This window comes from Curtobacterium sp. USHLN213, assembly GCF_037144815.1.
GTDB lineage: Bacteria > Actinomycetota > Actinomycetes > Actinomycetales > Microbacteriaceae > Curtobacterium.
In genome coordinates, this window is the sequence record NZ_JBBCYQ010000004.1 from 56,175 (window position 1) to 112,268 (window position 56,094).

55 protein-coding genes and 2 tRNA genes (2 of these 57 running past the window's edge) are annotated in these 56,094 nt (G+C 70.9%); 17 read left to right on the top strand and 40 right to left on the bottom strand.

All coding sequences use genetic code 11. The features are described 5' to 3' along the window. Window positions 1-173: the 3' portion of a GlsB/YeaQ/YmgE family stress response membrane protein gene (locus WFH25_RS06715; protein ID WP_071295836.1), read on the top strand. Its footprint begins 106 nt before the window's first position; only the last 173 of its 279 coding nucleotides appear in the window; its start codon lies off the left edge, out of view; its stop codon occupies window positions 171-173. A 137-nt stretch (window positions 174-310) separates the two neighbouring features. Here WFH25_RS06715 and WFH25_RS06720 read toward each other — a convergent pair whose 3' ends face one another. The 10 genes from WFH25_RS06720 to WFH25_RS06765 form a co-directional block, all read right to left on the bottom strand. Then, complete coding sequence (locus WFH25_RS06720) at window positions 311-1,267, bottom strand: aldo/keto reductase (RefSeq protein WP_336697203.1); 957 nt, start codon at window positions 1,265-1,267, stop codon at window positions 311-313. Beyond that, on the bottom strand, window positions 1,264-1,590 hold the full coding sequence (locus WFH25_RS06725) for an L-rhamnose mutarotase (protein WP_336697204.1): 327 nt from the start codon (window positions 1,588-1,590) through the stop codon (window positions 1,264-1,266). Before WFH25_RS06725 ends, WFH25_RS06720 begins: the two co-directional genes overlap by 4 nt. Next, window positions 1,590-2,915 (bottom strand): alpha-L-fucosidase, encoded by a 1,326-nt coding sequence (locus WFH25_RS06730; RefSeq protein WP_336697205.1) that lies wholly within the window; start codon window positions 2,913-2,915, stop codon window positions 1,590-1,592. The genes WFH25_RS06725 and WFH25_RS06730 overlap by 1 nt, the downstream gene beginning before the upstream one ends. A 32-nt stretch (window positions 2,916-2,947) precedes the next feature. Beyond that, complete coding sequence (locus WFH25_RS06735; RefSeq protein WP_070417845.1) at window positions 2,948-3,868, bottom strand: carbohydrate ABC transporter permease; 921 nt, start codon at window positions 3,866-3,868, stop codon at window positions 2,948-2,950. Beyond that, on the bottom strand, window positions 3,861-4,829 hold the full coding sequence (locus tag WFH25_RS06740; RefSeq protein WP_070417844.1) for a carbohydrate ABC transporter permease: 969 nt from the start codon (window positions 4,827-4,829) through the stop codon (window positions 3,861-3,863). Before WFH25_RS06740 ends, WFH25_RS06735 begins: the two co-directional genes overlap by 8 nt. Window positions 4,830-4,934: 105 nt before the next feature. Beyond that, window positions 4,935-6,173, bottom strand: a complete 1,239-nt coding sequence (locus WFH25_RS06745; protein WP_336697206.1) for an ABC transporter substrate-binding protein — start codon at window positions 6,171-6,173, stop codon at window positions 4,935-4,937. Between the two features lie 182 nt (window positions 6,174-6,355). Further along, window positions 6,356-7,690 (bottom strand): enolase C-terminal domain-like protein, encoded by a 1,335-nt coding sequence (locus WFH25_RS06750; protein WP_336697207.1) that lies wholly within the window; start codon window positions 7,688-7,690, stop codon window positions 6,356-6,358. A 181-nt stretch (window positions 7,691-7,871) separates the two neighbouring features. Continuing rightward, window positions 7,872-8,300, bottom strand: a complete 429-nt coding sequence (locus WFH25_RS06755) for a hypothetical protein (RefSeq protein ID WP_336697208.1) — start codon at window positions 8,298-8,300, stop codon at window positions 7,872-7,874. A gap of 206 nt (window positions 8,301-8,506) precedes the next feature. Further along, on the bottom strand, window positions 8,507-9,091 hold the full coding sequence (locus WFH25_RS06760; RefSeq protein WP_336697209.1) for a TetR/AcrR family transcriptional regulator: 585 nt from the start codon (window positions 9,089-9,091) through the stop codon (window positions 8,507-8,509). A 59-nt stretch (window positions 9,092-9,150) separates the two neighbouring features. Beyond that, window positions 9,151-11,211, bottom strand: a complete 2,061-nt coding sequence (locus tag WFH25_RS06765) for an MDR family MFS transporter (RefSeq protein ID WP_336697210.1) — start codon at window positions 11,209-11,211, stop codon at window positions 9,151-9,153. A gap of 184 nt (window positions 11,212-11,395) precedes the next feature. On the opposite strand from WFH25_RS06765, the gene WFH25_RS06770 reads away from it, so the two are divergent. Both WFH25_RS06770 and WFH25_RS06775 read left to right on the top strand, forming a co-directional pair. Next, entirely contained in the window at window positions 11,396-12,376 is a 981-nt protein-coding gene (locus WFH25_RS06770) for a hypothetical protein (RefSeq protein ID WP_336697212.1), read from the top strand. 25 nt (window positions 12,377-12,401) lie between these two features. Further along, complete coding sequence (locus tag WFH25_RS06775; protein ID WP_092385095.1) at window positions 12,402-12,821, top strand: hypothetical protein; 420 nt, start codon at window positions 12,402-12,404, stop codon at window positions 12,819-12,821. Window positions 12,822-12,854: 33 nt separating this feature from the next. Here WFH25_RS06775 and WFH25_RS06780 read toward each other — a convergent pair whose 3' ends face one another. Beyond that, window positions 12,855-14,303, bottom strand: a complete 1,449-nt coding sequence (locus WFH25_RS06780) for an SPFH domain-containing protein (protein WP_336697213.1) — start codon at window positions 14,301-14,303, stop codon at window positions 12,855-12,857. A 166-nt stretch (window positions 14,304-14,469) separates the two neighbouring features. On the opposite strand from WFH25_RS06780, the gene WFH25_RS06785 reads away from it, so the two are divergent. Beyond that, on the top strand, window positions 14,470-14,766 hold the full coding sequence (locus WFH25_RS06785) for a helix-turn-helix domain-containing protein (RefSeq protein WP_229085735.1): 297 nt from the start codon (window positions 14,470-14,472) through the stop codon (window positions 14,764-14,766). Then, entirely contained in the window at window positions 14,763-16,022 is a 1,260-nt protein-coding gene (locus tag WFH25_RS06790) for a type II toxin-antitoxin system HipA family toxin (protein WP_336697215.1), read from the top strand. Before WFH25_RS06785 ends, WFH25_RS06790 begins: the two co-directional genes overlap by 4 nt. 79 nt (window positions 16,023-16,101) lie before the next feature. Here WFH25_RS06790 and nadE read toward each other — a convergent pair whose 3' ends face one another. The 3 genes from nadE to WFH25_RS06805 form a co-directional block, all read right to left on the bottom strand. Further along, entirely contained in the window at window positions 16,102-16,929 is an 828-nt protein-coding gene (gene nadE / locus WFH25_RS06795; RefSeq protein ID WP_139199207.1) for an ammonia-dependent NAD(+) synthetase, read from the bottom strand. Window positions 16,930-16,968: 39 nt separating this feature from the next. After that, complete coding sequence (locus tag WFH25_RS06800; protein WP_070417835.1) at window positions 16,969-17,148, bottom strand: hypothetical protein; 180 nt, start codon at window positions 17,146-17,148, stop codon at window positions 16,969-16,971. Window positions 17,149-17,340: 192 nt separating this feature from the next. Next, entirely contained in the window at window positions 17,341-19,419 is a 2,079-nt protein-coding gene (locus WFH25_RS06805; protein ID WP_336697216.1) for a choice-of-anchor G family protein, read from the bottom strand. 417 nt (window positions 19,420-19,836) lie between these two features. Between WFH25_RS06805 and WFH25_RS06810 the strand changes: the two genes are divergently transcribed. Beyond that, window positions 19,837-20,280, top strand: coding sequence for a MarR family winged helix-turn-helix transcriptional regulator (locus WFH25_RS06810; protein ID WP_070417833.1), 444 nt, complete (start codon window positions 19,837-19,839; stop codon window positions 20,278-20,280). A gap of 140 nt (window positions 20,281-20,420) precedes the next feature. Continuing rightward, window positions 20,421-21,854, top strand: coding sequence for an MATE family efflux transporter (locus tag WFH25_RS06815; RefSeq protein WP_336697217.1), 1,434 nt, complete (start codon window positions 20,421-20,423; stop codon window positions 21,852-21,854). Window positions 21,855-21,963: 109 nt separating this feature from the next. Here the strand turns inward: WFH25_RS06815 and WFH25_RS06820 are convergent, their stop codons facing one another. Beyond that, the gene (locus WFH25_RS06820) at window positions 21,964-22,131 is read right to left on the bottom strand and encodes a hypothetical protein (RefSeq protein WP_156794831.1); all 168 of its coding nucleotides are present in this window, start codon (window positions 22,129-22,131) and stop codon (window positions 21,964-21,966) included. 406 nt (window positions 22,132-22,537) lie between these two features. Here WFH25_RS06820 and WFH25_RS06825 point away from each other — a divergent pair, with 406 nt between their 5' ends. Continuing rightward, window positions 22,538-23,677 (top strand): AI-2E family transporter, encoded by a 1,140-nt coding sequence (locus WFH25_RS06825; protein ID WP_336697218.1) that lies wholly within the window; start codon window positions 22,538-22,540, stop codon window positions 23,675-23,677. Between the two features lie 294 nt (window positions 23,678-23,971). Here WFH25_RS06825 and argG read toward each other — a convergent pair whose 3' ends face one another. From argG to WFH25_RS06875, 10 genes are all read right to left on the bottom strand, one after another. Beyond that, window positions 23,972-25,414 (bottom strand): argininosuccinate synthase, encoded by a 1,443-nt coding sequence (argG, locus tag WFH25_RS06830; protein ID WP_070417830.1) that lies wholly within the window; start codon window positions 25,412-25,414, stop codon window positions 23,972-23,974. 38 nt (window positions 25,415-25,452) lie between these two features. Further along, a tRNA-Arg gene (locus WFH25_RS06835) sits at window positions 25,453-25,527 on the bottom strand. A gap of 13 nt (window positions 25,528-25,540) precedes the next feature. Next, a complete protein-coding gene (locus WFH25_RS06840; protein WP_336697219.1) occupies window positions 25,541-26,644 on the bottom strand; it encodes an epoxide hydrolase family protein in 1,104 nt (367 codons plus the stop codon). A gap of 146 nt (window positions 26,645-26,790) precedes the next feature. Next, window positions 26,791-28,281, bottom strand: a complete 1,491-nt coding sequence (locus WFH25_RS06845; RefSeq protein WP_336697220.1) for an alkaline phosphatase family protein — start codon at window positions 28,279-28,281, stop codon at window positions 26,791-26,793. After that, window positions 28,281-29,003 (bottom strand): phosphonatase-like hydrolase, encoded by a 723-nt coding sequence (locus WFH25_RS06850; protein WP_336697221.1) that lies wholly within the window; start codon window positions 29,001-29,003, stop codon window positions 28,281-28,283. The genes WFH25_RS06845 and WFH25_RS06850 overlap by 1 nt, the downstream gene beginning before the upstream one ends. Then, entirely contained in the window at window positions 29,003-30,082 is a 1,080-nt protein-coding gene (locus WFH25_RS06855; RefSeq protein WP_229085691.1) for a 2-aminoethylphosphonate ABC transporter substrate-binding protein, read from the bottom strand. The genes WFH25_RS06850 and WFH25_RS06855 overlap by 1 nt, the downstream gene beginning before the upstream one ends. Before the next feature lie 32 nt (window positions 30,083-30,114). After that, window positions 30,115-30,915 (bottom strand): ABC transporter permease, encoded by an 801-nt coding sequence (locus tag WFH25_RS06860; RefSeq protein ID WP_336697222.1) that lies wholly within the window; start codon window positions 30,913-30,915, stop codon window positions 30,115-30,117. Further along, window positions 30,905-31,810, bottom strand: coding sequence for a 2-aminoethylphosphonate ABC transporter permease subunit (locus tag WFH25_RS06865; RefSeq protein ID WP_336697223.1), 906 nt, complete (start codon window positions 31,808-31,810; stop codon window positions 30,905-30,907). The genes WFH25_RS06860 and WFH25_RS06865 overlap by 11 nt, the downstream gene beginning before the upstream one ends. After that, complete coding sequence (locus WFH25_RS06870; protein WP_336697224.1) at window positions 31,807-32,973, bottom strand: ABC transporter ATP-binding protein; 1,167 nt, start codon at window positions 32,971-32,973, stop codon at window positions 31,807-31,809. Before WFH25_RS06870 ends, WFH25_RS06865 begins: the two co-directional genes overlap by 4 nt. A 26-nt stretch (window positions 32,974-32,999) precedes the next feature. Beyond that, window positions 33,000-34,172 (bottom strand): TIGR03364 family FAD-dependent oxidoreductase, encoded by a 1,173-nt coding sequence (locus WFH25_RS06875; RefSeq protein WP_071294901.1) that lies wholly within the window; start codon window positions 34,170-34,172, stop codon window positions 33,000-33,002. A gap of 155 nt (window positions 34,173-34,327) precedes the next feature. Between WFH25_RS06875 and WFH25_RS06880 the strand changes: the two genes are divergently transcribed. After that, window positions 34,328-35,095, top strand: coding sequence for a GntR family transcriptional regulator (locus tag WFH25_RS06880; protein ID WP_336697225.1), 768 nt, complete (start codon window positions 34,328-34,330; stop codon window positions 35,093-35,095). Between the two features lie 52 nt (window positions 35,096-35,147). Here WFH25_RS06880 and WFH25_RS06885 read toward each other — a convergent pair whose 3' ends face one another. The 4 genes from WFH25_RS06885 to WFH25_RS06900 form a co-directional block, all read right to left on the bottom strand. Next, on the bottom strand, window positions 35,148-35,933 hold the full coding sequence (locus WFH25_RS06885; protein ID WP_336697226.1) for a CPBP family intramembrane glutamic endopeptidase: 786 nt from the start codon (window positions 35,931-35,933) through the stop codon (window positions 35,148-35,150). Between the two features lie 96 nt (window positions 35,934-36,029). Beyond that, window positions 36,030-36,524: an HNH endonuclease gene (locus WFH25_RS06890; RefSeq protein ID WP_070417828.1), complete on the bottom strand. Its 495-nt coding sequence runs from the start codon at window positions 36,522-36,524 to the stop codon at window positions 36,030-36,032. A 355-nt stretch (window positions 36,525-36,879) separates the two neighbouring features. Further along, the gene (locus tag WFH25_RS06895; RefSeq protein WP_336697227.1) at window positions 36,880-37,815 is read right to left on the bottom strand and encodes a C40 family peptidase; all 936 of its coding nucleotides are present in this window, start codon (window positions 37,813-37,815) and stop codon (window positions 36,880-36,882) included. Between the two features lie 272 nt (window positions 37,816-38,087). Then, a complete protein-coding gene (locus WFH25_RS06900) occupies window positions 38,088-38,783 on the bottom strand; it encodes a metal-dependent transcriptional regulator (protein ID WP_022906596.1) in 696 nt (231 codons plus the stop codon). 186 nt (window positions 38,784-38,969) lie between these two features. Here WFH25_RS06900 and serC point away from each other — a divergent pair, with 186 nt between their 5' ends. Next, complete coding sequence (serC, locus tag WFH25_RS06905; RefSeq protein ID WP_336697228.1) at window positions 38,970-40,085, top strand: phosphoserine transaminase; 1,116 nt, start codon at window positions 38,970-38,972, stop codon at window positions 40,083-40,085. An 81-nt stretch (window positions 40,086-40,166) separates the two neighbouring features. Here the strand turns inward: serC and WFH25_RS06910 are convergent, their stop codons facing one another. Beyond that, window positions 40,167-40,919 carry a DUF3027 domain-containing protein gene (locus WFH25_RS06910; protein ID WP_336697229.1) on the bottom strand — a complete coding sequence of 251 codons (753 nt, stop codon included), beginning with the start codon at window positions 40,917-40,919 and terminating at the stop codon, window positions 40,167-40,169. Continuing rightward, complete coding sequence (locus WFH25_RS06915) at window positions 40,919-41,296, bottom strand: cold-shock protein (protein ID WP_022906598.1); 378 nt, start codon at window positions 41,294-41,296, stop codon at window positions 40,919-40,921. Before WFH25_RS06915 ends, WFH25_RS06910 begins: the two co-directional genes overlap by 1 nt. 56 nt (window positions 41,297-41,352) lie before the next feature. On the opposite strand from WFH25_RS06915, the gene WFH25_RS06920 reads away from it, so the two are divergent. The 5 genes from WFH25_RS06920 to WFH25_RS06940 all read left to right on the top strand — a co-directional run bounded on the left by WFH25_RS06920 (window position 41,353) and on the right by WFH25_RS06940 (window position 47,733). Continuing rightward, window positions 41,353-41,652, top strand: coding sequence for a hypothetical protein (locus tag WFH25_RS06920; RefSeq protein ID WP_070417823.1), 300 nt, complete (start codon window positions 41,353-41,355; stop codon window positions 41,650-41,652). A gap of 28 nt (window positions 41,653-41,680) precedes the next feature. Continuing rightward, a complete protein-coding gene (locus tag WFH25_RS06925) occupies window positions 41,681-43,441 on the top strand; it encodes a helicase-associated domain-containing protein (protein ID WP_336697230.1) in 1,761 nt (586 codons plus the stop codon). A gap of 57 nt (window positions 43,442-43,498) precedes the next feature. After that, window positions 43,499-45,196 carry a DNA repair helicase XPB gene (locus WFH25_RS06930; RefSeq protein WP_071302086.1) on the top strand — a complete coding sequence of 566 codons (1,698 nt, stop codon included), beginning with the start codon at window positions 43,499-43,501 and terminating at the stop codon, window positions 45,194-45,196. Between the two features lie 51 nt (window positions 45,197-45,247). Next, a complete protein-coding gene (locus WFH25_RS06935; RefSeq protein ID WP_017888045.1) occupies window positions 45,248-45,943 on the top strand; it encodes a response regulator transcription factor in 696 nt (231 codons plus the stop codon). A gap of 80 nt (window positions 45,944-46,023) precedes the next feature. Continuing rightward, window positions 46,024-47,733 (top strand): sensor histidine kinase, encoded by a 1,710-nt coding sequence (locus WFH25_RS06940; protein WP_070417820.1) that lies wholly within the window; start codon window positions 46,024-46,026, stop codon window positions 47,731-47,733. Between the two features lie 104 nt (window positions 47,734-47,837). On the opposite strand, the gene WFH25_RS06945 is transcribed toward WFH25_RS06940, so the two are convergent. From WFH25_RS06945 to WFH25_RS06975, 7 genes are all read right to left on the bottom strand, one after another. Continuing rightward, a complete protein-coding gene (locus WFH25_RS06945) occupies window positions 47,838-48,770 on the bottom strand; it encodes an endonuclease domain-containing protein (RefSeq protein ID WP_336697231.1) in 933 nt (310 codons plus the stop codon). A gap of 292 nt (window positions 48,771-49,062) precedes the next feature. Next, entirely contained in the window at window positions 49,063-50,682 is a 1,620-nt protein-coding gene (gene groL / locus WFH25_RS06950; protein WP_070417818.1) for a chaperonin GroEL, read from the bottom strand. Window positions 50,683-50,941: 259 nt separating this feature from the next. Beyond that, complete coding sequence (locus tag WFH25_RS06955) at window positions 50,942-51,145, bottom strand: cold-shock protein (RefSeq protein ID WP_022903461.1); 204 nt, start codon at window positions 51,143-51,145, stop codon at window positions 50,942-50,944. A gap of 203 nt (window positions 51,146-51,348) precedes the next feature. Further along, window positions 51,349-51,930: a LytR C-terminal domain-containing protein gene (locus tag WFH25_RS06960; protein ID WP_336697232.1), complete on the bottom strand. Its 582-nt coding sequence runs from the start codon at window positions 51,928-51,930 to the stop codon at window positions 51,349-51,351. Next, window positions 51,927-52,223 carry a DUF3263 domain-containing protein gene (locus WFH25_RS06965; protein WP_229085283.1) on the bottom strand — a complete coding sequence of 99 codons (297 nt, stop codon included), beginning with the start codon at window positions 52,221-52,223 and terminating at the stop codon, window positions 51,927-51,929. The genes WFH25_RS06960 and WFH25_RS06965 overlap by 4 nt, the downstream gene beginning before the upstream one ends. Before the next feature lie 96 nt (window positions 52,224-52,319). Next, entirely contained in the window at window positions 52,320-53,321 is a 1,002-nt protein-coding gene (locus WFH25_RS06970) for a DUF2332 family protein (RefSeq protein WP_336697233.1), read from the bottom strand. Next, the gene (locus WFH25_RS06975) at window positions 53,321-53,794 is read right to left on the bottom strand and encodes a GNAT family N-acetyltransferase (protein WP_336697234.1); all 474 of its coding nucleotides are present in this window, start codon (window positions 53,792-53,794) and stop codon (window positions 53,321-53,323) included. Before WFH25_RS06975 ends, WFH25_RS06970 begins: the two co-directional genes overlap by 1 nt. A 57-nt stretch (window positions 53,795-53,851) precedes the next feature. Here WFH25_RS06975 and msrB point away from each other — a divergent pair, with 57 nt between their 5' ends. Next, the gene (gene msrB / locus WFH25_RS06980; protein WP_070417813.1) at window positions 53,852-54,256 is read left to right on the top strand and encodes a peptide-methionine (R)-S-oxide reductase MsrB; all 405 of its coding nucleotides are present in this window, start codon (window positions 53,852-53,854) and stop codon (window positions 54,254-54,256) included. A gap of 36 nt (window positions 54,257-54,292) precedes the next feature. Continuing rightward, window positions 54,293-54,368, top strand: a tRNA-Thr gene (locus WFH25_RS06985). A 183-nt stretch (window positions 54,369-54,551) separates the two neighbouring features. On the opposite strand, the gene WFH25_RS06990 is transcribed toward WFH25_RS06985, so the two are convergent. Beyond that, the gene (locus WFH25_RS06990; RefSeq protein ID WP_070417812.1) at window positions 54,552-55,583 is read right to left on the bottom strand and encodes an aldo/keto reductase; all 1,032 of its coding nucleotides are present in this window, start codon (window positions 55,581-55,583) and stop codon (window positions 54,552-54,554) included. Window positions 55,584-55,636: 53 nt separating this feature from the next. Next, window positions 55,637-56,094, bottom strand: partial view of an alpha/beta fold hydrolase gene (locus tag WFH25_RS06995; RefSeq protein WP_336697235.1) — the 3' portion only. Its footprint extends 343 nt past the window's final position; only the last 458 of its 801 coding nucleotides appear in the window; its start codon lies off the right edge, out of view — the gene reads right to left on this strand; its stop codon occupies window positions 55,637-55,639.

Below are 56,094 nucleotides of genomic sequence, written 5' to 3' on the forward strand. Positions count from 1 at the left end.
TGCTCGGCATCATCGGGTCGTTCGTGGGCGGGTTCCTCGGGTTCCTGATCTTCCAGCACGACCCGATGGACGGCTTCTTCCAGCCCGCCGGCATCATCGGCTCGATCATCGGCGCCGTCATCGTGCTGTTCATCTACACGCGCTTCGCCGGCCGGAGCGCCCGCACCCGCTAGTCGGACGTGGCCGGGCACGACCCGGCGCACAACCGAAGTCACCCCGAACCGCGCATCCGCGTGGTTCGGGGTGACTTTCGTTGTGCGCCGGCGATCGGCGCCGTGGCGCCCGGCCGCCGCGCGGATCGGCCCCCGCGTCAGGCGGCGAGCAGGCCCGCCGTGCGCAGGTCGTCCCAGAGCGCCTCGGGCACCGTCGCGGCCGCCCGAACGACGTTCGAGCACACCTGCTCCGCCGACTGCGCACCGAGGGCGATCGCCCGGACGGCAGCCGCCCGGCGCGGGAACGCGAGCGCGGCCTCCGGCAGCGTGACGCCGTGCCGTTCGCACACGTCGGCGATCGCGTTCGCCCGTTCGACGAGCGACGCCGGCGCCGCCGCGTAGTCGTACGTCGCCGAGGCGTCCGGCCGGTCCCGTCCGAGCAGCCCCGAGTTGTAGACGCCGACCGCAACCACGGCGACCCCGAGGTCCGCGCACCGTGTGACCAGGGCCGCCGCGGGCTGCTCGAGCAGCGTGTACCGCCCGGCGAGCATGACCACGTCGCACATGCCGGTGGAGACCGCTGCCTCGAGGGCCTCGACGGAGTTCGACCCGACGCCCACCGCACGCACCACTCCCTCGTCCCGGAGCTCGACGAGCGTCGGCAGCGCCTGGGTCAACCCGTCCCGCAGCGAGTACACGTCCGGGTCGTGCAGGTAGGCGATGTCCACGTGGTCGAGCCCGAGGCGCCCGAGGGACTCGTCGAGGGACCGCCGCACGCCCGACGGCGAGGGATCCCACTGCCGGACCAGGTCGTCCGGCACCGCGAACCCGCCCGAGTCCAGGTCGTCCCCGTCGCCCCGCCCGGGCACGAGCAGGCGTCCCACCTTCGTCGACACGAGGTAGTCGGACCGCGGCCGTTCGGCGAGTGCCGCTCCGAGCCGCCGCTCGGACAGCCCGAGTCCGTAGTGCGGCGCGGTGTCGAACCCGCGGACCCCGACCTCCCACGCGGCGTCGACCGTGGCCCGCGCCTCGTCGTCGGACACCTCGCGCAGCAGGTTGCCGATCCCCGCACCACCGAACCAGAACGGTCCGCGGTCGAGGTCCGGGGCCGTCACGCGTCCACCTGGTCCGCGAGCGACCACACCCGGGGGATGCCGTCGTCGCCGCCGGAGTAGTCGTCGGCCGCCTCGAGCAACGGGTTCACGACCGCCTGCCACTCGGCGTTCACGGGGTCGTCGGCGAGCGCCTTCCGCATCGCCCGGTAGTCCTCGACCTCGACGAGGTGCACGAGGTCCTGCCCGTCCCGCCAGATCGTCCAGTCCTGCACCCCGGCCGCGCGGAGCCGTGCCGCCAGCGCGGGCGGGACCGAGGTGTGCACGCGTTCGTACGCCGCCTCGCTCCCCGCCCGCAGCCGGGTCCTCGTCAGGATGCGCTGCATCAGTCGCGCAGGAAGAGCTCGACCACGGGCACCGCCACGTCCGGCCGGACGATCGGCAGGGTGAGCGTCAGCGTCCCCGCGGGCTGTCCACCGAGGCCGGTGTTCTGCGCCCGGGTGCCGGGCGCGATCTCGCGGTAGTGGATCTCCGACGCGTCGTTCAGGAGCTGGGCGTACTCGACCCGGCCGGCGAGGTCGGCGAGGTGCACGTGCTCGAACGGCCACGTGAAGAGGTGCAGGTACAGCCGGTTCCTGTTCTGCGTGTAGACGGTGCCCGCCGGCGCTCGGAACGACGACGGTCCGGCGCCGTACACCGACCGCGCGTGCTGGTGCATCCACGTGCCGATCCCGGCGAGCGCCGTCCGGGCGACCCCGTCGAACTCCCCACGACCGGTCGGGCCGACATTGAGGAGCATGTTCCCGTTGTTCGAGACCCCGTCGACGAGCATGCGTACGAGCAGGTCGGTGCTCTTGACGTTCAGGTTGTCGCGGTCGTACCCCCACGAGCCGTTGAGGGTCTGGCAGGCCTCCCACGGCACCTGGACGCCGTCGACCTCCATCGGCTTGTCCGGCTGGTACTGCTCCGGCGTGACGATGTCCCCGGGCAGGTCGAGCCGGTCGTTGACGATGATGCCGGGCTGGAGCCGCTTGGTCAGCGCCAACAGCTCCTCGGACCCCCAGTCGTCGCGGCCCTTGCCGCCCCAGATGTCCTCGTGGTCGTTGTCGCGGTACGAGAAGTCGTAGAACAAGTAGTCGATCCGCCCGTAGTCGGACAACAGCTCCGTCACCTGCCCGTGCAGGTAGTCGCGGTAGCGCGCCATGTCCCGGCCCTCGTTCAGCGCGGCGATCGCCTCGTCGCCGTCGTCCCGCCTCGGGTGCACGCCGTCGATCGTGAAGTCCGGGTGGTGCCAGTCGATGAGCGAGTGGTAGAACCCGACCCGCAGTCCCTCGGCGCGGACGGCGTCGACGAACTCGCGCACGATGTCGCGGCCGAACGGGGTGTTCGTGGACTTGTAGTCGGTCAGTGCGCTGTCCCAGAGCGCGAAGCCCTCGTGGTGCTTCGTGGTGAGGACGACGTACTTCATGCCCGCCTCGCGTGCTCGCCGCGCCCAGTCGGCGGCGTCGAACAGGTCCGGGTCGAAGTGGTCGAAGTACTTCTGGTAGTCGGCGTCGGTGATCCGCTCGCGGTTCTTCACCCACTCGTGCCGTGCCGGCAGGGCGTAGAGCCCCCAGTGGATGAACATGCCGAACCGGTCGTGGGTGAACCACGCGGGCAGCCCGGAGGGATCGGTCGCGGTCTGCGGCTCTGCAGGTGCGGTGATGGTCATGTGGCCAGTGTTCCTTTCACGAGTACAGCACGTCACCGGCCGCCGAGGCCGCTGGTGACGATGCCCTTGACGAGGTGCTTCTGCAGCAGGACGAGGAGGATCACGGTGGGGAGCATCGAGATCACCGAGGCCGCCATCACGAGGTTCCACTCGGACCCCTGCTGCCCGAAGAACTGCTGCAGGCCGAGCGGGATCGTGCCGTGGGCCTCGACGTCGTTGACCACGACGAGCGGCCAGAGGAACGAGTTCCAGTAGGAGATGAACGAGAACACCGCGAGCACGGCCATCGTCGGCCGGGCGAGCGGCAGCATCACCGAGACGAAGGTCCGGATGGCGCCGGCGCCGTCGACGCGTGCTGCGTCGTCGAGCTCCTGCGGCACGGTGAGGAAGAACTGCCGGATCAGGAACGCGCCGAGCGCCGTGAACGCCCACGGGACGATGAGCGCCTGGAAGGTGTCCACCCACCCGAAGCCCTGCATCATCACGTACATCGGGATGACGAGGACGTCCTGCGGGATCATCAGCGTCACGAGGAAGAGCAGGAACACGGTGTTCCGTCCCCGCCAGCGCAGCCGCGAGAACGCGTACCCGGAGAGCACGGCCACGACGACGTTGATCACGGTGCCGGCAGCCGCCACGAAGATCCCGTTCAGGATGAAGCGGGCGAACGGCAGGTAGGTGAACGCCTGGACGTAGTTGTCCCACTCGAGCGAGCGTCCCCACAGCGTCGGCGGCGTGGTGAACACCTGGTCCGCCGGCTTGAGGCTCGTCGCCACCATGTAGATGAGCGGCGAGACGAAGAGCAGCGCGACGAGGCAGAGGAGCGCGTAGCCGATCGCGTGCCGGAGCCGTCCGGGCCGGGGTGCCGAGGCGGTCCGGGGCACGGACCGCGGGTTGACCGTGCGGTTCGACGTCGTGAACCCGCTCGTGCGGGGCTTGGTCAGCTCACTCATAGTGCACCCACCGCTTCTGCCCGAGGAACTGGACGGCCGTGATCCCGAGGATGATGACGAACAGCACCCAGGCACCGGCGGAGGCCAGCCCGAGCTGCTGGTTCTGGAAGCCCGTGTTGTAGATGTACTGCACGAGGGTCTCCGTCGCCGTGCCCGGTCCGCCCTTGGTGAGGACGAACGGCTGCACGAACACCTGGAACGAGGTGATCAGCGTCATCATCGTGGCGAAGAACACCGACGGCGAGATGAGCGGGAACTTGATCGCCCAGAACGTCTGCCACGCGTTCGCGCCGTCGAGCTGCGACGCCTCGATCTGGTTCTCGGGCACGGCGTCGAGGGCCGCCGAGAAGATGAGCATGTTGTACCCGAAGCCCTGCCAGACGCTCATGGCGACGATGGCGAGCATCGCCCAGTGCTCGTCGGCGAGGAAGTTCGGCGCGTGCACGCCGACCGTCGACTGCAGGGAGGCGTCGATCGCGCCACCCGGCTGGTAGAGCATCCGCCACACCACGACGTTCGCGACGATCGGCGTGATGGTCGGGATGAAGAACAGCACGCGGAAGACGTGTCGACCGGCGATCCGCGGCGTGAGCCAAGCGGCGAGCCCGAGCGACACGACGAGGTTGAGCGGCACGTACAGCACCACGAACAGGGCCGTGTTGAGCGTCACCGTCCGGAACACCGGGTCGGCGAAGAGCCTGGCGTAGTTCTCGATGCCGGCGAAGCTGCGCTCGCCGAGCATCGGCCAGTTCATGAAGCTGACGACGAGGGAGGCGATGATCGGGAACGCCGTGAAGACGACCAGCCCGATCGAGTGCGGCGCGGCGAAGGCGGCGCCCCACCACGAGCGCCGACCGACGACGCCGTCGGCGTCACCGCCCTTGGGGCGAGGCGTGGCCGTGCCCGTCGCGACCGCGGTCGCGACGGCGGGGACCGCCGGTGGATCCTGGATGGTGGTCATGCGACGACCTCCTCGTCGTTCGCGGGTGCTTGCTGTCGGGGTGGCAGACTGGAGGCGCGGGGCGGGGTCGACCCGCGCCTCCCGTCCGTCAGTCGGTCGCGTCGGTCACTGCGTGCCGAGCTGGCCGGCGATCGAGGACATCGTGTCCTTGCCGGACGTCTGTCCGTTGACCGCCTGGAGCGCGTACTGCGTGAAGAGCTGGCCCAGCTGGTCGCTCTGCTTGTTGCCCGGCAGCGGCGAGGACTTGGCGAGGGCCGCCTTGAGCGCGGTCTCGGCCCCGTCGATGCCGGCGCTGGAGTACCACGCGTCCTGCGCCGCGGTGCGGGCCGGGAAGGCACGCCCCTGCTCGGCGAGGGACGTCAGGACCTTCTCGCTCGTCATCGTCTGGACGGCCTTGAACGCCTGCTCCGGATACTTGCACTGCTTCGAGACACCGAAGCCGGAACCGGCGGCGAAGGTCGACGGGCCCGAGGTCCCGGCCGGCAGCGTCGTGACGCCGAGGTCGAACTTCACCTTGGCCTTCTGGCTGATCAGCGACCACGGACCGTCCGTGTACATCGCGACCTTGCCGGCGGCGAAGTCGTTGCCGGGCGTCGAGGTGTCCGACGACGCCTGGGTCGCGTAGCCCTTCTTCACCAGGCTCGCGAGCCAGTCCAGGCCGTCCGCGAACTTCGTGTCGGTGGCGTCGATCTTGCCGGCCTTCGTGATCACCCGGCCGCCGTTGTAGCCGTAGATCATCGACTCGAGGTTGAGGTCGCCCACGGTCGAGCCGAACTCGGTGATGCCCTTCGCCTTGAGCGCCTCGCCGGCCTGCTCGAAGTCGTCGGTGGTCCACCCGGGCTCGGGGTCGGCCACGCCGGCCTGCTTGAAGAGGTCCTTGTTGTAGAACATCAGGATGGGCCCGGTGTCGTACGGCAGACCGTAGAGCTTGCCGTCGACCTTCATGCCGTCGAGCGCCGTGCTGTCGTACGCCGACAGGTCGAGGCCGCCCTTCTTCGCGAGGTCGTCGAGCGACAGGAGCGACGAGGTGTAGTTCGCCGCGCGGAGGGACTGCATGCTCACGATGCACTGGGCGCTGCCGGCGCTGAGCTGCGTGCTGAGCTTCGTGAAGTAGTTCTCGAACGGGGCGCCCTGGATCGTCAGGGTGATGCCGTCCTCGCTCTTCACGGTGTCGGCGACCTTCTGCCAGGCGGCCTTGTCCTCCTTCCCGGCGATCCACATGGACCAGGTCATGGCGTCCTTGGACTGGCTGCCGCCGGCACTGCTGCCGGAGGAACAACCAGCGAGGACGAGCGCGGTGGCGGCGGCTGCCGCCAGCCCCGCGACGATTCGGCGTCGGTGCATCGGAGTCTCCACTTCGTCGTGGTGATCAGGGTGGGGGTCGGTTCGGGAGGAACGTGGTGCGGGTCAGGGGCGTCGGGCGTCGCGGTCGGGGTGCGTCAGGCGACGCGGACGAGGTCGGGGTGCGTCAGGCGACGCGGACGAGGTCGGGGTGCGTCAGGCGACGCGGACGAGGTCGGGGTGCGTCAGGCGACGCGGACGGCGTCCGGGACGCTCGCGTCGACGGCGGCCCAGACCGGGCCGTCGGGGAACGCGTGGTCCTCGAGCGTGGCGGCGTGCATCTCGGTGCCCGCGCCGGGAGCGGTGGGCGGCCAGTAGCGGCCGTCGTGCACGTCGACCGGTGTCACGAAGTGCTCGTGCAGGTGATCGACGAACTCGATGCAGCGGGTGTCGAGGTCTCCGGTGAGCGCGACGGCGTCGAACATCGAGAGGTGCTGCACCGCCTCGCACAGACCGACCCCGCCGGCGTGCGGGCAGACGCGGACGCCGTCCTTGGCGGCGAGGAGCAGGATCGCGAGGTTCTCGTTCACCCCGGCCACGCGTGTGGCGTCGATCTGGAGCACCGACATCGCGTCCGCCTGGATGAGCTGCTTCGCGATCACCCGGTTCGCCATGTGCTCCCCTGTCGCCACCGGGATCGGTGCGATGCGGCGGGCGATCTCGGCGTGTCCGAGGACGTCGTCGGGGCTCGTGGGCTCCTCGACCCACGCGATGTCGAACGGGCGGAGCCGCTCGATCCACGTGACCGCCTCGTCGACGTCCCAGCGCTGGTTGGCGTCGATCGCGATCCGGATGCCCGGACCGACCGTGGCGCGGGCGATCCCGAGACGTCGGACGTCCTCGTCGATGTCCCCGCCGACCTTGAGCTTGATCTGGGTGAAGCCCTCGTCGACGGCCTCGCGGCAGAGGCGGGCGAGCTTCTCGTCGTCGTAGCCGAGCCAGCCCGGGGTGGTGGTGTACGCCGGGTAGCCCTCGCGCTCGAGGCGGCGTCGGCGCTCGGCACGGAGCGGCACGGCGGCCTCGAACAGTTCCCGTGCGTCGGCCGGGGTGATGGCGTCGGAGAGGTACCGGAAGTCCACCAGGTCGACGAGTTCGTCCGGGCTGAGGTCGGCGAGCAGCGCCCAGAGCGGCTGCCCGGCACGCTTCGCCCGGAGGTCCCAGAGGGCGTTCACCACGGCGCCGATCGCCATGTGCATCACGCCCTTCTCGGGCCCGAGCCACCGGAGCTGCGAGTCGTGGACGAGCGTGCGCCACGTCCCGCCCATGTCCGAGAGGACCGATTCGGCGTCCGCGCCGACGACGTGCTCGCGGAGGGCGGCGATCGCCGCTTCCTGCACCTCGTTGCCGCGGCCGATCGTGAAGACGAAGGCGGTGCCGACGAGCCCGTCCAGGGCGTCGGTCGCGATCTCGACGTAGGCGGCGGAGTAGTCGGGCGCCGGGTTCATGGCGTCGGATCCGTCGTGGTCCCGGGAGGTCGGGAACCGGACGTCGCGGACGCGCAGACCGGTGATGCGGCTCATCGTGTCTCCTACCCGTTCGGTCTCCGTCGACCGAACGGACTCATCGAAACATCCGATGTCTCTGCTGTCAAGAGGATATTTTCGTTCAAGCGAAGACCGGATTCGCGCCAACCATCCGATGCTTACGGTGAGGCCCGCCCCCGCTTTCCTCAGGGGCAGCGGACGGGCCGGGCTCACTCCGTCACGTCGTCGGCTTCTGGATGGTGATGGTCCGCTGGACCTGACGACCCTCCTGCCCGATCTCGCCAGCGCCCTGCGTGACACGCACCGTCGTCGACGACCCCTGCGCCACGTACTGCCGCGTCAACGAGAACCGCCCCGCCGAGTCCGCAGTCGTCTGGTACACCCGAGCCGGCTCCAACGACGTCACCATGATCACCCGCACGTTCGGGGTCGCACGCCCCGACACCGTGAACGGCGCACCCTCAACCAACGAATCCCCGCCGTCCAACACCAACGGCACGAACTGCTGCCGCTGGTCGTTCGCGGACGACACCGGATCGGCAGACCGTGGCGACGCGGATGCCGGGAGACCACCACCGACGAGGCTCACGGCGACGCCGCACCCGACGATCGTCGCGAGACCCTTGCGGGCGAGGTTCTTCTGCATGGTTCTTCCTCCTGGAAATCGGACCACTGGATGAACCAATGTGCGGTACTCGACGCGTTGATCTACCGAGTGAGAGCGATACCCGACACAGACAGGAGGCGCGGTGCGGGTCTGACCCGCACCGTCCCTCCGGGCACGGCCGCCACGCCGCTGGCGCGTCGCGCCGGAACCGGCCGGTGGGGCCCACCTCCTGGACGTGGTCGCGCTCAGACGGCGGCGAGCCGCCCCATCTCCGCGACCACGCCGCGGAGCCGGTCCGCCAGCTCGTCGCGGGACGCGACCGAGAACCGGTGCGCGACCTCGATGACGGCGGCCATGACGAGCGTGACGGCGGTCCGCGCCGCCTCGGCGTCGGTGCGGTCGGCGGCGACCTCGACGATCGCCGACCGGGCCTCGGCCATCCACTGCAGCATGGTCGGGACCATCTCGGGCCGCGCCTGCACGAGCGACTTCATCCGGCGGCGATCCTCGGGCAGTGTCACGGTCTGCGCGACGAGGTCGCAGAGGTCGGACACGAGCGTGCCCGCACCGGCGAGGAAGGTCGCGCGGGCAGGGCCCGGGACGGTGGTCGCGGGGAGGCCGAGGGCGGCGTTGCCCTTGGACGGGAAGTAGTTGAAGAACGTGCGGGGCGAGACGCCGGCGGCGGCGCAGATCTCCTCGACCGTGACGCCGGCGAGCCCGCGATCGGTGACGAGCTCGAGCGCGGACCGGTGGATGGCGGCCCGGGTCTGCTGCTTCTTGCGCTCCCGCAGGCCGCTGTCGCCGGGGGCGGGGGCTTCGGTGGTGGTCACGTGGTGGCTCCTCGGACGGACGACGGGGCCTCCCGCGGTGGCGGGAGGCCCCGTGCGGCCTAGCGGTCCGACGCGCCCCGCTGGACGGGGATCGAACCGGTGACGGGAGCGGTCGGCGAGCCCATGGTGTCGGCGGCCTTGACCGCCTGGACCTCGAGGTCGTCAGCCGTGCCCTCGTTGTCCGCCTGCTCCTGCAGGGCCGAGCTCTTGCGGAGCGGCGGCGCCTTGAAGAACCAGCTCAGGACGAAGGCGAGCAGGATGACCGCGAAGCCGACCCAGTAGACCGTGACGGCCGACGAGTTGAACCCGGTCATGAAGGGCCTGGTGAGCGCGGCGTCCGCACCGTTCAGGTAGGAGGTGTCGCTCGTCTCGCTGCTCGACGCGCCCTTGTCGCTCGTGCCCTCGTCGATCTGCTTCGACAGCGCCGGGGCGAGGTCGTCCACCCAGTACGTGCGCTGGGCCGAGTCGGACCAGTCGACGACGAGCTTGCCGTCCTGCACGGACGCGTGGGCCTTGTCGGCAGCGGCGGTGAGCGCCTGCTGCTGCACGGCCTCGGGAGCGCCGGTCGTGGCCTGGGTCACCTGCGCGGTGGCCTGGTCGAGCCCGGACTGGACCTGCTGCTTGATCGGGGTGACGATCGGGTTCCAGATCTGGTCCATGACGCCCTGGTTCGCCTTGGCGCTGGCGACCGTCGGGTTGAGCGCGGCGTCGAGTGCGCCGGTCAGGTTCTTCTGGTCGGCCGTGGCGTGCAGGATGTTCGCCGGCATGATCGAGAACAGGACGCTCAGGAGCACCGCGGTGCCGAGCGTTCCACCGATCTGGCGGAAGAACGTCGCCGAGCTGGTCGCCACACCCATGTCACGCGGCTGCACGGAGTTCTGTGAGGCGAGGGTGATGCTCTGCATGAGCTGGCCGAGGCCGAGCCCGATGAGGAACATGCCGATCATCAGGAACCAGAGCGGCTTGTCGATGTTCATGAACGTCAGGACGACGTAGCCGAGCGAGACGAGCGCGGTGCCGATCACCGGGAAGATCCGGTACTTGCCGGTGCGGGCGACGATCTGGCCGGAGGCGATCGAGGCGATCATGAGCCCACCGATCATCGGCAGGGTCGCGAAGCCGGACTCGGTCGGGGTGAGACCCGTGACGATCTGCAGGTACAGCGGGATGGTCAGCATGGCGCCGAACATCGCGAAGCCCACGAGGAAGCCGAGGATCGTGGCCATCGAGAAGACGCCCGAGCGGAAGAGCTTCAGCGGGATGATCGCGTCGTCCTTCATGAGCGTCTCGATGACGAGGAAGGCGACCAGGCCGAGGGCACCGATCACGTAGCAGGCGATCGCGGCGGCCGAGCCCCAGCCCCAGGTGCGGCCCTGTTCGGCCACGAGCAGGAGCGGGACGAGGGTCACGATGACCGAGGTCGCACCCCACCAGTCGATCCGCGGCTTCGCCTTGGCGTCGCCGAACTTCGGCAGGTGCAGGAAGGCGATGACCATGAGGAGCGCCGCGATGCCGATCGGGACGTTGATCAGGAAGACCCAGCGCCAGCCGGTGACGCCGAGGATGGTCGACGCGCCGGAGAAGAGCCCGCCGATGAGCGGACCGATGACCGAGGAGATGCCGAAGACGGCCAGGAAGTACCCCTGGTACTTCGCGCGCTCGCGGGGAGCGAGGATGTCGCCCATGATCGCGAGCGGCAGGGACATCAGCGCACCGGCACCGATGCCCTGGAAGGCACGGAACGCGGCGAGCATGATCATCGACGTCGACATGGTCGAGAGCAGCGAGCCGATGATGAAGACCGCGATGCCGAAGATGTAGAGGGGACGACGGCCGAAGACGTCGGAGAGCTTGCCGTAGATCGGCGTGGTGATCGTCGACGCGATCAGGTACGCCGTGGTGACCCAGGCCTGCTGGTCGAGACCGTGCAGGTCGTCGCCGATGGTGCGGATGGCCGTGCCGACGATCGTCTGGTCGAGCGACGAGAGGAACATGCCGGCCATGAGGCCGTAGATGACGAGGAGGATCTGGCGGTGCGACATGATCGGCTTCCCCGGCTGGCCGGCCGGGGAGCTCTGTCGTCCGCGCGACACCTCGACGGGTGCGGTGGCAGTAGACATGGGGGTCCTTCAGGGGTGCGTGTGGTGGTCGTGGTCGCGAGGGACGCCGGGGCGTCGTGGCGGGCCGATGACGGCGGGTCAACCTTGCAGACTCTGCAACTTTACACCATGAGCACCTTTGCCGCATACGCAATCTTTCCCATTGTGCATGTTTGTGAACGCCTCCTCAGGTACCGTGGGCCGGATGGGGCGGACGACGTGGACCGATGTGCCGGCAGTCCTGCGGGAGCGCATCGAGACGGTGCTCGGGGGCGCGGTGGCACAGGCCGAGTCACAGGCGGGCGGGTACTCCCCCGGTGGCGCCGACCGGGTGGTCACCGCGGACGGTCGACGAGCGTTCGTGAAGACGCTCTCGCGGTCGCGGAACCCGGACGGCTTCGGGATGCACGAGCGTGAGGCCGAGGTCATGGGCCACCTGCCCGGTGCCGTGCAGGCGCCTCGGCTGATAGACACCGTGCGCGAGACCGTCGACGGGGACGACTGGATCGCCCTCGTCATCGAGGACGTGGACGGACACCACCCCGGAACGGCGGGCGACGGGTCCGACGTCACCGCCGTGCTCGACGCACTCGACACGCTGCCGACCGCCACCGGGACGCTCGCACAGCTCCCGCGCGTCGCGGACGACCTCGTCGAGGACTTCGGCGCCTGGGACCGGATGGCCGCCGCAGGCTTCCCCGACGTCGTCCCGGCGCACGTGGTCGCCGCTGCCCCCGCGATGGCGCGGGCGGCACGCGACGCCGCGGCGGCCGTCGACGGAGGATCCCTGGCGCACGTCGACTGCCGCGCCGACAACCTGCTCGTCGACGCGGACGGTGTCGTCTGGGTCATCGACTGGCCCTGGGCCGCCGTCGGCGCGCACTGGCTCGACCCGCTCACCTACCTGCTCGACGTGCTGGTGCGTGGCGAGGACGCCGACGTCGAGCACCACCTCGCCACCCACCGGGTGTTCGCGGGGGTGCCGGCGTCGAGCGTGGACGCGGTCCTCGCCGGGCTCGCCGGGACGTTCTTCGAGAAGGCGTCCCGCCCGGCGATCCCGCACATGCCGACGCTCCGGGACTTCCAGCGACGCGAGGGGCTGGCGGCCGCCGAGTGGCTGCTGCGACGGTGGGGAGGACTGCCGCCGGGGGGAGCGCCCACGTACCCCGCTGTCCAGGAAGCGTGATCCGGTCGAGCGTACCGTCCCGCCCATGACTGACGAGCACGAAGGCCAGCGTCCGGAAGACGATGCCGCGCGGCTCGGACTCGTCGTCGTCGGCGAGGCAGCAGCACTGCACTCGGGCGACGAGGCGGCCCTGGACGCGAGCGAGCAGAACATCCGCGACACCATCGACGAGATGATCGACGAACCGTTGACCGAACGGCAGGAGCAGGTGGTCGAACGACTGGCGTCGGCCGGGGGCACGCTCACCGCGGGTCTCAGCGGTGCCCTCGCCGCGCAGACCGGCCGGAGCGTCGACGACATCCTCGAGGGAGCCGCCCGCAGCGTCGTCTGGCAGCAGCGCCTGGCGGACCAGCGCCGGGACGGACACGACGGCTCCGGTGAGCGCGAGGACGCCGGCGGGCAGCAGCGCGACCGCCGCGACGACGACGGGCGCGACGAGGACTGACCCCCGCCGCGCCCGCACCGGACGACGGATCGGCTACTCGGCCGCCGCGGACTCCTGCTCACGCACGACGGCGCGGGCTGCGGCCTGCCCCGCCGTGGTGCTCTTGACGATGTCGCTCAGCGTGAAGCCGGCCGTCGTCCCGAGCAGGGCGTCGACCTCGCTGAACTGACTGACCACGCTCTTCGAGAGCGCTCCGGCGCCGTCGGAGGACACGACGGTCAGCTTGTCGATGTTGCCCATCGGGGCCGCGAGCTCGCGGGCGATGCTCGGCAGCGTCTCGATCGCCTTCACCCGGAGGACGGCCTCGGAGTGCTGGGCGAGCGCGTCCGCCTGTGCCTTCGTGGCGTCGGCCTCGGCCTGGCCCTTGGCGCGGATCGCGTCGGCGGCGGCTTCACCCTCGGCGCGGGAGGCGTCGGCCGCGAGCTTGCGGGCCTCGGACTCGGCCTGGGCCTCGGCGGCGATCGCCTCGGCCGAGATGCGTCGGGCCTCGGCCTGGGCACGGGCGGTCTCGACCTGGGCAGCGGCGGCCGCCTCGGCCTCGACGCGGGTCTTGCGCGCCTGCGCCTCGGCCACCGCGGAGACCTCGGACTCGAGCTCGGCACGGCGGAGTTCGGCACGCTTCTGCGCGGTCAGCTGCTCCTGCTCGACGACGCCCTGCGCCGCGCGGGCCTGGGCGAGCGGGCCGGCGGCAGCGGCTTCGGCGGAGGCACGGTCGGCGTCGAGCTGCAGGGCGGCCCGACGGATCGCGAGGGTGTTCTCCGCCTCGGCGATGGCCTGGTCGGCCGTGGCACGGGCCTCACGCGCTTCGCGGTCGGCCTGGGCCTCGGCGTTCTCGGCCTCGAGCCGGACCCGCGCGCGCTCGGCACGTCCGAGGTCGCTGATGTAGTCGTTGCGGTCCGAGATGCCCTTGATCTCGAACGAGTCGACGTCGAGTCCCTGGCTGTGCAGGGCGTCCTTCGCGACGTCGAGCACGGCGACGGTGAGCTGGTCGCGGTTGCGGATGATGGTCGACACGTCGGTCGCACCGATCGAGGCACGGAGGGAACCGGACAGGACCTCGCGCGCGAAGTCGTCGATCTTCTTCTCCTGGCCGAGGAACCGCTGCGCGGCGGCCCGGATCGACGCGTCCGCCTCGCCCACCTTGACGAGCGCCACGGCCTCGACGTCGATGGTCACGCCGCGGGAGTCCTGCGCGTTCACGTTGATGTCGATCGCGCGCGAGCTCAGCGAGATCTTGGCGACGCGCTCGAAGAACGGCCGGACCAGGACACCGGCGCCGAGAACGACCTTGATCCCGGACTCGACCGTCTCGGTGCCGTCGGGGTTCTTCACCTTGCGGGAGCGCTTGCCGGTGATGATGAGCGCTTCGTCGGCGCCGGCGTTGCGGTAGACGAGCTTCGCGTAGATCAGCACGATGACCGCCAGGACGACGACCCCCACGACGATCAGCGGGACGGCTCCGAGCGCGAACAGGACTTCCATGACTCCCCCTCGTGGAACAGGCCGCAGCCTGGATTCCGCATCTGTTGTTCCGTTGGTCCCATCCTAGGAGTCCTGCCGCCCGGCGGGGAGCGGGTGGGCGTACAATTGGCATGATTCCCTGCCAGAAACGACGGTTGTGCAAGCTTTTCCTACCAGGAGGTCTGCGATGGTCCAACGGACGTCGCCCCGGCGGCGCCAGCAGCTCGCGGCCTTCGGTGAGAACATCCGACGCTGGCGTTCGGTGAACGGGATGTCCGCCGCCGAACTGGCCGACCGTGCCGCGGTGACGCGGGAGACCCTGCGCGCGATCGAGAACGGCACGGGCGGCCGTGTCGACTCATTGTTCGCGGTGCTCGGAGCACTCGGGATCGCCGACACCGCGGTCGAGGCGATCGACCCCTTCCGGAGCGACACCGCGCGCGCTCGGATCGACGACATCCTGCGGCGCGGAGGGACCCTGTGACACAGGACGTGGTCGAGGTCTGGTCCGGCGAAGCGGCAGAACCCCGACGCGTGGGGACCTTGCGTCCGTCGTTCCAGGGACTCCGGACCCTGGCCTCGTCGTCCTTCGAGTACGACCCGGCGTTCCTCCGGGACGGCTGGCAGGTCTCCCCGGACCTCCCCCTCCGGCCGGGTCGGACCTACACGGCCGAGAGCCAGACCCTCCCGGGGGCGTTCAGCGATGCGGCCCCGGACGACTGGGGCCAGAAGCTGATCCGCGCCGACCACGCACTCCGTCGACAGCAGGACACGACGCTGCCCGGTCGGCTCGGCGAGTTCGACTACCTGCTCGGCGTCTCCGACCACACCCGGACCGGCTCGCTGCGGTTCCGCTCCGGTGGTGCCTGGCTGTCATCGGAGACCGGGGTCGCGAACGTGCACGACCTCGACCGGATCCTCGCCGCGGCCGCCCGGTACGAGGACGACGAGGCGACCGACGAGGACATCGCCTACCTCGGCGACGTCGCGACGTCTCCCGGGGGCGCGCGCCCGAAGGCCAACATCACCACCGACCGCGGCACGCTGGCCATCGCGAAGCTCCCGCATTCGAAGGACGGCCGGTTCGACGTCGAGCGATGGGAGGCCGTCGCGCTCACACTGGCCGCCGACGCCGGGCTCCGTGTCCCGCGGTGGTCCCTCGTCCCGCCTGGTGCGGGGCGAGCGGTGCTGGTCTCCGAGCGCTTCGACCGCGACGCGACCGGGAGCCGCCTCGGCTACATGTCGGCACGGACCGCCCTCGAGCTCGGCGCGCACGACGACGGGTCCCGCCTGACCTACGAAGACCTCTCGGACGCGATCGACCACTGGAGCGCGGCGCCGGCCGCAGACCTGCGGGAGATGTTCGGCCGGATCGCGCTCTCCGTGCTCGTGAACAACGTCGACGACCACTGGCGGAACCACGCGTTCCTGCACACGGTGGACGGGTGGCGACTGTCCCCGGTGTTCGACGTCAACCCCAGCCGCCAGCGCGGCGTGATCGACTCCCGTGCGATCTCCTCGTCGGACGACCCGCGGGCACGCGACCTCCGGAACCTGCTCACGATCGCCGGGGCGTTCCGACTCCGGAACCCCGACGCAGAACGTGTGCTCCAGCGCGTGGCAGGGGCGGTCGCCGGCTGGGACCGCGTCGCAGCCGCGCTCGGCATCCCGCCGGACGAACGCGACGCGATGCGCGTCGCCTTCGACTCCCCGCAACTCGACTGGGCGCTCGGCCTGTAGCCGTGGGGACAGACAGGAGGCGGGGGGGGGGGGGGGGCCCCCCCCCCCCCCCGCCTCCTGGACGGGGTCGCGTCAGCGCCTACGCGCCCGCACGCCACCAGTCGTCGAAGGGCGTCGCCGGGACCTGGCGCTTGTGCTCCGTCGCCCGGTAGCGCGACTCGATCGCCTCGGCGACCTCGATCGGGACGTCGTGGCCCTGCAGGTACGCGTCGATCTCGGCGTACGACAGCCCGAGGTTCGCCTCGTCCGTCTGGCCGGGCGTCTCGTCGAGCAGGTCGGCGGTGGGGGCCTTCTCGTACAGGCGGGCCGGGGCGCCGAGGTGCTCGAGCAGCTGCCGGCCCTGGCTCTTCGACAGCCCGGTGAGCGGGGTGAGGTCGACACCGCCGTCGCCGTACTTCGTGAAGAAGCCGGTCACGGCCTCGGCGGCGTGGTCGGTCCCGACGACGAGGAGCCCCCGCTGCCCGGCGACGGCGTACTGCGCGACCATCCGCATCCGGGCCTTGACGTTGCCCTTCACGAAGTCGCTCAGCTCGACGCCCGAGGCCGCGGTGTCCTGCACGACCCCGTCGACACCGTGCTCGATGTTGACGGTGATGCCCGGGTCGGCCGCGATGAACTGCAGCGCGAGCTGGGCGTCGTCCTCGTCGGCCTGCACGCGGTACGGCATGCGGACGGTGGTGAACTCGGCGGGGTGCCCCTCGGCGCGGAGCGACTCGACGGCGAGCTGGGTCAGGCGCCCGGCGAGCGTCGAGTCCTGGCCGCCGCTGATCGCGAGCAGGTAGCCCTTGGCACCGGTGGTGAGCAGGTAGTCCCGGAGGAACCCGACGCGACGGGCGATCTCCTGCTCCGGGTCGATGGTCGGCTGGACGTTGAGGTCCGCTGCGATGGCGGCTTGGAGTTCACGCACCACCCCAGTATCCCGCTGCATCCGCCGCGTGCACAGGGTTCAGTGGACGCGATCCGCGCCGACCGGACGGATGGTGTTGTCGTGGTCGGCCCCGATCGCGCAGGTGCAGACGACGCCGATGGTCTCCTGCGCCCGGGTGAGCACGAAGCGTTCGACGTGCGGGGGCCCGACGTGGCGGTCGAGCGGGTGGGTGTCGTGGTCGTGCACGGTGGTCCTCACGTCGCGGTCGGAAGCGGTCGGAAGCGGTCGGAAGCGGTGGATCGAGTCGGCCGGCGGGAGGGGCCGGCCGGCGGACGAGGGGTGCCGGTGCGGTGGTGGCCCGAACCAACACCGCACCGGCGGGACCGCGGCGACCCGAACGCGCCGCGGTCCCGGAAGACGGGCGCCGGTACCCGCCGGCGCCCGTCCGGGTCAGGCTCGACGCATGCGCCGCGCGACGAGCGTGCCGCCGCCGGCCGCGAGGAGCAGCCCGGCGAGGAGCAGCAGCGGCACCAGCTCGGCACCGGTGTAGGCGAGGCTCCCGGTCCCCGCGCCGTTGCCGGCCGCACCGGCACCGGCACCGCCCGCGCCGCCCGCACCGCCTGCGCCGCCGGGGGTCCCCGGCGTACCCGGCGTGCCCGGCGTGCCCGGGTCGGTCGGGTCGACCGGTGCTGCTGCGACCGCGAAGGTCACCGCGGCAGGGTCGCTCACGAGGGTGCCGATCGTCTCGACCGCCTCGGCCTCGTGGTCACCGACGGCGACCCCGGGGAACGTGACCGTCCACGTGCCGTCCTCGCCCGCGACGGTCGACTGCGTGCCCTCGTCGTCACCGTCGAGCGTGACGTCGACGTCGGCGCCCGGCTCCGCGGTGCCGGTGACCGGCACCGAGGTGGTGTCGTCGTCCGCCGGGACCGTGTAGTCCGTCCCGTCCTCGGGCGAGGTGATGGCGATGCCCGCGAACGGGTCCGCCTGCACGGTCGCCGTCGCGAGGTCGACGGTCGCCAGGTCCGCCGCCGGCAGGAGCTGCACGCGGACGGCCCGGACCGTGGTGGCCCCGGTGTCGTCGGCGGTCGGCTCGGTGAACGCCGGAGCGGTCTGCGAGTTGATCGTGACGGAGACGAGCTGGTTCACGACGTCGAGCAGCGGGTCGAGCGCCGTGACGGTCGACGTGATGGTGGTGAGCAGGGTCTGCACGGTGTCCGCCACGAAGTTCCCGCCGAGCACGTCACCGAGGATGCCGGTCAGCGCCGGGACGATGGTCGAGCCGAGCAGCGGCTGCAGCAGCGGGTCGAGCGTGCCGAGCACCGGGCCGAGGATCCCGTCGCCGGCGACCGTGAGCGTGGCGCCGTCACCGGTGCCGAGCAGGTCCCCGACGGTGGTGTCGACCGTGAGGGTCAGCCCCGCCACGTCGGCTCCGAGCAGGTCGACGCCGGTGTCCACGACGAGCTGCACGTCGGCGACGTCCAGGGCGTTCGTGAGCGTCGTGGTGAGGAGTGCCGGCAGCTGCTCGGTCAGGATGTCCGAGATCGCGCCGGTGATCTGCGCGTTGATCGTCGCGTCGTCGAGCAGCGTGGTGTTCGCCGGCAGGTCGTTCAGCGTGTAGAGCTGCGCGAGGTCGATCGTGACCACACCCGTGGACAGGTCGATCGTGACCGGGCCGTCGGTGAGCGGCTGCTGCGTCACGGTGGCGAGCGCACCCTGCAGGTCCACGTCGGCGGTGAGCTGGGCGGTGGTGTCGTCGAGCGTCAGGACCCCGAGCCCGAGGGTGTTCACGGCGTCGGTCACCGGGTCGAGCAGCGCCGCGGTGAGGTCGGTGGTGAGACCGTCCTCGCCGATCGCCGCGTTCACGGTGTCGTCGGTGGTGCCGAGCGTCGTGTCCAGCGACGTCACGAGCTGCTGGACGGCGGGGCTGACGAGCCGGACCTGTGCGCCCGCGACCTGGTAGTCGGTGGTGACGTCCGGAGCGCCGAACGTGCGCGTCGCCTCGGCCCGGGCAGACAGGGCGCCGAGCCCGACCGAGAGCTCGCTCACGACGCCGTCGACGTCGAGGTCGCCGAGCAGCGGGGTGAGGTTCACGGTGGCGCCGGCGCCGGGGGTGCCCGGACCGACCTGGATCGCGCCGTCCGCGCCGACGGCTCCGGCGGCCGCGACCGCCGAGGTGGTGTCCGTGCTCGCGACCTGGCCGGCGACGCCGACGTTCACGAGACCGTTCTGGCCGAGCAGCTGGATGCCCCCGGGGACGTTGATCCCGATGCTGTTCAGCACCGAGAGGTCGAGCGGGTCGGACTGCCCGGCGGTCGCCCCGCCGGGAGCGGTCGCACCGAAGGACCCGGCGAGCGCCGCGACGCTGTCGAGGTCGACGGAGCCGCTGCCGGAGAGCAGACGGCCCTCGGCCTGGGTCGCGTCGGTCGCAGCGGCGTGTGCGGGGAGGGCTGCTCCCCCGATGATCACGGCCGCGACGGTGGCCGTGGCGCCCGCGCGGAGCGCGAAGCGTGTTGCAGTGCGTGGCATGGTGCCTCTTCCTCCAGGCGGAGGTCGTCCGCCTGCTGATCCATCCCCCGCTGGTGGGGCGGGAGATCCGACGGGCGCGCTGGTGGGGCGGCCCGGAGTCACGTGTGCGCGTCGTGCTGCGCGCGGGCGCGGCTATCCGGGGTGATCACCCCCGGCGAGGCGGGGAGCGGTGCAGGCAGCGTCGACGGACGGGCGCATCGATCGTGCGCGCATCGTTCGTCCTCGTGCCATGTCCTGATCCCCCCGGGTGGGCTCGGCGGCGTCGTCGAGCTGAGGATGAGCGGTTGGTGAGACCGCGTTTCCTGAGCAATCTACAAGGGGGGTCCCCCGTCGTGGCGATACCCCCGTTCGGGGCACGCCGTGAACGGATCAGTTCGAGTGTTGACAGTTAGAGGTCGAACGATTAGCGTTCTGAACATGACGCAGCAGGCACCCCGGTTCGACACGCCCCTCCAGCAGATGCGCTGGATCGGGTGGGCGCAGCGCAAGGCGGCCGAGGAATGGGTCCGCGAACGCGACCTCACCCAGGAGCAGAGCTTCGTGCTCGGGTACCTGCAGCACACGCCCGGCGCGATCCAGCGCGACATCGCCGACATCACCCGGACGAGTGCGGCCAGCGTCTCGAGTCTCCTGCAGGGACTCGAGCGCCGCGGGCTCGTCGAACGCCGGGCGGACGCCGAGAACGCCCGGACGAAACGGGTCTTCGCCACCGACGAGGGAATCGCCCTCATCGCCGGCTTCGAGGACGCCATGATCGCCCTCGACGACGTCCTGCTCGCGCCGCTCGACGCCCACGAGCGCGCCACCCTGCAGGAGCTCCTGCACAAGGTGACCGCGGAACTGCCGGAACCCACCCGGTGACCTGACCCGCGCCTCCAGGCCCGTCCAGGAGGCGCGACCCACCCCCACGCGTCGGCACCCGCCGATCGCGTCATCAGTCATGCCCTGCGGCGCCGACCGACGGTCGGCGCGCGCTCCGCCCTGCCCAGAAGGAGGCAGCCATGAGCACCACAGCACCCGACACCGCCGCGGCGAAGAACCGCTGGTACCTGTCCGCCGCACCGATCGGCCGCGCGCTCGTCCACCTGTGCGTCCCGATGGCCGCCGCGATGGTCGTCAGCGCCGTCTACAACGTCATCAACGCCGGCTTCATCGGCTCGCAGCACGACACCTCGCTGCTCGCCGCGATCACGTTCGGCACCCCGCTCCTCGGCATCATCATGGCCGTCGGCGGCGTGTTCGGCGTCGGTGGCAGTGCCCTCATGTCGCGCATGCTCGGGGCCTCGGAGCACGATCCCGCCAAGGCCGAGGACATCAAGCGCGTCGCCTCCTTCGCCCTCTGGGGAGCCGTCGTCACCGGTGTGGTCCTCGCCGTGCTCGGCCTGGTGTTCCTGCACCCGCTCGTCGCCGTGCTCGGTGCCGACGCCGCCGCGGTGCCCGCCACGAGCGCGTACGTCTCGGTCATGCTCGCGTTCGTGCCGGTGCTCGCCGCGTCGTTCGCCCTGGAGCAGATCGTCCGGTCCGAGGGGGCGGCACGGCAGGCCATGGTCGGGCTCGTCCTGTCGACCGTCGGGAACCTCGTGTTCGACGTGCTCTTCATCCTCGTCCTGCACTGGGGCGTCGCCGGTGCCGCACTCGCCGTCGGCCTCGGCAACGTCGTGGCGATCGGCTACTGGATCGTCTGGCTCCAGCGGAACAGCGCGAACGTGAGCTTCGCACCGAAGTGGTTCACGCTGCGGGCGGACATCCTCGGGCCGGTGTTCGGTATCGGCTCGAGCGAACTGCTGCAGTCCGGGTTCCTCATCGTGACGACCCTCGTGCTGAACAACCTCGCGGCCGCCTACGGGGACGACCCGCTCGCGGCGATGGGCGTCGCCGTCCGCATCGCCCAGGTCCCGGAGTTCCTCGTGATGGGCGTGACCATCGGCGTGCTGCCGCTGCTCGCCTACGCCTTCGGCAAGGGCGACGCCGTTCGGCTCCGAGCCGCACTCCGCGGTGCCGCGTTCACCGTCGGGACGATCGTCCTGCTGTTCTCCGGCACGGTGTTCGTCTTCCGGCAGCAGGTCTTCACGGTCTTCTCCGGCGACCACTCGGTGCTCGCGATCGGCCTGACCATCCTCACGGCGCAGCTCGTCGCCACGATCGTGAACGGGTTCACCGGGCTGCTGACCTCGCTGTTCCAGGCCACCGGGATGGCGCTGCCGGCCATGGTGCTGTCGATGGCGCAGGGCGTGCTGTTCATCCCGATCGTGATCGTCGGGAACCTGTGGTTCGGGCTCGCCGGGATCATCTGGGCACTGACCGTGACCGAGGTGCTCGTGTTCGTCGCGGCGCTGGTGCTCTGGCTCGCGTCGCGCGGGCGGATCGCCCGCGGCCTCGCCGAGGGCTCGCCGGAGCGGGCGGACGCCACGCTCGAGGAGGCGGCGGCGGTCTGACGGGACGCCACGACGGACGGGAGGCGCGGTGCCGGCTGGCACCGCGCCTCCCGTCCGTCAGGTGGCCGCGACAGCTCGTCGCTGGCCGGCCGGCTCGTCGGCGGTCAGTTCAGAGCTGCTCGCCGAGGAAGTCCGCGTAGGACGGCTCGTCCCACGTCGGCCCGACCGCGCGGAGCGTCTCGTCCGCGCCGCCGAGGCGCGCGGCGAGCAGGCCAGCGATGTCCTCGGGCGAGCGCATGCCGTGGCGGTGCCAGTCCTCCTGGCGGCGGGCGGTCACGCGAGCACCAGCTCGACGACGGACACGGCCAGCGGGCCGAGGGGGGTGCGGGGTGACCCGACGAACAGTTCGGCGGGGTGCGAGAACACATGGACAGTGGCGGTCACGTCGACCAGCCCTTCGTCGGAGTGATGCGCACTCCGGATCCGATCGGACCGTCCCGTTGCGCCAGACCCCGCAGACCGCGAGGAGCATCAAAGGCGACGGAACCCTGAGTCGGTCCGATGTCCCCCAGCGTACTGTCGCGCGACCGTCGGCACGAGAACCGTCCGGAACGCGCACCGGGCGCCCGCCGCCACGTCCTCATCGGATCTCGGACGACGCCGAGCCGTGACCGACGCCGCCCCGGCCGGATCGCCGTCGCCCCGGTACGGTGGGCGGGCACACCCGTACCCCGAGGAGCCCCATGCCCCTGTTCGGCACCCCGCAGCCCCCGCACCCCGACGCACCGCCGAGCCAGGTGGCGAAGCAGTGGTCCGACTCGTTCGGCGCTCTGGCCACCCGCTGCCTGCAGATCATCGTCGTGCTCGTCGTCGTGATCGGCATCGTCTACGCCGCCGCCACGCTCAGCGTCGTCACGATCCCGGTGCTGCTCGCCCTCATCATCGCGTCGGCGATGCACCCCGTCGTGTCCTGGCTGCGGCGGCACCGGGTGCCGTCCGTGCTCGCGACCCTCGCCGTCCTGATCGGCGTGCTGGTCGTGCTCGGCCTCGTCGGCTGGCTCATCGTCGTGGCCGTCATCTCGCAGTGGCCCGACCTGCAGAAGTCGGCCCTGAGCGGGTTCGACCAGCTCCAGGACTTCGCGTCGACGTTGCCGATCTCGATCGACCAGTCGCAGATCGACGATGCCGTGAAGGGCATCCAGGACTTCGTCACCAGCTCGCAGTTCGGCTCCGGCGCGCTCGCGGGGGCATCGGCCACGGCGAACTTCCTCACCGGTCTCGTGCTGATGATCGTGGTGCTGTTCTTCTTCCTCAAGGACGGTCCGGCCATCTGGGAGTTCCTCCTCCGTCCCTTCACCGGTGCCCGCTACGACCGTGCTCGCCGCGTGGGTGACCGGGTCGTGCAGACGCTCGGCGGCTACGTCCGCGGGACCGCCACCGTCGCCGCGGTGGACGCGGTCGGCATCGGCGTCGGCATCACGATCGTCGGGGTGCCGCTCGCGCTGCCCCTCGCCGTCGTCGTGTTCATCACGGCGTTCATCCCGATCGTCGGTGCGACGGCGGCCGGCATCCTCGCCGCCCTCGTCGCCCTCGTCGCGCTCGGCCCCGTCCAGGCGCTGATCGTCGTCGGCATCGTCGTCCTCGTGAACCAGCTCGAGGGCAACCTGCTCCAGCCCGTCCTGATGGGCAAGACGCTCAAGCTGCACGGCCTCGTCATCCTGATCGGCCTGACCGCCGGCACGGTGCTCGCGGGCATCACCGGCGCGATCATCTCGGTGCCGCTGCTCGCCGCCGCGTGGGGCGTCGTGCAGGTGTGGGACGGACCCGACAAGCCGGCGCGCCCGTGGCGGCAGAAGCGCGTGGAGTCCGCCGAGGCGCGCTGACGCGGGCGGAGTCCGCCGAGGCGCGCTGACGCGGGCGGCGGGGGCGCGGTCGGGACGTCCGTGCCGTCTGTGCCGCAGCCCCGGAACGACAACGTCGATGTCGTACGACGTCGACCATGTCGTTCCCCCGCGGCCGCAACGGTTGCACACGCCCGGCAGCGACGTCGTCGATGTCGTACGACGTCGACAATGTCGTTCGACCCCGCCCCGTCCGCCGACCGAGGCGCAGCACAGCACGACGAAGGGGGCCTCCGCACGTGGCGGAGGCCCCCTTCGTCGTGCTGCAGACCGGGGTCAGTCGGTGCCGGAGTCGAACGCCGCACCCTCGGACGCGAGGTCCGTCGCACGACCGAGCGCGTCATCGGCATCCGAGGTGACGACCGCGCCGCCGAGGATCTCCTCCGACTCGCCCGACTCGAGCTCGCCGACGAGGTCGCCCGTCGCCCCGCCGATGAGCCCGGCGGCGGCGTACTGCTCGAGGCGTGCCCGCGAGTCGGCGATGTCGAGGTTGCGCATGGTCAGCTGGCCGATGCGGTCGTCCGGGCCGAACGCGGCGTCGCCGACACGCTCCATCGAGAGCTTGTCCGGGTGGTACGACAGCGCCGGGCCCGTGGTGTCGAGGATCGTGTAGTCGTCGCCGCGACGCAGGCGCAGCGTGACCTCGCCGGTGACGGCCGAGGCGACCCAGCGCTGCAGCGACTCACGCAGCATGAGGGACTGCGGGTCGAGCCAGCGCCCCTCGTACATGAGGCGACCGAGACGGCGACCCTCGGTGTGGTACGACGCGACGGTGTCCTCGTTGTGGATCGCGTTGAGCAGGCGCTCGTAGGCGATGTGTAGCAGTGCCATGCCCGGCGCCTCGTAGATGCCGCGGCTCTTCGCCTCGATGATGCGGTTCTCGATCTGGTCGGACGCGCCGAGGCCGTGGCGGCCACCGATCGCGTTCGCCTCGTAGACGAGCGCCACGGCGTCAGCGTACTCGACACCGTTGATCGCGACGGGGCGACCGGCCTCGAAACGGACGCTCACGACCTCGGTGGCGACCTCGACGTCGTCACGCCAGGCGGCGACGCCCATGATCGGCTCGACGATGTCCAGGCCGCTCGAGAGCTCCTCGAGGCTCTTCGCCTCGTGCGTGGCGCCCCAGATGTTCGCGTCGGTCGAGTAGGCCTTCTCGGTGGAGTCGCGGTACGGGAAGCCCCGGGCGACGAGCCACTCGCTCATCTCCTTGCGGCCGCCGAGCTCCTCGACGAACTCGGAGTCGAGCCACGGCTTGTAGACGCGCAGCCGCGGGTTCGCCATCAGGCCGTAGCGGTAGAACCGCTCGATGTCGTTGCCCTTGTACGTGGAGCCGTCGCCCCAGATGTCGACGCCGTCCTCCTTCATGGCGCGGACGAGCATCGTGCCCGTCACGGCGCGACCGAGGGGCGTCGTGTTGAAGTAGGTCTTGCCGCCGGAGCGGATGTGGAAGGCACCGGTCTGCAGGGCGACGAGGCCCTCTTCCACGAGGGCGCTCTTCGCGTCGACGAGTCGGGCGATCTCGGCGCCGTACTCGTGGGCACGACCGGGGACGGCGTCGATGTCCGGCTCGTCGTACTGGCCGATGTCGGCCGTGTACGTGCAGGGCACCGCTCCCTTCTCGCGCATCCAGGCGACCGCGCAGGAGGTGTCGAGACCTCCGGAGAACGCGATGCCGACTCGTTCGCCGACGGGGAGACTGCTCAGGACCTTGGACACGACGTCAATCGTACGGGGAGTCCAGCCGGTACAACGACTGGTGCCCCTGGAGGGACTCGAACCCCCAACCGTTTCCTTAGGACGGAACTGCTCTTCCATTGAGCTACAGAGGCTGGCCCTCCCACTCTAGCGGCGGAACGGCCCCAGGAAGGCCCGGAGCTCGTCGACGAACAGCCCCGGCTGCTCGAACGCCGCGAAGTGCCCGCCCCGGTCGAGTTCGTGGTGGTACACGAGGTTCGTCGTCCGCTCGAGCCACTCCTTCGGCGCCCGCACGAGGTCCCCCGGGAAGATCGAGAACCCGGACGGCACCTCGACCCGACGCTCGAGCTGCGCCGCCGGCACCGCCGCGTTCGCGTGGTACATCCGCATCGCCGACCCGATCGTCGCCGTCGCCCAGTACTCGGTGAGCAACGCCAGGACCTCGTCCCGCGTGTACACCGACCAGAGGTCCCCGCCGCAGTCGCTCCACGAGCGGAGCTTCTCGACGATCCACGCCGCGAGCCCGGCCGGAGAGTCGTTCAGGCCGACCGCCGCGGTCTGCGGCTTGGTCCGGTGCATCATCGCGTAGGCGCCTTCGTCGGTACGCCACCGCTCGGTCTCGGCGACGAAGGCACGCTCCGCCTCGGACAGCGTCGACGGGTCGAGCCCGGGCCAGGCGAGCCCGCCGTCGATCCGGTGCACGGCGACGACCCGCTCGGGGTGGTCGAGCGCGAGGTACCGCACGACGTGCGTGCCGATGTCCCCACCGGACACCGCGAACCGCTCGTACCCGAGGTCGGTCATCAGCGTCGCCCACATCCCGGCGACGGCCCGTGCGTCGATCGGCTGCGGCGGGGCGTCGGAGAACCCGTAGCCGGGCATGTCCGGCACGATCACGTCGAACCCGGCGTCGACGAGCATCGGCAGCACCTTGCGGTACCGCCACCCGGAGTCCGGCCAGCCGTGCGCGAGCAGCACGGGCAGCGCACCCGGCGTCGCCGCGCGGGCGTGCAGCACGTGGATGCCGACGCCGTCCACCTCGACCCGGCGGGACGGCAGTGCGGCGAGTGCCGCCCGGTGCGCGTCGAAGTCGAACCCGTCTGCCCAGTACTCGACGAGCGGGCGCAGCTCGTCGACGTCGATGCCGAGCGACCACCCGGTCCCGGCGGGCGCATCCGGCCAGCGGGTCGCGCGCAGGCGCGCACGCAGGTCGTCGATCGTCGCGTCGTCGATCTCGGGGGTCTCCGTCATGGCGGCACGCTACGCCCACCCACCGACAGCCGGTCGCCACAGCCGACACGGTCCTGGTCCGGCACCGGGACGGACTGGAGGCGCGGATCGGGCCCGACCCGCGCCTCCAGGCTGTCACGGCGTCAGCCGCGTTCTCCGGGTGCTGATCAGCCGACGCGCGGTGCGTCGACGGCCCAGTACCAGTTGTTGTCGCCGTTCGTGAGGGCCCAGGCGACGCGCATGCTCGTCTTCCCCGCCGGGACGGCCACGCGTACGGTCTGGATCGCCGCGGTCGAGTCGCCGGCCAGGGTCGATGCCGTGGTCCAGGTCGCGCCGTCGTCGAAGCTGACCAGGACCGACGCCGTCTCGTTTCCCTCCTTGCGGTAGTGGGACCCGAAGGTGATCGTCGCGGTGGACCCGGCGGTGACCGTGTAGGGCGCCGAGACGAGTCGGCTGTTGAAGAGGCCGGTGTGGGTCTTGTCCGACCACTCGTCGGAGTCGGCCACGGCGAAGACCCCGCGGGCGCGCACGTTGGTCTCGCGTCCCTGGCCCGGATCCGTCCTGGTCCAGAAGTCGTCGTCCGTCAGGGACCAGCCGCGCCACTCGGTGACGCCCCCGGTCCCCATGCCGGTGTCGTCGATGCTCCAGCCGGACGGGACGGCGTGCGTCCAGCCCTTCGTGGCGGCCGGGATCGCGGTCTCGTCGACGGCGGAGCCGAGGGATCCCACCATGCTGTCGAACGGGTCGGTCGAGGCGGTCGCGAGCGGACGGCCGTCGAGTGCCGCGGGGATCGGGATGCCGAACGTGCTGAGGACGTCCGCTGCGATGTCGACGTTCTTCGGCTTGATCGTCGGCGTCGTCTTCGTGATCCCGGGCCCGGTCTTGATGATGAAGGACGATCGCTCGGGCGGTGTGTTGCCACCGTGCCCACCCGCATCGGTGTGGCCGTGGTCCGCGGTGACGATGATCGACCACTGCTCCGACGTCGGGCGCTTCGCGACGGCCTGCCGGATCTTCCCGACGTACCCGTCGATCTCCGCCACGGCGGCGAGGTACTCGCTCGATGCCGCGCCGTCCGCGTGGCCGGCCTCGTCGACGTCGTCGAAGTGGACGAACGAGGCGTTCGGCGCGGCGGTCTTCCCGAGCTGCCCGAGGACGTCGGCAGCGGTGTCGCTGTCGCCCGTCGAGACGTACCGGGTGTCGACGGCGCTCGTGATCAGCGGGGACCCGGCCGACCCGTCGATGATCGGTGCCCAGGTCGCCGCCGCGTAGGTCGAGAGCGTGGGGTTCGCCGCCTCGACGCGGCTGAGGAAGTCGGGGTACTGGGTGATGTTGCTCGACGTCCCCCACGAGTTGCTCAGGACCCGGTGCTTGTCCGGCCAGACGCCGGTCAGGTTCGTCGCCCATCCCGGGCCGGAGAGCGTCTGCGACATCGGTGCGGCGTACAGCCAGGTGGTGCTCGAGTACCCGGAGGCGATGAGCGCTTCGAGGTTCGTGGCGTTCGCCGGAGCGATCTTGTCGAAGCGGAGTCCGTCGATGCCGACCACGATGACGTGCTGGTCCGCGGCAGCGGCAGCGGCGGGCATCGCGCCGACACCGAGACCGGCCGCGGCGAGCGCGAGCGTCGACGCCACCGCGACGACCTGCTTCCCGCGCATCACCGGGTCACCAGCTCGGCGCCGAGGAGGAGCTCGGGGAGTGCGCTGACCGAGGCCAGGACGTGGTCGTGCGGTTCCGCCTCGAGCGCCTCGCGCGGTGTCTGGCCGGTGAGGACCCCGACGCTGACCACACCGGCGTTCTCCGCGGCGCGCAGGTCCACGACGGTGTCCCCGGCGGCGAGGACCCGTCGGACGTCGGTGACGCCGGTCCACTCCATCGCACGGTGGATCATGTACGGCGCCGGTCGCCCCGCGGGCACGTCGTCGGTCGTGACGACTGCGTCGAGGTGCGTGTCGACCTGCCAGCCCACGCTGTCCAGCAGCAGGTCGACGATGTCCCGGGAGAAGCCGGTCGTCAGGGCGACCTTGACCCCTGCCGCCCGGAGTGTCCGGACGGCGTCGGCGACACCCGGCAGGATGACCGCGGGCTGTTCGGCGTACCGGGACCGGAGGATCGCGCGGAACCGGTCGAACGACTCGGCGACCTGGTGTGCCGTCGGCGTCACCCCGCCGAGACGCAGCAGCGCGTCGATGGCGGTGACCTTGTCGGTCCCCATCCAGGTCTGCAGGTCGTCCGGCGCGACGGTGGCGCCGCGTTCCTCGACGGCGGCACGGAGCGCGTCGTAGACGGTCCCGCCGTCGTCGAGGGTCGTGCCCGCGATGTCGAGGGCGACGAGGTCGATCATGGTGGTCCTTCCGGAGTGCAGGTCGGTGGTGGTCATCAGAGCGTGCCGGTGGCGGTGTTCCAGTCACCGACGTAGGAGTCGAGGTGCTCCGCGATGTCGTCCCAGTCCGGGTGGACGATCTCCACGCCGTGCATGAGTGCGTCGAGCTTCTCCGCTTCGTCGCCGGTGGGGTGGACGTCGGAGCGTGCCGGGAAGCCGCCGGCGACCGTCGTGGCCTGCTCCTGCGCGTCCTCGGTGTAGAGGAAGTCGAGGAGCTTCTTCGCGTTGGCGGTGTGCGGGGCGTCCTTGACGAGCCCGACCGAGTACGGCACCGACATGGTCGTCGGGGTGCCGTCCGCGCCCTCGAGGAAGAAGATGCCGAGGTTCGGCATCGACTTCTGCTGGGCGATGTTCATCTGCACGTCGCCGTTCGCGATCGTCAGCTCGCCCTTGTCGACCTTCGCGGCGAGGGCGCCCGTGGAGTCCGACGGCCCGACGTTGTTGTCCTGCAGCTTCGTGAAGTACTCGGTCGACTGCTCCGCGCCGAGGACCTCCCGGGCGAGCATCAGCATCGCGGTACCGTCACCGGCGACGCCGGGCGTGGAGTACTGCAGCTTGCCCTGGTACTCGTCGCCGAGCAGGTCGTCCCAGGTCTTCGGCGCATCGGGGACGTCCTCCGTGTTGCGGATGAAGCCGATGTAGTTGTTCACCAGGGCCTCGTAGGTGCCGTCGGCCGCCTTGTCCGCCGCGGGGACGGCGTCGATGCCCTCGGGGGCGTACTTCGCGAGCAGCCCGTCCTCGGATGCCGTCTGGATGAACGGCGGCAGGGTGACGAGGAGGTCGGCCTGGGTGTTCGACGACTCCTGCTTGACGCGCTGGAGGACCTCTCCGGAGCCGGCCTCGACGACCTGGACGTCGATGCCGGTCTCCTTCTCGAAGGCGGCGAACACGGTCTGGTAGTAGGAGTCGTCGCCGTCGTTGAGGCCGTCAGCGGTGTAGACGGTGACGGTCTTGGCGGCGGGGTCGGCCTTCGCGGCGGAGCTGCCGGCGGAGCACCCCGACAGGGCGGCGACGGTGGCGCCGGTGAGCGCCAGGGCGGTGACGGTGCGGAACAGGGTCCAGCGGGGCGTGGTCATGGTGTCCGATCGGGTCGATGAGCGGGGTGGGGTCAGGCGCGGACGCGGCCGGCGAGGACGCGTTGCAGGACGAGCAGGACGAGCAGCGTGATGCCCATGAGGACCACCGCGAGGGCGGCTCCCTCGTAGAGGCGGATGCCGCGTGAGGTGAACGAGAAGATCTGCAGGGGCAGGGTCCGCCAGGTCGGCGGGGCGACCATCATCGACGCGGTCAGCTCCCCCATCGACATCGCGACGCAGAGCGCGGCGGCTCCGGCGAGCGCCGGTCGGAGTTCGGGCAGGGTCACGGTGCGCAGGGTGCGCAGCGGTGACGCCCCCAGCGCGGCGGCGGCCTCCTCGACGGCGGGGGTGAGTCGCGCGACCCCGGCGGTGACCGGCTGGTAGGCGAGCGAGACCACGAGCACGGTGTGCGCGATGAGGACGATCCAGACGGTGCCGTTGAGCGGGAGTGGGCCCGAGGAGAACGCGATGAGGACCGCGAGGCCGACCGCGACGGAGGGGATCGCCACCGGGAGCAGGAACAGGGTGTCGAGCACGCGGCCGAGGCGCGGGGCGTTCCGTGCGGCGAGCGCCGCGGTGGTCGCGACGACGAGTGCGACTGCCGTCGACACCACCGCCGAGACGATCGACGCGGTGATGGTCGCGACCGTGGCCGACTCCGTGGACACCGTCGCGAAGTTGCCCGTCGTGGCACCGGACGGCAGGGCTCCCGACCACGAGGTCGAGAAGGCTCCGACGAGCAGGACGCCGAAGGGCAGGACGAAGAGCGCGACGATCACCAGCGCGGTGACCAGGTGGACGACGAAGCGTCCGGAACGGGACCTAACGAGCACGGTGTCCTCCCAGCGCTCTGGCGGTGATCTGTCGGTACAGCAGGTACAGGCCGAGCGAGAGCACGATGTTGACCAGTGCGGCGATGGCGGCGACCTGGTAGTTGCCCCGACTGATCGCCTGGCTGTAGACGAGGGTCGGCAGTGTCGTCACGTCCTTGGCTCCGGCGAAGAGGACGATCCCGAACTCGTTCATGGTGCGCATCAGCACGAGTGCGCCGCCGGCGAGCAGTGCCGGCGCGATCTCCGGCAGGATCAGCGTCCGGACGATGCGCGCAGGTCCGGCGCCGAGCGACTCGGCGACCTCGACCTGGCTGCGGTCCATCACCTCGAGCGCGGAGAGGACCGGGCGGACGACGAACGGGGTGAAGTAGGTGACCTCGGCGAGGATCACACCCCACTGCGTGTCGAGCAGGTGGATCGGTGGCGCAGTCCCTCCGGACGCCGTGCTCAACGCACCGTTGACGATGCCGACGTTCCCCCAGATGAAGACCAGCGCGAGGGTGATCAGGAACGACGGGAACGAGAGGTAGACGTTCAGCGCCGCGGTCACGACGCGGGCTCCCCGGAACGGCACGTACGCGATCACGATCGCCAGGAACGTCCCGACGACGATGCAGCCCACCGTCGCGATGGCGGCGACCCGGACGGTGGTGGCGATCGTGTCGAGGAACACCGGGTTGCCGAACAGGACGCGCCACTCGGCGATGGAGAACCGGCCGCTCCCGTCCTCGACGGCGTTGCTGATCAGGAGCACCACCGGGTACACGACGAGGATCGCCATGACCGCGACCGGCAGCGCACCGACGAGCCACGCGGTGGGCACCCGGCGCGGGCCGCCACCGGTCGGTCCGGTCGTCGGCCCGACCTTCCCGTGGGGCTCGGTGGTGAGCGTCACGAGATCATCCCGGCGGGCTGGGCGGCGACGTCCACGCGGAGCGCCGGACGTGCCGTGCTGCCTCCCGCGATGGACGGGGCACCGGCTGCCGCGCCCCGGAGGATCGTGACGTCGATCGGCTCGAAGCCGACGCCGATCGTCTGCCCGATCGTCGGGAGGTCCCGGAGCTCGAGCGTCTCGACCGAGAACGGCTCACCGTGGACGGTGCCGGAGATGAGGTGCGTGGCACCACGCCACTGGATGTCGTCCACCTCGAGCGGCAGCACGTTCGTGGCGCCCTCCGTCGCCGTCAGGACACGCACACGGTGTGGACGGACCGACACGGACACGGCCGATCCCCGCTCGGCACCGGCCGGGACGGTCAGCACCTGCCCGGGCGCGGCCGTCATGGCCGCTTCCCCCGGGCGCAGTGCGGTGCACGGCAGGACGTTCGAGGCGCCGAGGAACCGCGCGGTGAACTCGGCCTCCGGACGCCGGTACAGCTCCGCTGCCGTCCCGAACTCGACGAGACGCGAGTCCGCCATCACGGCGATCCGGTCCGCGAGCGTGAGCGCCTCGTTCTGCCCGTGCGTCACGTAGAGCATCGTGACGTCGGGGAGCTCCCGGTGCAGCCGCGCGAGCTCGGCCATCATCCCCTGTCGCAGCTGCTGGTCGAGGGCGGAGAGGGGTTCGTCGAAGAGCAGGACCTCCGGCCGCGGTGCGAGGGCACGGGCGATCGCGACCCGCTGCTGCTGCCCGCCGGAGAGGGTGCGCGGCAGCCGATCGGCGAACGCGGCCATCCCGACCATCTCGAGCGCCTCCGCGACCCGCGGCCGGACGTCCCGACGCGGGATGCCCTTCGCCCGGAGCCCATACCCGACGTTGTCGGCGATGCTCATGTGCGGGAACAGCGCGTAGCTCTGCACGACCATCCCGAGTCCGCGCCGACGCGGTGGGAGCCCGGTGACGTCCTTCCCGCCGAGGTGGATGCTGCCGCGGGTCGGTGCGACGAACCCGGCGACGGCACGGAGCGCCGTCGTCTTCCCCGCACCGGACGGGCCGAGCAGGGCGACGACCTCGCCGCGGCCCGCGGTCAGGGTGAAGTCGTCGAGGATGACCGCGCCGCCGTTGCCGGCGACCGTGACGTTCCGGAACTCGATCCCGGGGGTGGTGCTGGTGTCCATGGGAACTCCTGGGAGGTGGATGTCGCTCAGACGGCGACGGCGGTCGAGGACTCGGGGACGGACGTGGCGGTGCCGCGCGGTGCGAGGACGCTCGGTGCGATCCCGAGGCCGGTGGTCATGCCGATGCCGGTGGTGACCGTGACGACGTGGACCCCGGGGAGCGGCTCCTCGATGAGGAACTCCCGACCGGGCGCCGAGGCGTAGACGCCCTGCCACCGCTCACGCACCCGGATCCGCTCGACCCCGAAGAGCCGCTCGGTCTCCGCGATGACGAGCTCGAAGCCCGCCTCGTCCTGGAACGGCGGAGCGTCGACGTCACGCACGTGCGTGTCACCGATGATGAGCGAACCGTCGAACGGCGACGTGTACATCTGGTTCAGGTCCCAGGCGACGCCGGCGGGCAGGGACGCGCGCAGTGATTCGCGGAGCGCACCGGCACTCGGCATCGCCGCGAACCCGCTGTAGCGCAGCAGCGACCACCCGGTGAACAGCGGGACGGTCAACGGGAAGCGCAGATCGACGTCGGCGCGGAGCATGTGCAGGCGGCAGCGCACCACGTCGGCCTGTTCGGCCAGGCGCGGGAACAGCCGGTCGACGTCGTGGTTCGTGCACACGACGATGCGATCGGCCTCGAACGTGCCACGGGAGGTCGTCACCCGACCGGACTCCACCGTGAGTGCGGTCGTGCGCCACGAGAACCGGACCCCCTGCGACGCGAGCCACGTGGCGATCGCCGGTGCCGCCTCCCGTGGGTCCACCTGCAGGTCGAGCGGCAGGAACGCTCCCCCGACCACGGGATCCGGGTCGACCGGGACACGGTCGACGACCGCCCGGGCGTCCAGCCGCTCCGTGTCCGGATCGCTCGCCGCGTACTCCTCGACGACGGCGAGCTCCGCCGCCGTCCGCGCGACCACGACCGTGCCCGACTCCCGTGCCGTGAAGCCTGCCGCACCGGCGAGGTCCAACCACCGCCGCCGCGCCTCGGTGGCGTAGCCGCGGGCCTCCCCCGTCTGCGGCGTGATGCACGCGTGCCCGAAGTTCCGGACGCTCGCGCCGTGCACCGCACCGCCGGCGCGGTCCACGACCACGACGCTCAGGCCCTGCAGCAGGGCTTCGTAGGCGTGGGCGAGGCCGACGATGCCGGCACCGATCACGACGACGTCGAACGCGGGTGCGGTGGTGGAGGAGGTCGGGGTCATGTGGACACCGTGACACGGCTGGCGACCACGTAGGTAGACAAGAACCGAGTTTTCACGCGTACGTAACGTTGTGTCGTCCGATGTTCACACGATTCCCGCAGATGGACAGGTCGAGCCCCTCGTTTCGCGCATGACATGGGTAGTAAGGTGCCTACGTGGCCGATGTCCTGTACAAGCTGATCGCAGATGCACTCCGTGACGAGATCATCAACGGGTCACTCGCGCCCGGTGACGACGTCCCGACCGAAGCCGAGCTGGGCGCGCGCTGGAACGCCTCGCGGGGGCCGATCCGCAACGCCCTCGCCGTGCTGCGCAGCGAAGGGCTCATCGAGACGACCAGGGGTCGCCCGAGTCGGGTCGTGTCGCGGAAGACCAGCCAGCCCGTCGATGTGTACGTCCCGTTCACGAGATGGGCGAAGGGGTTCGGCAGGACCCCGGGAGCACACACCGAGCAGGTCTCCCTCAAGCGCGCGGACGAGGCAGCCTCCCGCGCGCTGCGCATCGAGCCGGGCTCCCTGGTGGTGCAGCTCATCCGCCTGCGCCTGCTCGACCGCGTCCCGACGATGCTCGAACGGACCACGTTCACCGAGACCGTCGGCCGGCTGCTGTTCCAGGCCGACCTCGACGGCGGCTCCATCACGGAGTACCTCGCCACGCACGGCCACGTGTTCAGTGGCGTGCACCACGAGATCGACGCGGTCGCGGCCGACGAGCTCGACACCCGGCTGCTGGGTGTGCAGCCCGGGTCACCCCTGCTCCGGCTCCAGCGCACCTCGGAGGACGAGCACGGCGTGCCGTTCGAGTTCTCCGACGACCGGTACCGGCCGGACGTGGTCCGGTTCACGATCGACGCGACGGGCCGTCAGCGCAACGGTGAGCACCTGATCCAGCCGAAGGCGACGGACGCCGGCGTCGGCGCCTGACGGACAGGAGGCGCGGTGCGGGCCCGACCCGCGCCTCCCGTCCGTCACGGTGTCAGGCGGCGATCCGCCGGCTGCGGTCGCGCCCCCGGAACGTCGCCCACACCACGGCCAGCGCCGCGACGCCGATCACCCACTCCAGGACGCCGACGATGCTCGTCATCGGCGACACCTCGCCGTGCTGCGCCGAGAAGGCGGAGAAGTCCCACAGCGCGTGCAGCACCATCGGCCAGACCAGGCTGCCGGTCGTCCGCCGGAGGACGTAGAACGCGGTGCCGACCAGGAACGTGTTGACGACCTGGGCGAGCGTCGGGCCGAGGGCCTGCCCGGCGAAGAAGTTGAGCGAGTGCATCGCCGCGAACGCCGCCGTGCTGAGGAACCACACCATCGGCTCGGCGAACCGGCTGCGCAGGGCGGTGAGCAGGAGGCCTCGGGTCGTGAGCTCCTCGGTGAACCCGACCAGCAGCAGCACGATCGACGCCGCGAGGAACGGCCCGTCGAAGGCAGCCCAGTCGGTGATGGTCAGCCCGAGCACGGCCAGGAGCGCCAACGCGATCGGCACGACGATCGGCCACCGGCGTCGACTCGGGTGCTCGTCGGACAGGGCCGGCCGCCACCAGCCGAGCAGCGTGGTCGTGACGGCCAGCAGGACGGACGCGACGATGAGCGAGAGCCCCGCGCCGAAGAAGAGGTCGTGTCCGTTCCGGCTCAGGTCGGTGTACGGCACCCCGCCGAGTCGTTGGACGGTGAAGACGACGACCATGTAGCCGAGCCAGATCGCGAAGCCGATCCAGACCCGAGGGCGGACGCGGAGGTGTGACGGAGTTCCCTGGTGCTCCATGTCTCGAGCATGGCACGGAGACGGACTGGAGGCGGGGGGGGGGGCCGCCCCCCCCCCGCGCCTCCAGTCCGTCACGGCGTCAGCCGCGCGGTACCGCTACGCGGCCACCAGGTACTCGTCCCACTCGGACTGCGGACGCTCGATGCCCCGCACCACCCACGAGGAGCCGTGCGGCGCCTTCGGGCGGAAGCGGAGCCGCCACCCCATCTCCTGCGGGGTGCGGTCGCCCTTGGTGTTGTTGCACGCCAGGCAGCAGGCGACGAGGTTCTCCCACGAGTCCTCGCCCCCGCGCGAGCGAGGCTGCACGTGGTCGATCGTGGTGGCGTGCCGATCGCAGTACGCGCACCGGTTGGCGTCGCGGCGGAGGACGCCCCGGCGCGACACCGGCACGAGTCTCGAGTGCGGGATGCGGACGTACCGGGTGAGGATGATGACGGACGGACGGTCGTAGGTCGACGTCGACCCCGTGACCGGGTGGTCGAGGTCGGCGGCGACGATGGCGGCCTTCTGGTTCATGACCAGCACGAGGGCCCGACGGAACGAGATCACCGCGAGGGGCTCGTAACCGGCGTTGAGGACGAGAGTGCGCATGGGTTCCCTTCCGACGTGCCTGGACGGCTTCCAGGCTGTGCGGGTGCGTCGGACCGGGGTACCGCGCAGGTGACCTCCGCTCGCGCGAACGGCCCCTGAACCACGAAGAGCACCACCCGGATGGGCAGTGCTCAGGTCATGCAGGGGCGTGCTCGTGCACGCAGGCGGTGGTCGACCATATGTCGACGTGCGCGCGCCGACCCATGGTGCGGGTCGTGCGGAACGCTGACATGGGGTCTCCCTGCTCGGACCGTTCGGGCCGGTGCACGGTCAGGGTACGTCAGAAACCGGCCCGGCACGAGAGTGCACGGGCCGGTTCCGGCGATGTTCACGGGATCGATGCCCGCGGTCTGCGTCAGATGCCGAAGCGGACGATGTGGTAGTCGCTGGTCCAGATCGGACGGATCGACACGGAGCCACCGGGCTTCGGCGCGTCCATGATCATGCCGTTGCCCATGTAGAAGCCGTCGTGCGCCTCGTTGTTGAAGATGACGACGTCACCCGGCTGCGCCTCGGACTCGGGGATCGTGGTGCCGGCCTGGTCCTGCAGCGGCACGGAGTGCGCGAGGTTGATGCCGTACTGCGCGTACACGAACATGACGTAGCCCGAGCAGTCGAAGCCCGACGGGTCCGCGCCGCCGAAGACGTACGGGGTGCCGATGTACTGCTTGGCGGTGGCGACCACGGCCGGCAGCGAGAACGGGGTGTTCGCGGCGGTCGACGAGGCGACGTAGTCGGAGGCGCTCGGCCCCGTGTACGACGCGTACTGCGAGGCGGTCTGCGCGCGTGCTGCCTGGGTGGCCGCGGCCTGCTCGGACGCCTGCTTCGCCGCGGCGTCGGCGGCCTTCTGCGCTGCCTCGGCGTCGAGCGTGGACTGCGCCGTCGCACCGTAGCCGTCGCGGCTCGTGCCGGCGAGGGCGACCGCGTCGGAGACGGAGAAGTTCTGGGCCTCGGTCGTGCGGACCTGGCGCTGCGCGGTCGCGGCGTCCGTCCCGGTCGACTGCTGCGTCGCGGCGAACGCCGGGGCGACCGCGACGGTGCCGAACATGCCCGCGGCCACGGTCAGGACGACCGGCGCGAGGAAGCGGCGCTTGCGGGCCGACGAGCTCGCCTTGGTGGAGGCGGCGGTATGCGCGGCCTGGGCGGCACGACGGCCGGCGGGGAGCGGAGCGTCGCGCACCGGGGTGACGGCGCGGGCTGCTCGGCGCGAGAGGGGGGCGTCGGTGGCGTTCGCGGTGTTCGTCGGGTTCGCGGGCGTCTGGTCGTCCGCGGCGGAACCGGTCTGCGTCAAGGGTGTCTCCGGCGTCTCGTCACCACTGCCAGCGGGGGTGATCGCCGACCGTGCAACCCCATCCGTTCGTCATCGTTTCCGATCGAGACAGGAGACGGGTTCGAGACGTCCTGTCACGGGTCCTGGGCCTCGTGGGTGGCCGGCGGACTCGTCGAGTGTACGTGCCGACCGTTACCTTGTCGAGATGAAACCGCCGCTTTGTAACGAATCGGTAAAGAAGCCCTGATCAGGCCGCAGAAACACGCCTCGCCCCAGTTTCGGGGGCAGACGGGTCAGGAGCGCTCGATGTAGACGTGCTGCGCGACCTCGGTCGGGAGCTCGATGCCCGCGTCCTCGCCGTCGACGCGCACGGCGACGTAGGCCCCTGCGCGCTGCACGCTCGCGACACGGCCGGGCATGACACCGGCGGACCGCAGCTGGTGGAGGAGCTCCGGTTCGAACTGCACGGGCTCGCCCAAGCGGCGGATGACCCCGGTCGCGACGGCGTCGGTGCCCTCGGTCGCGGCGACGATGTTCTGCACGCCGTCGAGGAAGCCGGGTGCGGCCGGGCCGCCGATCTCGGCGAGTCCCGGGATCGGGTTGCCGTACGGCGACTCGGTCGGGTTGCCGAGCATCTCGAGCAGACGGACCTCGACCTGCTCGCTCATCACGTGCTCCCAGCGGCATGCCTCGTCGTGGACGAACGCCCAGTCGAGACCGATGACGTCGGAGAGCAGACGCTCGGCGAGCCGGTGCTTGCGCATCACGTGCGTCGCGCGCGAGCGTCCTTCGTCGGTGAGTTCGAGGTGCCGGTCGCCCGAGACGACGACGAGGCCGTCGCGCTCCATGCGGGCGATGGTCTGCGAGACGGTGGGACCCGAGTGGCCGAGACGCTCCGAGATGCGGGCGCGCAGCGGCACGATCGCCTCTTCCTCGAGGTCGAGGATGGTGCGAAGGTACATCTCCGTGGTGTCGACGAGATCGGTCACGGTCCGCCTCTCATGTCTGGGCCCAGCGCGCCCCACCCTACTTGTTCGAGGCGACATGGAATGACCAACACTTGCAAGGTGCAAGAAAGTCCGTGCGCGATGCGGCCAGGAGGCGCGGCGTCGGCCCGCCCCGTCCGGCCGGTACACGGTCACTCGCGCTGGGATACCGCTCGTTAGGATCGGTGCATGGCAGACATCGTCATCCCCGCCGAACTCCTCCCGACCGATGGCCGATTCGGCTGCGGACCGTCCAAGATCCGTGGCGCGCAGCTCGAGTCCCTCGTGACCCGCGGCGCGACGATCCTCGGCACGTCCCACCGCCAGAAGCCCGTCAAGGACCTCGTGGGCAGCGTCCGCGCCGGCCTCGGCGACCTGTTCGACCTCCCCGAGGGCTACGAGGTCGTCCTCGGCAACGGCGGCTCGACCGCGTTCTGGGACGCCGCCGCGTTCGGGCTCATCGAGCGCCGGGCCGAGAACCTGTCCTTCGGCGAGTTCGGCTCGAAGTTCGCCAAGGCCGCCGGCGCCCCCTGGCTCGAGGCGCCGCACGTGGTCGAGGCCCCCGGCGGATCCCTCGCCCCGCTCGAGGTCGTCGAGGGCGTGGACGTCTACGCCTACCCGCACAACGAGACCTCGACGGGTGTCATGGCGCCGGTCGTCCGCGCCGCCGGGGACGCCGGCGCCCTCACCGTCGTCGATGCCACGAGCGCCGCCGGTGGTGCCGCGTTCGACGTCAGCGCGACGGACGTCTACTACTTCGCCCCGCAGAAGAACTTCGCCTCGGACGGTGGCCTCTGGCTCGCGCTGTTCTCCCCCGCGGCGATCGAGCGTGTCGAGCGCATCGCCGCGAGCGGCCGGTACATCCCCGAGTTCCTCTCGCTCAAGAACGCCGTCGACAACTCGCGGCTGAACCAGACGCTGAACACCCCGGCGCTCGCGACCCTGATCCTCCTCGACGACCAGGTCCGCTGGATCAACGAGTCCGGCGGGCTCGCCTGGGCCGACACCCGCACGAAGACCTCGTCGTCGACGCTCTACGACTGGGCGGAGTCGGTCGACTACGCGACGCCGTTCGTGACCGACGCCGCAGCCCGGTCGCAGGTCGTCGCCACGATCGACCTCGACGACTCGATCGACGCCAAGGCCGTCGCCGCGACGCTGCGCCAGAACGGGATCGTCGACACGGAGCCGTACCGGAAGCTCGGCCGCAACCAGCTCCGCATCGCGACCTTCACGGCGATCGACCCGGACGACGTCGCGAAGCTCGTGCAGGCGATCGACTTCACGGTGAACGCCCTGCGCTGACGCGGTTCGTCCTCATGACAGGAGGCGCGGTGCCAGCTGGCACCGCGCCTCCTGTCCGTCCGGGGACCGGTCGAGCACCCGTCAGGCGCGGTGGTGGTCCGGGTCGACCTCGCCGGCGTCCAGCCGGTCGACCTCGAGGTCGGCGTCCGGGTCGACCGGGCGCACCCGCTGGGTGCGACGGCGGCCGCGGGCCGGCTCGGCCGGTGCGTCCTGCTGGGCGGCGCCGTCGGTGTCCGCGTCGTCGGTGTCGTCGTCGGAGTCGTCGGTGTCGTCCTCGGACCCGTCCAGCTCGTCGACGTCCACACCGTCGATGTCGTCGTCGTCCGGCTCGTCGAGGTCGTCCTCGTCGGCGTCGAAGTCGTCCTCGTCGTCCGCTTCGTCGTCGTCGGACTCGTCGTCGTCCGAGTCGTCGTAGTCGGCGTCCTCGTCCGCGTCGTCCTCGTCGCCGTCGAAGTCCTCGTCGTCGTCCTCGTCGGACTCGTCGTCGTGCTCGCCCTCGGCACCGTCGGTGTCCTGGCCGGCCCGGTACTCGGCGAGCCGCTCGGACCACGGCACCCAGTCGGGCGCCAGCAGCGAGCCGTCACCGGGCATGAGCTCGACCTCGAGCACGGTCGGCTCGTCACCGGACACCTGGGCGATCGAGACGGTCCAGCGCCAGCCGGGGTACCCGGCCATGCGGTTGGCGAACAGCACCGAGACGACACCGTCACCCTCGTCGACGGTGCCGGCGAACGCGCCGACGGTCGACTCGGGGGTCACCTCGAGCAGCGCCGTGCGGGCGAGCGCGGTGAGGTCCTCGGAAGGGGCAGGAGCAACAGGGGAGGTATCGGTCATCACGCGTCCAACTGGTCAGCGACGTGCCGCAGGATCGCAGCGATTCGGGTGCCGTTCTTCGGGTACCGGCCGTGCCGGAAGTCCCCGCTGATCCGGTCGAGCTCCTTCACGAGGTCCTCGACGATCACGGCCATGTCGTCCGCCGATCGTCGCGACATCTTCGCGAGGGACGGCTGCGGGTCGAGGAGCCGCACGGACAGCGCCTGCGACCCCTTCTTCCCCTGGACGACGCCGTACTCGAGCCGCGAACCGGCCTTCACCGACGTGACGCCGTCGGGGAGCGAGGACGCGTGCAGGAAGACGGGTTCGCCGTCGTCGCCGGTGATGAACCCGAACCCCTTCTGGTCGTCGTAGAACTTGACCTTGCCGGTGGGCATTCGTCGGTCTCCTCGTGATCGTGGAACGGCCGTGGTGCGTCGGATATCCTGGGTCGATGGCCAACCCGACCCGGTCCACCGGGAACACGCAGGACTCCGCGGAACCCCCGGTGACGTTCAATCGTACCGAACGCGCCCTCGCGTTCATGGTCGGCGGGATCTTCATCGCCGCCTTCCTCTGCATGGCCGCCATGATCGTGATGTGGCTGACGGTCCCCAGCGCCCAGGGATCGATGCCCTGGCCCGTGATCATGGCGATCCCGCTGGTCGGCTTCCCGATCGGCATGGTGCTCGTGTTCACCCTCCTCGGCATCACCTGGACCCGTCGGGCCCGAGCGAACCGGACGGCGCGCTGAGGACCGCGTCGGACGAGCGCGGCGGACGATGACGACCACCGCAGACCTCGCCGCCCGGCTCCGGGCGATGCCGGACGACGCCCTCGAACGGCTCGTCGTGGCGCGCCGGCTCCCCGCGGCGGTCCTCGCCGAGACCGGCCCGCTGCGCATCTCGGACTTCTTCGACCTCGCCGAGGCGCTCCGCACCGACGACGCGGTCGACGCCGCGATCGAGCACCTGCCCCGTCGGACGCTGCTCGCGCTGCGCGACGGCGCGGGCTCCGCCGACGACCTCGCCCCGGCGGTCGCGCTCGGCCTGGCGGACGAGGACGGCGGCGTCGACGACGCGGTGTCGGCCCGGCTGGCCGCCCACGACGAGATCGCCGGTCTCCCAGGAGGCGCGGATCACCCCCGCCCCGTCGCTCCGGTGGACGAGACGGGCGACGACGAGCGCGCCCGGACGACCGGCGCGGAGCACGCCTTCGCGACGATGACCGTGCTCGCCGAACTCCTCCGGGCGGTATCCGAGGGCGCGGTGCGCGAGCTCGTGAAGGGCGGCATCGGCACCCCGCTCGCGAAGACGCTCGGCGAGCGTGCCGGCGCGGACCCCGTCGTGGTCCCCGGCCGCCTGGCGCTGCTCGAACGGATCGGGTTCGCGGACACGGGCAACGGGACGTGGGCGACCACGGCAGCGGGCGACGCCTGGCTGGTCGCGAGCTGGCCGGACCGCTGGTCGACGCTGGTGTCGGCATGGCGGGACGCACTCGACCCCGCCGTCCGGAGCGTGCTCGACGTGGCCGGCGACGACCTGCGCGACCTCGTGTCGGCCGGCCGGTGGGCGTACCCGGCGGGCTCGCGCTGGCTCGACGCGGTGCTGCTCGACGTCGCGGGCACCGCGGCCGCACTCGGGCTGACGGTCGACGGCCGCGTGACGAGCACCGGCCGTGCACTGCTGGACGGGGACCCTGCCCCCGCTGCGGAGGACCTCCCCCGCACGGTCGACGCCGTGTACCTGCAGCACGACCTCACGGTCATCGCGCCGGGGCCGCTCGCGCCGGTCGACGACGCCGCCCTCCGGACCGTCGCCGTGCTCGAGGCACCGGGCCTCGCCGCCCGGTACCGCATCTCCGAGGACTCGCTCCGCCGCGCGTTCCGGGCCGGCCACACCCGGCAGGACGTCGTCGCGCTGCTGGAACGGCTGTCCGCGACGGGCCTGCCGCAGCCGCTCTCCTACCTCGTCGACCAGGTGTCCTCGCGGGACGGCAGCATCGTGGTCGACGTCGGCGCCGACGGGGTCGGCGCCCGCGTGCACGGCACGCCGGACCAGCTCGACCTCATCGGGGTGGACGCCGAGCTCCGGCAGCTGGCGTGGGAGCGCAGCGACCTGACCACCCTGCTGACCCGCTACCCGCCGCACGTCGTCCACACGGCGCTCGAGGACCAGCGCTACCCGGCCGTCCTGACGGCCGCAGCCCGCCCGGCGACGGGATCCGTTCCTCCAGGCCGTCGACGCACCACCGGACGCAACCCGGAGCAGGCGGCGCACGCACTCGTGGAACGGCTCCGCGTCACCACCGAGCGCGGCGAGGCCGAGCCCGAGCAGGAGTGGCTGGGGCGGCAGATCGACCTCGCCGTCCGGGGACGCACGCCGATCCGCCTGACGGTGCGCATGCCGGACGGCTCCGAGCGGCCGTTCTCGATCGTGCCGACCTCGGTCGCCGCCGGACGCGTGCGGGGACGCGACACGGCCGTCGACGTCGAGCGGACGCTCCCGCTCTCCCTCGTGGTGGCTGTGGAGAGCGACGCCTGATCCACAGGTGAGCCGATCCGCGCTGGTTCGCAGCCGAGCGGCCTAGGCTGATCCGTCATGAACGGACCGCTGATCGTGCAGAGCGACCGCACCGTGCTCCTCGAGGTCGCGCACCCCGACGCCGAGGACGCACGGCACGACCTCGCGGTGTTCGCCGAGCTCGAACGCGCGCCGGAACACGTGCACACGTACCGCATCACCCGACTCGGCCTGTGGAACGCGCGGGCGGCCGGGCACGACGCCGAGAGCATGATCCACACGCTCGAGCACTTCGCGAAGTTCCCCGTCCCGCAGAGCGTCACGGTGGACATCCGCGACACCGTGGCACGGTACGGCCGACTCGTCATCCGGCGCGAAGAGCGTCCGGACGCGCCGGCGATCGCGAACTCCCCGGCCGAAGCGCTCGAGCGCCAGCCGGTCCTGCTCCTCACCGCGTCCGAGCCCACGGTCCTCGCCGAGGTCATCCGCTCGAAGCGGATCAAGCCGCTGCTGGGCGACATGCGCTCCCCGGAAGAGGTCGAGCTGCTCCCGTGGGCACGCGGGCAGATCAAACAGGAGCTCGTGAAGCTCGGCTGGCCGGCCGAAGACCTCGCCGGGTACACGCCCGGGCAGCCGCACCCGATCGACCTCGACACCGACGACTGGCACCTGCGTCCCTACCAGGAACAGGCGGTCGACACGTTCTTCGCGCAGGGCTCCGGCGTCGTCGTGCTGCCCTGTGGTGCCGGCAAGACGCTCGTGGGCGCCGGGGCGATGGCGACGGTCAAGGCGACGACGCTCATCCTCGTGACGAACACCGTCTCGGCCCGGCAGTGGCGATCCGAGCTGCTGCGCCGGACCACCCTCACCGAGGACGAGATCGGCGAGTACTCGGGCAGCGTGAAGGAGATCCGTCCGGTCACGATCGCGACGTACCAGATCCTCACCGCCCGTCGGAAGGGCGAGTACACGCACCTGTCGCTCCTCGACGCCCTCGACTGGGGACTCATCGTCTACGACGAGGTGCACCTGCTGCCGGCGCCGGTGTTCAAGCTCACCGCCGACCTCCAGGCCCGGCGGCGGCTCGGGCTCACGGCGACCCTCGTGCGCGAGGACGGGCGCGAGGGCGACGTCTTCTCGCTCATCGGGCCGAAGCGCTACGACGCCCCGTGGAAGGAGATCGAGGCGCAGGGGTACATCTCCCCCGCCGCCTGCTACGAGGTGCGCATCGACCTGCCGCACCAGGACCGCCTCGAGTACGCGGCGTCCAGCGACGACGAGCGGTACCGGCTCGCGGCGACCTCGCCGGCGAAGACCCCGGTGGTGCGCGAGCTCATCGAGAAGCACCGCGGCGAGCAGATCCTCGTGATCGGGCAGTACATCGACCAGCTCGACTCGCTCGCCGAGTCCCTGGACGCCGCCGAGATCACCGGCTCGACCCCCGTCGACGAGCGGGAGCGGCTCTACCAGGCCTTCCGCGAGGGGTCGATCGACGTGCTCGTCGTCTCGAAGGTCGCGAACTTCTCGGTCGACCTGCCCGACGCGACGGTGGCGATCCAGGTGTCCGGCTCGTTCGGATCCCGTCAGGAAGAGGCTCAGCGACTCGGCCGACTCCTCCGCCCGAACAAGGACGGGCTGCCCGCGTCGTTCTACACGCTCGTCACGCGGGACACCGTCGACCAGGACTTCGCGCAGAACCGGCAGCGGTTCCTCGCGGAGCAGGGGTACTCCTACACGATCCTCGACGCCGACCAGGTCCAGGCGGTCGTGGGCTGACGCACCAACCGCTCTCAGGAAACCACTAGGGAACGGTCAGAAGATAGGACCATGAGCGATGGCCCCAAGATCCTGATCGTCGACGACGAGCCGAACATCCGCGACCTCCTGACGACCTCGCTGCGTTTCGCCGGCTTCGCCGTGCGCGCGGTGGGCAACGGAGCACAGGCGATCTCCGCCGTGCTCGAGGAAGAGCCGGACCTGATCATCCTCGACGTCATGCTGCCCGACATGAACGGCTTCGGCGTCACCAAGCGCCTGCGGTCGTCGGGCTACACCTCCCCGATCCTGTTCCTCACCGCCAAGGACGACACCGAGGACAAGATCACCGGTCTCACCGTCGGCGGCGACGACTACGTCACGAAGCCGTTCTCGCTCGACGAGATCGTCGCCCGCATCAAGGCGATCCTCCGTCGCACGATGAACGACGAGGAAGACGCGATCATCCGCGCCGGCGAGCTCACGATGGACCAGGACACGCACGAGGTCACGATCGGCGACGCGCAGATCGAGCTCTCGCCGACCGAGTTCAAGCTGCTCCGCTACCTCATGCTCAACCCGAACCGCGTGCTGTCGAAGGCGCAGATCCTCGACCACGTGTGGGAGTACGACTTCAACGGCGACGCCGGCATCGTCGAGTCATACATCTCCTACCTGCGCCGCAAGCTCGACCAGTACTCGGCCGAGCCGATCATCCAGACCAAGCGCGGGTTCGGCTACATGCTCAAGGCGTCCAAGGCCTCGTAGGTCTCCCGGATCCCTCGGGGTTCGTCTTCACGGCGGTCGTCCGGTTTCACCGGGCGACCGCTGTCTATCGTTGGGGCAGCATGCACACGCGAATGAGCCGCTGGTGGGACGGGATCTCCCTGCGCACCAAGATCACCGGGATCACGGTGCTCCTGGTGGCGCTCGGACTGCTCGTCGCGGGGCTCGGAACGATGACGGTGCTGTCGACGTACCTCATGGCCCAGCTGGACAACAACGTCCGTCAGACGACGGAACAGCTCGAGGGTCAGAACATCAGCGACGGTGAGCAGTACTGCAAGCTCTCCGTCGTCCTCTCGCAGAGCGCGTACGTCGCCGCCTACGACTCCGCCGGCAAGCAGATCTGCCAGACCCCGGCGTCGAGCCGCCCCGACATCCACGAGCTCGACTTCTCCTCCGCGGCGCAGACCAGTTCGCGCTTCTCGCTGTACGACAGCCAGCACAACCACGAGTGGCGTGCGCAGGTCATCCCGGCATCGCTGCAGGACCAGTCGACCGGCACCACGCAGGCCGGGTACGTCCTGGTCGCGGTGTCGAGCGCCGACACCGACCAGACCGTCCTGCGATTCACCGCCATCTTCCTGAGCTTCGGTGCCTCGGTGATCCTGCTCGGCGCCATGCTCACGCGGCTCCTCGTGACGGCGACGTTCGACCCCCTGCGCGACGTCGAGGACACCGCTGCCCGGTTCGCCGCCGGTGACTTCAACCAGCGCCTCGAAGCCGACACCCCCAACACCGAGGTCGGTCGACTGAACCGGTCCCTCAACTCCATGCTCGAGCGCATCGACTCCGCGTTCGAGGACCGGCAGCGCACCATCGACCAGATGCGTCGGTTCGTCGGGGACGCCTCCCACGAGCTCCGCACGCCCCTCGTGTCGCTCCGCGGGTACGCCGAGCTCTACCGGATGGGCGCGCTCCGCAAGGAAGAGGACGTCGCCCAGGCGATGGAGCGCATCGAGAAGGAAGCCCAGCGCATGGGCCTCCTCGTGCAGGACCTGCTGCAGCTCGCCCGCATCGACGAGTCGAAGCCGCTCGAGCTCGGCCCGGTCGACCTCGTCGCCATCGCCCGTGACTCCGCGCTCGACACGATGGCGTCGAACCCCGACCGCGAGATCCAGGTGCTCGTCGAGGACTCGGTGACCGGCGAGAGCGTGCCGCACGCGGTCCGTCCGGCGTCAGCTCCTGCCTCGGCCCCCGGTTCCGGCGACGGGCCCCCGGCATCGCCGACGTCCGCGAACACGACCGGCCCGATCGCGTTCTCGCGCCAGACGATCGCGCGACTCCGCGCCCGCCGCACCCGCGCGATGGGTGTCGACGGCACGGCTGCCCCCACCGACGAGACCACCCCGCTGCCCACCGTCGTGCTGCCGAAGCGGCCGCCGATCGTCCTGGCGGAGGAGAACAAGATCCGCCAGATCGTCACGAACCTCATGGGCAACGCCATGCGCTTCACGGAGCACGACGACCCGATCGAGATCGGCATCGGCGTGGACGACGAGCGTGGGATGGCGCACATCGACGTGATCGACCACGGCGAGGGCATCCCGCCGCAGCTGCGCGACAAGATCTTCCAGCGCTTCTGGCGCGCCGACACCTCGCGCGCACGGGACACCGGCGGCTCGGGCCTCGGGCTCGCGATCGTCTCGGGCATCGTCGCGGCGCACCACGGTTCGGTCGAGGTGTTCGACACCGAGGGCGGCGGCGCGACCTTCCGCGTGTGGCTCCCCCTGCTCCCCCGCGACTACGCCGCCCCCGCGCCCGCCGGCGCGTGACGCCCGCGGGCGTGCCGCCCGCCCGCCGCACCCACGCCTGCCCGCCCGCGCCGGCGGTCGCCCCGACGCCCGCCCCGACGCCCGCCCCGAGCGGGCACTATCTGTCACGTTCGACGCTCCAGACCGGCACGAACCGCCCGGTCGGCGGTCGACTGGCCGCGTGTCCTGCCCACTCGCAACGCGAAGGCCTGACGCAGTCGCTCGAACATGACCGCTGGACGAGCGGCATCGGCAGCGGTGACGTGGATCACGAGCCAGCCGTTCACCTCGAAGCCGTTCCGGCGACGCTGGTCGTGGTGGAAGGTCTCGCGCTCCCGGTGGTGGTCACCGTCGTACTCGAGGGCGATGCGGTACTCCGGCCAGGCCATGTCGACGCGTCCGAGGAACTTGCCAGCACCGTCGAGGACGTCGAGGTTGAGCTCCGGCTCGGGGAACCCCGCGTCGACGACGGCGAGACGGACGCGGGTCTCCATCGCTGACTCCGCTCCGACACGGATCAGCTCCAGCGCAGCACGCGCTGTCCGAGATGCTCGTGCCCCAGGTCGGATCGCCTCGGCGAGCTCATCGATGGTCGCGAGTCCGCTCCGACCAACGAGGTGATCACCGATCACCACCAGGTCGGCGAGTTCGAGCAGCGAGGCACACTCGAACCACATCTGCGCCGGTGCGCTCACCCGTTTGCCACAGTGCAGTCGGACGTCCGTCGATGCCGACCGGTGCCCCACCACTCCGGTGCGCCGCATGGCGTTGTCCGACGCCGAGGTGACGTGCACCGGGCCGTTGCGAGCAGCCGACGGCAACGGTGCGCCCCAGATCGATGCCGCACTGGTGTGGCTGAAGTGCTGGTCGGCTCGGAGCACCACCGCGATCGCGTCGATCCGACTGACGGTCGAACCGGCACGAGCGCGCACACCGTGGACGGGCGACTCGAGGTCACGACGCCGGAGTCGACCCGCGGGGATGTCCCGCGCAAGCGCGTCCCGAACGCGGAACGGGGCGTACTGGAACGGAACCGGAAGGGGATGTGCGTCGCGCATGCGCACCATCGTCGCCAAGAGGTGCCCAACGGAGGATCTTCGGGAGGCGACCTGTGGAGAACCGCCGAGCCGCGCCTCCTGTGCGGGAACAGTCTCGAGACTGAGCGGGCAGGACACGCCGCGCGTGGTTCGCGGAGCGGGCGGTAGGTGCCGCCGGGAATCGGCGAGCGTGACGTATTTCGCCCGCTCGGCGCCCCGCCGGCGCCCGCCGCCCGCCGCCCGCACGCACGCACCCCACGCACGCGGAAGGGCCCCGCACGCGCAGCGTGCGAGGCCCTTCCGTCAGGACTGCTTAGAAGTCCATGCCACCCGTCGGGTCGCCGGCCGGAGCAGCAGGGGTGCGCTCGGGCTTGTCGGCGACGACGGCCTCGGTCGTGAGGAACAGACCGGCGATCGACGCAGCGTTCTGCAGCGCCGAGCGCGTGACCTTGGCCGGGTCGATGATGCCCGCGGCGACGAGGTCGACGTACTCACCGGTCGCGGCGTTGAGGCCGTGACCCGACTCGAGTTCGCGGACCTTGGCGGCGACGACACCCGGCTCGAGACCGGCGTTCAGCGCAATCTGCTTGAGCGGCGCGTCGATCGCGACGCGGACGATGTTCGCACCGGTCGCCTCGTCGCCCTCGAGCTCGAGGGTGTCGAGCACGACGGACGCCTGGATGAGGGCGACGCCACCACCGGCGACGATGCCCTCTTCGACAGCGGCCTTCGCGTTCCGGACGGCGTCCTCGATGCGGTGCTTGCGCTCCTTGAGCTCGACCTCGGTCGCGGCACCGGCCTTGATGACGGCCACGCCACCGGCGAGCTTCGCGAGGCGCTCCTGGAGCTTCTCGCGGTCGTAGTCGGAGTCGGTCGCCTCGATCTCGGAGCGGATCTGACGGACACGGCCCGCGATCTGCTCTTCGTCGCCGGCACCCTCGACGATGGTCGTCTCGTCCTTGGTGATGATGACCTTGCGGGCCTTGCCGAGCAGGTCGAGCGTCGCGTTCTCCAGCTTGAGGCCGACCTCTTCCGAGATGACCTGGCCGCCGGTGAGGATCGCGATGTCCTGCAGCATGGCCTTGCGACGGTCGCCGAAGCCCGGGGCCTTGACGGCGACGGACTTGAAGATGCCGCGGATCTTGTTCACGACGAGCGTGGCCAGGGCCTCGCCGTCGACGTCCTCGGCGATGATCAGGAGCTGCTTGCCCGCCTGGATCACCTTGTCGACGACCGGCAGGAGGTCCTTGATGTTCGAGATCTTCGAGTTGACGATCAGGATGTAGGCGTCCTCGAAGACGGCTTCCTGACGCTCGGGGTCGGTCACGAAGTACTGCGACAGGTAGCCCTTGTCGAAGCGCATGCCCTCGGTGAGCTCGAGCTCGGTGCCGAAGGTGTTCGACTCCTCGACGGTGACGACACCTTCCTTGCCGACCTTGTCGATGGCCTCGGCGATGAGCGCGCCGATGGTCGGGTCAGCGGCCGAGATCGACGCGGTCGCGGCGATCTGGTCCTTGGTCTCGATGTCCTTCGCGTTGGCGAGGAGCTGGTCGGAGACGGCGGCGACGGCCTTCTCGATGCCGCGCTTGAGCGACACGGGGTCGGCACCGGCGGCGACGTTGCGGAGGCCTTCGCGGACGAGGGCCTGGGCGAGGACGGTCGCGGTGGTCGTGCCGTCACCGGCGACGTCGTCGGTCTTCTTGGCGACCTCCTTGACGAGCTCCGCACCGATCTTCTCGTACGGGTCGTCGAGCTCGATCTCCTTGGCGATGGAGACACCGTCGTTCGTGATCGTGGGGGCGCCCCACTTCTTCTCGAGGACGACGTTGCGGCCGCGCGGGCCGAGCGTCACCTTCACGGCGTCAGCCAGGATGTTCAGGCCGCGCTCGAGGCCACGGCGGGCCTCCTCGTCGAAAGCAATGATCTTAGCCATGTGAGTTTCTCGTCCCTCCCGGACGTCGTCATGGGGGTCGTGCTGGCACTCAGCGTGAGCGAGTGCCAACGCCGATTCTGGCACTCGCAGGGGTCGAGTGCAACACCGCCAGGAGGCGCGGCTCGAGTTCCCAGGACACGCACCGACACGAGCGACGAACGCACCGACACGAGGGACGGAAGCGACGAACGCCGGTCGCCGCACACGGACGAACGCGCCGCCCCGGACGGGACGGCGCGTTCGCGAGGTGGTTGCCGGGTCAGGCGGGACGGACCGATTCGGCCTGCGGCCCCTTCGACCCGGTGCCGACGTCGAACGTCACTGCCTGGCCCTCCTCGAGGACCTTGTACCCCGACATGTCGATTGCCGAGTAGTGCACGAACACGTCCTGGCCCCCTCCATCGACGGTGATGAAGCCGAAGCCCTTCTCGGCGTTGAACCACTTCACGGTTCCGTTGGCCATGATCTCTTGCTCCCTGCGGTGGTGCTGGTGCGGACGGCGTAGTCGCCGTCTTGGGGAGACTCTTACCGAACAATGCCGACAGGGCAAGAGGTGTGACGTTGTTTCACGTCGATTCCGACAAGAATCAACGTGCTCGAAACACGGCCGTCACAAATGCGCGCACCACGAACCGGAGAACGCGACCAGGAATGCGCCGGGAACGATCAGCCGGCGTAGTCCGCGCCCAGCACGACGCTGATGTCGGCGTTCGGGAACGCCGCCGACTGCTGCACCGCGGTCGTGCCGAGCGACTTCGCGATGCCCTGTGCCACGGCGGCCTGGGCGGCCTGCTGGTAGTACACGATCGTCGAGGTCGCCCCGGTCGTGCCGGCGTCCCCCGTCGACGTCACCTTCCACCCGGCCGAGGTCAGCGCCGCGCTGCCCTTCGCCGCGAGGCCGGTCGTCGACGTGCCGTTCAGCACGACGAGCGACGTCGCACCCTGGTCGGCCGGGGTCCCCGCGGCCGGTGCCTGCGACGCCGACGATGACGCGGACGACGACGGCGCCGCCGATGCGGACGCCGATGCCGATGCCGAAGCCGACGGCGATGCCGAGCCGGTGAACGAGTAGCTGCCGTTCAGGAGCGCGAGGGCGACGACGCAGACCCCCACGATGACACCGGTGGCGAGCGCCGCCCACGCGAACGCGATCCACCCGCGCCCACGCCGCTGCGCACCGCGGTGCGCCCCGACCCGGGGGCCGTCGGCGACGTCGTCGAACCGGTCTCGGGGGTATCTCGTCGTCATCGTTCCTCTTCACGTCCTTCGGGAGCTGCACCGGGCGCGACGAAGCTGCGCGCTGCCCGGGCACTGGTGCGCGCGTACCGGAGCCGCTGCAGCCGGGAGACCAGCTGCGGGTCGTACGCGAGCGCCGCGGGCGAGTCGATCACACGGTTCAGCACCTGGTAGTACCGAGCGGGCGACATGTCGAACTCGACCCGGATCTCCGCTTCCTTCGTGCGGTCGTGCCGTGCCCGGTCGTGCTCGAACGCGAGCACGTGCTTGGCGAGCTCGTCGAGCTCGACGGGTGTGGCGGTCACTGCGGTTCCGATCACGGTGGGGGAACGGGTCTCGCACATCGTAGGGGTGGAGGTCATCCGCACCCTGGCACGCCGCTGGACTGTCGCGAAGACCGGTCACAGGTTCGGATCGGCCAACCACCGGACGCGGACCCCGAACGGGTCCGAGACGGCCAGGGCCACACCGTCGAGCGACGCGGTCGCGAACGCGTCCGGATCCGCCGGGTCGACGTCGTCCGGCAGGGTCGCGGCGACTCCGCTGAGGATCCCCGTGCGTTCCAGCGCGATCCAGTGCACGCCCAGCTCGCGCACCCGGTCGACGAACCGCTGGCGGTCCGCGCCGGGGACGTACACGAGGGTCCCGCTCGTCAGGACGACGGGCACGACGTCGTCCGGCAGGGCCTCCAGTGCGCGGTCGAGGTCGCCAGGCAGGGTGCCCCGGATGCGGACGGGAGGCGCGGCGAGCGTCGCACGCGCAGCCTCGCGCATCAGGGCGGTGCGGTCCGTCGCCTCGGGCGGGACGGCCTCGACGAGCCGGTCGAACGCCGCGGGCCCGGCGAGGTCGATCGGGTTCGGGTCGAGGGCCACCCGCGCCCGGACCTCGATCGGACCCGCTGCCGGTGCCGGCACCGCGCCGCTGGCCTCCGCGACGAGGTGCAGGCCGGGCTCGACGGAGGCCGTGTGCATCCGGACGACCGCGGACCCCGCCCCGACGACGTAGTCGAGCGTCACCCGGTCCGGGATCGAGCACAGCCCCGCCGCCGCCCCCGCATCGACCAGGCCGAGCGGCCGCCCGACCCGCGCGGCGAGCGCCGCGAACAGCGGGACCACCGGGGCCAGGCGTCTGGGGTCGTTGGCCTGCACCGTGGCGGAGGCGAGGGCGGCGACCAGGGCGGGTCGCGCCTCCTGGACCAGCGCGCGCAGCGCACCGGGATCCGCCGGATCGGCGCCCAGGCGACGGGCGACCGCGAAGAGGAGCTCCGGCTGCCGCTTCGACTCCGGGACAGTGTCGAGCACGGACACCGTGCCGTCGTCCAGCGACCGCGCCCACGCGGCGTAGGACGGTGAGACGCCCGCGATGCGCTCCGCGTAGGCGGCGTACCGCTCCCGTGTGTCCATCAGCGACCGGGACGGTGCATGCCGACGTGACGGATGCCGGCCTCGTCGTAGGGTGCTCCGAAGCGGACGAAGCCGTGGCGCTCGTAGAGTCCGGCGACGTACTCCTGGGCGTGCAGGACGAACGGCTCGTGCCCGTGCGCATCGAGCACCGCGGCGACGAGGCGACCCGCGATCCCGCTCCCGCGGTGTCCGGGGTCGGTGGCGACCCGGCCGATCACCCAGGCGGGTGCTGCCGAACCGTCCGGGTGGACCTCGTCCGGTGCGGGTCGGATGAGCCGCAGGTACCCAACCGCTCGGTCGTCGGTGCCGAACCACCAGTGCTCGGTGTCCGCTTCACGGTCACGGCCGTCGAAGTCCTCGGCCGTGACGCGTTGTTCCAGTGCGAACACGCGGTTCCGGAGCACCACGATGCCGTACAGTTCGTCCGTCGTCAGACGGTCCCAACGGGCGTGGTGCACGGAATGTTCGGACATCGTCGCGAGTTTACCGAAGTGGTCGTCCAGCAACGGCGACAGGAGCAGGAGGAAACAATGGCATACAACGTCGACAAGTCCGACGCCCAGTGGCGCGAGGAGCTCTCCCCGGACCAGTACGCCGTCCTCCGGCAGGCCGGTACGGAGCGCCCGTGGACGGGTGACCTCCTCGACGAGGAGCGCGCCGGTGTCTACACCTGTGCGGCGTGCGGCGCGGAGCTGTTCAAGAGCGGCACGAAGTTCGACTCCGGCTGCGGCTGGCCGTCGTTCTACGAGTCGGTCGACCCCGACGCGGTGCAGCTGCTCGAGGACAACTCCCTCGGCATGGCACGCACCGAGGTCCGCTGCGCGAACTGCGGCTCGCACCTCGGCCACGTGTTCCCCGACGGGTTCGGCACGCCGACGGGTGACCGCTACTGCATGAACTCGATCTCGCTGAACTTCTCCGAGAAGAGCGAGTGAGGCCCCGGCGCGTCCGCCGCTAGGATGGGCGCGTCAGCCGGCATGGCGCAATTGGTAGCGCACCGTACTTGTAATACGGGGGTTGCGGGTTCGAGTCCCGCTGCCGGCCCCACGTGCGAAGGCCCCGGGTGGGAACACCCGGGGCCTTCGGCGCGTGGAACACGGATCAGGGGGCGTTCCGAGCGCTCGACGCGGTAACCAGCCGGTCGTGCAGCGATGGTGACACCGCACCGAACACGGTGTCCACATCCCTGGTCAAGCTCGCGGAAAGCCGCACCCGTCGGACAGCGAACGCTCAGCGGCCCCCGGTGATCTTCCGCTCGCGCTGCGCGACGCCCGCGGTGCCGTACGGGTAGTCGTCGATGCGCGGCGCGCTGACCTCGGTGAGCCGTGCGAGCTCGGCGTCGTCGAGGACGAGGTCGGCGGCACCGAGGTTGTCCTCGAGCTGCGAGACCGTCCGGGCACCGAGGATGACGCTCGTCACGGCCGGTCGGGCGAGGAGCCACGCCAGGGAGACCTGCGACCGCGAGGCACCGTGCGCATCGGCGATGTCCGACACCGCGTCGAGGACGGCCCAGGTGCGCTCGTCGCCGTTCCGTGCCTCCCACGCCTCCATCCCGCGCGCCGGGTTCTCGCCGAGCCGGGTCGCGCCGCTGGGGGCCTCGTCGCGCTGGTACTTGCCGGAGAGCCAGCCGCCGGCGAGGGGCGACCAGGGCAGCAGGCCGATGCCGGCGTCGAGGCAGGCGGGGACGATCTCGTGCTCGATGTCGCGGACGAGCAGGTTGTACTGCGGCTGCAGCGTCACGGGCGGGGCCCACCCGTGGCCCTTCGCCTCGTACACGGCCTTCGTGATCTGGTACCCGAGGTAGTTCGAGAACCCGTAGGAGCCGATCTTGCCCGCGGACACGGCGTCGTCGAGGAAGCGCAGGGTCTCCTCGATCGGGGTGAGGGCGTCCCACGCGTGCATCTGGTACAGGTCGATGTGCTCGACGCCGAGCCGCTCGAGCGAGGCGTCGAGGGCGACCCGGAGGTGCCGACGGGACAGCCCGAGGTCGTTCGGCCCGTCGCCCTGCGGGAAGCGCCCCTTGGTGGCGAGGACGACCTGCTGTGCCTCGGTCGGGTGCGCGGCGAGCCAGCGGCCGATGATGCGCTCGGACTCGTTGCCGGAGTAGACGTCCGCCGTGTCGATGAGCGTGCCGCCGGCGGCGACGAACGTGTCGATGATGGTGTGCGAGGTGGGTTCGTCGGCTTCGCTGCCGAAGGTCATGGTGCCGAGGGTCAGCGTCGACACCGATGTCCCGCTGTTGCCGAGGAGTCTGTAGTCCATGGCCGGGACGGTACGCGCGACCACCGGGGACAACGAGGACCTGGCAGTACCCGTCAGCGCTGGTCGGACACGGCGGTCTCGGTCAGGAACGTGATCGCGGCCTGGCGGAAGTCGCGCGACGTCGGCGCGTTGAAGTGGTTCCGGCCCGGGATCTCGAAGAACGAGGCGTCCGGGGCCGCCGCCGCGAGCCGCACGGCACTGTCCTTGATGCCGTCCTCGCTGCCCGCGGCCATCAGCACGGGCTGCGCGGGCGCGTTCGACGGCGTCGGCTCGATGCTGCCCCGCATCCCCTCGACCATCGCCACGAGCGCGCCGAGGTCGTTCCCCTCGACGCCGGCGGCCATCGTCAGGTAACCGTTCGTCACGCGGTCCTCGATCGGGGTGCCGTGGGCGAGGTGTGCCTTCGCCTGGTCGACCCGCACGCGCCGCATCGGGTCGGCGTCGGGGATGCCGCCGAACACCGCACGGGTGATCCGGTCGGGGAGCTGCTCGGCGGTGTGCCAGCCGACGC

Coding starts and splice junctions, on each gene's coding strand:
- WFH25_RS06725 (WP_336697204.1), bottom strand. CDS start 1,590: ATGCAGCGCATCCTGACGAGGACCCGGCTGCGGGCGGGGAGCGAGGCG.
- WFH25_RS06730 (WP_336697205.1), bottom strand. CDS start 2,915: ATGACCATCACCGCACCTGCAGAGCCGCAGACCGCGACCGATCCCTCC.
- WFH25_RS06735 (WP_070417845.1), bottom strand. CDS start 3,868: ATGAGTGAGCTGACCAAGCCCCGCACGAGCGGGTTCACGACGTCGAAC.
- WFH25_RS06740 (WP_070417844.1), bottom strand. CDS start 4,829: ATGACCACCATCCAGGATCCACCGGCGGTCCCCGCCGTCGCGACCGCG.
- WFH25_RS06745 (WP_336697206.1), bottom strand. CDS start 6,173: ATGCACCGACGCCGAATCGTCGCGGGGCTGGCGGCAGCCGCCGCCACC.
- WFH25_RS06750 (WP_336697207.1), bottom strand. CDS start 7,690: ATGAGCCGCATCACCGGTCTGCGCGTCCGCGACGTCCGGTTCCCGACC.
- WFH25_RS06755 (WP_336697208.1), bottom strand. CDS start 8,300: ATGCAGAAGAACCTCGCCCGCAAGGGTCTCGCGACGATCGTCGGGTGC.
- WFH25_RS06765 (WP_336697210.1), bottom strand. CDS start 11,211: ATGTCTACTGCCACCGCACCCGTCGAGGTGTCGCGCGGACGACAGAGC.
- WFH25_RS06770 (WP_336697212.1), top strand. CDS start 11,396: ATGGGGCGGACGACGTGGACCGATGTGCCGGCAGTCCTGCGGGAGCGC.
- WFH25_RS06775 (WP_092385095.1), top strand. CDS start 12,402: ATGACTGACGAGCACGAAGGCCAGCGTCCGGAAGACGATGCCGCGCGG.
- WFH25_RS06780 (WP_336697213.1), bottom strand. CDS start 14,303: ATGGAAGTCCTGTTCGCGCTCGGAGCCGTCCCGCTGATCGTCGTGGGG.
- WFH25_RS06785 (WP_229085735.1), top strand. CDS start 14,470: ATGGTCCAACGGACGTCGCCCCGGCGGCGCCAGCAGCTCGCGGCCTTC.
- WFH25_RS06805 (WP_336697216.1), bottom strand. CDS start 19,419: ATGCCACGCACTGCAACACGCTTCGCGCTCCGCGCGGGCGCCACGGCC.
- WFH25_RS06810 (WP_070417833.1), top strand. CDS start 19,837: ATGACGCAGCAGGCACCCCGGTTCGACACGCCCCTCCAGCAGATGCGC.
- WFH25_RS06815 (WP_336697217.1), top strand. CDS start 20,421: ATGAGCACCACAGCACCCGACACCGCCGCGGCGAAGAACCGCTGGTAC.
- WFH25_RS06825 (WP_336697218.1), top strand. CDS start 22,538: ATGCCCCTGTTCGGCACCCCGCAGCCCCCGCACCCCGACGCACCGCCG.
- WFH25_RS06840 (WP_336697219.1), bottom strand. CDS start 26,644: ATGACGGAGACCCCCGAGATCGACGACGCGACGATCGACGACCTGCGT.
- WFH25_RS06845 (WP_336697220.1), bottom strand. CDS start 28,281: ATGCGCGGGAAGCAGGTCGTCGCGGTGGCGTCGACGCTCGCGCTCGCC.
- WFH25_RS06850 (WP_336697221.1), bottom strand. CDS start 29,003: ATGACCACCACCGACCTGCACTCCGGAAGGACCACCATGATCGACCTC.
- WFH25_RS06855 (WP_229085691.1), bottom strand. CDS start 30,082: ATGACCACGCCCCGCTGGACCCTGTTCCGCACCGTCACCGCCCTGGCG.
- WFH25_RS06870 (WP_336697224.1), bottom strand. CDS start 32,973: ATGGACACCAGCACCACCCCCGGGATCGAGTTCCGGAACGTCACGGTC.
- WFH25_RS06875 (WP_071294901.1), bottom strand. CDS start 34,172: ATGACCCCGACCTCCTCCACCACCGCACCCGCGTTCGACGTCGTCGTG.
- WFH25_RS06885 (WP_336697226.1), bottom strand. CDS start 35,933: ATGGAGCACCAGGGAACTCCGTCACACCTCCGCGTCCGCCCTCGGGTC.
- WFH25_RS06890 (WP_070417828.1), bottom strand. CDS start 36,524: ATGCGCACTCTCGTCCTCAACGCCGGTTACGAGCCCCTCGCGGTGATC.
- serC (WP_336697228.1), top strand. CDS start 38,970: ATGGCAGACATCGTCATCCCCGCCGAACTCCTCCCGACCGATGGCCGA.
- WFH25_RS06910 (WP_336697229.1), bottom strand. CDS start 40,919: ATGACCGATACCTCCCCTGTTGCTCCTGCCCCTTCCGAGGACCTCACC.
- WFH25_RS06915 (WP_022906598.1), bottom strand. CDS start 41,296: ATGCCCACCGGCAAGGTCAAGTTCTACGACGACCAGAAGGGGTTCGGG.
- WFH25_RS06920 (WP_070417823.1), top strand. CDS start 41,353: ATGGCCAACCCGACCCGGTCCACCGGGAACACGCAGGACTCCGCGGAA.
- WFH25_RS06925 (WP_336697230.1), top strand. CDS start 41,681: ATGACGACCACCGCAGACCTCGCCGCCCGGCTCCGGGCGATGCCGGAC.
- WFH25_RS06930 (WP_071302086.1), top strand. CDS start 43,499: ATGAACGGACCGCTGATCGTGCAGAGCGACCGCACCGTGCTCCTCGAG.
- WFH25_RS06935 (WP_017888045.1), top strand. CDS start 45,248: ATGAGCGATGGCCCCAAGATCCTGATCGTCGACGACGAGCCGAACATC.
- WFH25_RS06940 (WP_070417820.1), top strand. CDS start 46,024: ATGCACACGCGAATGAGCCGCTGGTGGGACGGGATCTCCCTGCGCACC.
- WFH25_RS06945 (WP_336697231.1), bottom strand. CDS start 48,770: ATGCGCGACGCACATCCCCTTCCGGTTCCGTTCCAGTACGCCCCGTTC.
- groL (WP_070417818.1), bottom strand. CDS start 50,682: ATGGCTAAGATCATTGCTTTCGACGAGGAGGCCCGCCGTGGCCTCGAG.
- WFH25_RS06955 (WP_022903461.1), bottom strand. CDS start 51,145: ATGGCCAACGGAACCGTGAAGTGGTTCAACGCCGAGAAGGGCTTCGGC.
- WFH25_RS06960 (WP_336697232.1), bottom strand. CDS start 51,930: ATGACGACGAGATACCCCCGAGACCGGTTCGACGACGTCGCCGACGGC.
- WFH25_RS06970 (WP_336697233.1), bottom strand. CDS start 53,321: ATGGACACACGGGAGCGGTACGCCGCCTACGCGGAGCGCATCGCGGGC.
- WFH25_RS06975 (WP_336697234.1), bottom strand. CDS start 53,794: ATGTCCGAACATTCCGTGCACCACGCCCGTTGGGACCGTCTGACGACG.
- msrB (WP_070417813.1), top strand. CDS start 53,852: ATGGCATACAACGTCGACAAGTCCGACGCCCAGTGGCGCGAGGAGCTC.
- WFH25_RS06990 (WP_070417812.1), bottom strand. CDS start 55,583: ATGGACTACAGACTCCTCGGCAACAGCGGGACATCGGTGTCGACGCTG.